Source organism: Shewanella sp. GD04112 (genome assembly GCF_029835735.1).
GTDB lineage: Bacteria > Pseudomonadota > Gammaproteobacteria > Enterobacterales > Shewanellaceae > Shewanella.
This window is the reverse complement of sequence record NZ_JAOEAL010000001.1, coordinates 173,015-230,685: the sequence shown is the minus strand read 5'-3', so window position 1 is coordinate 230,685 and position 57,671 is coordinate 173,015. Positions and strand designations below refer to the sequence as shown.

The window sequence follows — 57,671 nt, the reverse complement described above, 5'->3', positions numbered from 1 at the left end:
ACGCCATCACGGTTAATCACTGTCTCAGTTGACAGGTTTTCCATCATCGCTTTAGAAACTTTTTCGTTCGCACTTGCCCAGATGTCGATGACTTTGTTGTAACGCTCACCCGCGGTTACCAGACCTGATTGGAACTGCTCTTGAATTTCAAGCACTTCTGCTTCAGCGTCAGCAACTAAGGTGTACTTCTCAGCTGGGATCACCATGTCGTCGATACCGACAGATGCACCAGAGATAGTGGCGTAACGGAAACCTGTGTACATCAGTTGGTCAGCGAAGATAACAGTATCTTTCAGACCTAATTGACGGTAACAAGTGTTCAATAGTTTAGAAATCTGCTTTTTGCCCATGTTCTGGTTAACCAGATCAAATGACAAACCTGCTGGCAGAATTTGTGACAGCAGAGCACGACCCACAGTTGTATCAACGATACGACGTTGCTCAGTACGCTCACCATTGTCACCGATAACGGTTTCAGTGATACGCACTTTCACGCGGGCATGCAGTTCAGCAGCGCCAGTTGCGTAAGCTTTTTCAACTTCAGCAACAGACATAAAGTACATACCTTCACCACGGCCGTTGATACGCTCACGGCTGGTGTAGTACAGACCTAATACCACGTCTTGAGACGGCGTGATAACAGGCTCGCCGTTCGCAGGTGACAGGATGTTGTTGGTAGACATCATCAGGGCACGAGCTTCAAGCTGCGCTTCCAGTGTTAACGGTACGTGTACCGCCATTTGGTCACCGTCGAAGTCGGCGTTGTATGCCGCACAAACGAGTGGGTGTAACTGGATCGCTTTACCTTCAATCAGAACAGGTTCGAACGCTTGGATACCCAGTCTGTGCAGTGTTGGAGCACGGTTAAGCATCACTGGATGTTCGCGGATCACTTCATCCAGAACGTCCCAAACTTCCGCCACTTCACGCTCTACCATCTTCTTAGCCGCTTTGATGGTTGTCGCTAAGCCACGACCTTCCAGCTTGCCATAGATGAATGGCTTGAACAGTTCCAGTGCCATCTTCTTAGGAAGACCACATTGGTGCAGACGTAAAGTAGGACCTACGGTAATTACCGAACGACCTGAGTAGTCAACACGCTTACCTAACAAGTTCTGACGGAAACGACCTTGTTTACCTTTGATCATATCGGCCAAAGATTTCAGAGGACGTTTGTTAGAACCGGTAATTGCACGACCACGACGACCGTTATCTAATAGCGCATCAACAGACTCTTGTAACATACGCTTTTCGTTGCGTACGATGATGTCCGGCGCAGCTAAATCTAACAGACGCTTCAAACGGTTGTTACGGTTGATCACGCGGCGATACAGATCGTTCAGATCTGAAGTCGCGAAGCGGCCGCCATCGAGCGGTACCAGCGGACGTAAGTCAGGTGGTAACACAGGCAGTACTTTTAAGATCATCCACTCTGGCTTGTTGCCAGAAGTGTGGAACGCTTCCATCAACTTAAGACGCTTGGTCACTTTCTTGCGACGAGTCTCAGAGTTAATTGATGGCAGCTCTTCACGCATTTGTTCGATTTCTTTTTCGAGATCGATTGCGCGCAGCAGTTCTAATACCGCTTCAGCACCCATCTTAGCTTCGAATTCATCACCGTATTCTTCTAATGCGTCTAGATAGTTTTCTTCTGTCAGCATTTGGCCACGTTCAAGGCTGGTCATGCCAGGCTCGATCACGACGAAAGATTCAAAATACAGTACGCGCTCGATATCACGCAGCGTCATGTCCAGCATTAAACCGATACGGGACGGCAGTGATTTCAAGAACCAAATGTGGGCAACTGGGCTAGCCAGTTCAATGTGACCCATACGCTCACGACGTACTTTAGTCTGGGTAACTTCTACACCACACTTTTCACAGATCACACCACGGTGCTTCAAACGCTTGTACTTACCACACAAACATTCGTAATCTTTGACCGGGCCAAAGATACGCGCACAGAACAGACCTTCACGCTCAGGCTTGAAGGTACGGTAGTTAATGGTTTCTGGCTTCTTAACTTCACCAAAAGACCAAGAACGGATCAGATCAGGCGATGCCAGACCAATTTTGATGCCGTTAAATTCTTCAGTCTTGCTTTGCTGTTTCAGAAACTTTAATAAGTCTTTCACGTTTCTCTCCTGAAGGAGTTAAACCGGGTGCTCCGCTCGCACGGAGCACCATTCTGTTGCCAAACGCGGCTAAATGCCTACGCTTATTCTTGATCCAACTCGATATTAATACCGAGTGAACGGATCTCCTTCAGCAATACGTTGAAGGACTCTGGCATGCCAGGCTGCATCTGATGGTTACCGTCGACGATGTTCTTATACATCTGAGTACGACCGTTAACGTCATCCGATTTCACGGTGAGCATTTCTTGAAGCGTATAAGCGGCACCGTATGCTTCGAGTGCCCACACTTCCATCTCCCCGAAACGCTGACCACCGAACTGAGCTTTACCGCCCAGTGGTTGTTGAGTCACTAAGCTGTACGAACCGGTAGAACGGGCGTGCATCTTATCGTCAACTAAGTGGTTCAGTTTGAGCATGTACATGTAACCTACAGTTACTGGACGCTCAAATTCGTTACCGGTACGACCATCAAATAATTTCAGCTGACCAGAGGTTGGCAAGCCTGCAAGCTCAAGCATCTGCTTGATCTCTTTCTCTTTAGCACCGTCGAAGGCTGGCGTAGCAACTGGAATACCACCTTTCAGGTTGTTCGCTAAGCGCAGTAACTCATCGTCAGTGAATGAATCGATGTCAACGCGCTGCTGCACTTCGTCACCTAACTCGTACACTTGCTTGATGTAGTTACGAACTTCTGCAAGTCCCTTCTCGCGCTGATCTTCCAGCATGGCAGCAATCTTGTTACCAATACCTTTAGCAGCAGCACCTAAGTGAACTTCAAGAACCTGACCGATGTTCATACGTGATGGAACGCCTAGCGGGTTCAATACGATGTCCACAGGGTTGCCTTGCTCGTCGTACGGCATGTCTTCAATTGGGTTAATCTTAGAGATAACACCCTTGTTACCGTGACGACCCGCCATCTTGTCACCTGGTTGGATAGTACGTTTAACCGCTAAGTAAACCTTAACGATCTTCAGTACGCCTGGTGCCAAGTCATCACCTTGGGTGATCTTGCGACGTTTGATTTCAAACTTCTTATCGAAGTCTGCTTTCAGCTCTTCATGCTGTTCAGCTAATTGCTCAAGCTCAGTTTGTTTGGTTTCATCGTCAATAACTTGGACCAATACATCTTTACGTGGCAATGCTGCGATTTGTGCTTCAGTGAAACCGGCACTTAATAATAAGTTGCGCGCACGGCTCAATACGCCTTCTTCAAGGATCTTGAACTCTTCGCCTAAGTCTTTACGAGCTTGGGCAATGTGCATTTCTTCGATTTCAATGGCGCGTTTGTCTTTCTCAACGCCGTCACGGGTAAATACCTGAACGTCGATGATGGTACCTTTAACAGAGTTAGGTACACGCAGTGAGCTGTCTTTCACGTCAGACGCTTTCTCACCGAAGATGGCGCGCAGTAACTTCTCTTCTGGCGTCAGTTGAGTCTCGCCTTTTGGCGTCACTTTACCTACCAGAATGTCGCCGCCCTTCACTTCTGCACCAATGTAAACGATACCTGACTCGTCGAGTTTCGACAGAGCAGATTCACCTACGTTTGGAATGTCAGCGGTGATTTCTTCGCTACCCAGCTTGGTATCACGAGCGATACAAGAGAGCTCTTGAATGTGGATAGTGGTGAAACGGTCTTCCTGTGCAACACGCTCAGAAATTAAGATCGAGTCTTCGAAGTTGTAACCGTTCCAAGGCATGAACGCGATACGCATGTTCTGGCCAAGGGCTAAGTCACCTAAGTCAGTAGACGGACCGTCTGCTAACACGTCACCACGAACCACTGGCTCACCAACAGAACAGCAAGGACGTTGGTTGATACAAGTGTTTTGGTTAGAACGGGTGTATTTAGTCAGGTTGTAAATGTCGATACCCGCTTCGCCTGGGCGCAGCTCGTCTTCATTTACTTTAACTACGATACGGCTCGCATCAACGTAATCGATCACACCGCCACGTTTAGCGGCGACTACTACGCCTGAGTCCACAGCTAACGTGCGCTCAATACCTGTACCGACCAGAGGCTTCTCTGATTTCAGCGTTGGTACCGCTTGACGTTGCATGTTCGCACCCATCAATGCACGGTTCGCGTCGTCGTGTTCTAAGAACGGGATCAGTGACGCAGCAACAGAGATGATCTGTTGTGGCGATACGTCCATGTATTGAATGTCAGACGCGCGCATAAAGGTAGATTCACCTTTGTGACGACATGCGATCTGCTCTTCAACCATGCGGCCTTCAGAGTCAACTTCGATGTTCGCCTGTGCAATCACATAACGACCTTCTTCAATCGCTGACAAGTATTCCACATCGTCAGTGATCACACCGTCTACCACTTTGCGGTATGGTGTTTCTAAGAAGCCGTAAGAGTTAGTACGGGCAAAACTTGCTAATGAGTTGATCAGACCAATGTTTGGACCTTCAGGGGTCTCAATTGGACATAAACGACCATAGTGCGTTGGGTGTACGTCGCGGACTTCGAAGCCTGCACGTTCACGGGTCAAACCACCTGGGCCTAGAGCAGAAATACGACGCTTATGCGTTACTTCTGACAGCGGGTTGTTTTGGTCCATGAATTGTGACAGCTGAGAAGAACCGAAGAACTCTTTCACTGCAGCAGAGATTGGCTTAGCGTTGATTAAGTCTTGTGGCATCAGCTCGTTCAGATCGCCTAATGACAGACGTTCACGCACGGCGCGCTCAACACGGACCAGACCAACACGGAATTGGTTTTCAGCCATTTCACCCACAGAACGAATACGACGGTTACCTAAGTGGTCGATATCGTCCACTTCGTCGAAGCCGTTACGGATGTGAATGATGTTCTTCATTACTGCAACGATGTCTTCTTTAGACAGTACGCCGCTACCTTCGTCATCAGGAATGCTGAGACGACGGTTGAACTTCATACGACCTACTTTAGACAGGTCATAACGTTCTTCGCTGAAGAATAAGTTTTGGAACAGGGCTTCTGCAGCATCTTTGGTTGGTGGCTCACCAGGACGCATCATGCGGTAGATCTCAACTAACGCTTCTAAGCGGTTAGTGGTTGGATCAATACGCAGAGTGTCAGAGATGTAAGCACCGTGGTCTAGCTCGTTGATGTACAACGTGCTTAGCTCTTTGATGCCAGCCAGTGATAACTTCGCTAAGTCTTCTAAGCTGATTTCACTGTTAGCAGAAACTAATACTTCGCCCGTGTCCGGATCGATGTAATCTTGAGCAGCATATTTGCCCACGATGTACTCAACTGGTACTTCGAGTTCAGTGGTGTTGGTTTTTTCGAGTTGGCGAATATGACGTGCAGTCACGCGACGGCCCGCTTCTACCAATACAGTACCTTCAGCATCCTTGATGTCATAGCTGGCGGTTTCGCCGCGCAGACGCTCAGGTACTAAGGTCATAACCAGAGTATCTTTCTTGATCTTGAATTCAACGCGTTCGAAGAACAGGTCGAGGATCTCTTGAGTAGAGTACTCTAATGCACGCAGAATGATGGTCGCAGGTAATTTACGGCGACGGTCAATACGTACGAACAGCGCATCTTTAGGATCGAATTCAAAGTCTAACCATGAACCACGGTAAGGAATGATACGTGCGTTATACAGCACCTTACCTGATGAGTGGGTTTTACCACGGTCGTGATCGAAGAATACACCAGGGCTACGGTGTAATTGAGATACGATTACACGCTCAGTACCGTTGATCACAAAGGTACCGTTGTCAGTCATCAATGGGATATCGCCCATGTAGACTTCTTGTTCTTTAATATCTTTTACAGTGCCGGCCGCTGCTTCACGATCATACAACACCATGCGTAACTTAACGCGCAGTGGAGCTGAATATGTAACACCACGGATCTGACACTCTTTCACATCAAAAACAGGCTCGCCAAGCTTATAGCTGACGTATTGCAGTTCTGAATTACCAGAAAAGCTCTTGATGGGAAAAACGCTACGGAAGGCGGCTTCTAGACCGCGCTCACCGGTAGGATCTTGATCGGTGAACTTCTTAAAAGAGTCTAACTGAATAGACAAAAGGTAAGGAATATCCAACACCTGTGGACGCTTACCAAAGTCTTTGCGAATACGCTTCTTTTCAGAATAGGAGTAAACCATGGGTTTCCTCTGCTTGCGAGATGTGACCAAGACTGAACTTATAACAATCGTCATTAAATTCAGCACGTTTGCCCATCACCGTTGATGGCAAGAACCTAACCAGTAATCTCTGCTAGGGACTGCAAAATTTGGCGATAAACGGTGAAAAAAAATCGCCGACGCATATAGCGCAAAAAAGGCCGACGGTTAAAAAACCGCCAGCCTCCACCCAATTGGCTTGGGTGAGTAAGCTACATAATAGCTTACTTGATCTCTACTGTAGCACCAGCTTCAACCAGTTCTTTCTTCAGAGCTTCAGCTTCTTCTTTAGAAACGCCTTCTTTAACTGCTACTGGAGCAGCTTCAGACATTGCTTTAGCTTCTTTCAGGCCTAAACCAGTTGCGCCACGGATTGCTTTAATAACAGCAACTTTGTTGTCGCCGTGAGCAGTTAACATAACAGTGAATTCTGTTTGTTCTTCAGCAGCAGCACCTGCATCAGCAGCACCGCCAGCAACTACTGCAGCAGCAGCAGAAACGCCGAACTTCTCTTCCATAGCTTCGATCAGTTCAACAACTTCCATTACAGACATAGCTGCAAAGGCTTCTAAGATTTGGTCTTTAGTGATAGACATAACAAATGTTTCCTATTGTTCTGAATTCAATTTTATTAAGCAGCCAGCTTAAAATTAAGCGGCTTCTTGTTTTTGATCGCGCAGGGCGGCCAGAGTACGAACGAACTTGCCAGCAGATGCTTCTTTCATAGTCATCATTAACTGTGCTAGTGCTTCTTCGTATGTTGGCAGTTTCGCCAAACGATCAATGTCAGCTGCAGGGATGAAATTCCCTTCAAAGGCTGCGCCTTTAACTTCGAAGTTAGCTTGCTCTTTAGCAAAGTCTTTTAACAGACGAGCTGCAGCACCTGGGTGCTCGTTAGAGAAAGCAATCAAAGTTGGGCCAGTGAACGTTTCTGCTAGGCACTCAAATGCAGTACCTTCAACAGCACGACGAGCCAGAGTGTTACGTACTACACGTACATAAACACCAGCTTCACGAGCTTTTTTACGCAGACCGGTCATAGCACCTACAGTTACACCGCGTGAATCAGCGGCTACTGCAGATAGCGCACCTTTGGCAGCTTCGTTGACTTCAGCAACAATCGCTTTTTTGTCTTCGAGTCTTAATGCCATTGGCTTTACTCCTGGATTCCACCTAGGGTATTCCCCTAGTATTTACCATACTAAATACTTATGTATTTAGTGACTTACGGTGCAGATTATCCAGTAAAAAAATTTAGCTGGGGCCTGACACCGTCTACGCAGGAAATTAAGTAAACCGATAAGGAAAACACCTGCGGTCTTGGACGGAAGCCCGTTTCACGATGCGTTTCACATCAAAAACAGGCTTCAACCCACAAAGTGCGCGCATTATAGACTAATACGCGTACCTTGTAAAATTAGTTAGCTGTATCGAGAGTCGCTTGGTCGATAGCTACACCTGCACCCATAGTGGTAGAGATGCTAACTTTCTTCACGTATACGCCTTTAGCAACTGCAGGCTTAGCCTTTTTCAGTGCAGAGATTAACGCTTCCAAGTTTTCTTTCAATTGAACTGGTGTGAAATCCACTTTACCGATAGTAGTGTGGATAATACCGTTCTTGTCGTTACGGTAACGAACTTGACCAGCTTTAGCGTTCTTAACTGCTTCAGCAACGTTTGGCGTTACTGTGCCAGTTTTTGGGTTAGGCATTAAACCACGTGGGCCTAAGATTTGACCTAACATACCAACAACGCGCATTGCATCTGGAGATGCGATAACTACGTCGAAGTTCATTTCACCAGCTTTGATTTGCTCAGCCAGATCATCCATACCAACGAGTTCTGCACCAGCAGCTTTTGCAGCTTCAGCATTTGCACCTTGTGTAAATACTGCAACGCGAACTTCACGACCAGTACCGTGTGGTAATACAGTAGCACCACGAACGTTTTGGTCTGATTTACGTGGGTCGATACCCAGGTTAACAGCTACGTCAACACTTTCAACGAACTTAGCAGTTGCTAATTCTTTTAACAGAGCAACAGCGTCGTTGATTTCGTATAACTTAGTACCGTCAACTTTCTCGCGGATTACGCGCATGCGTTTAGTTAGTTTTGCCATTATATTAACCCTCTACAACCAAACCCATTGAACGCGCAGTACCTTCGATTGAGCGAGTCATCGCTTCAACATCAGCACCAGTCATATCGGCCGCTTTCAATTCAGCAATTTCTTGAATCTTAGCACGAGCGATAGTACCTACTTTCTGAGTGTTTGGACGTGGAGAACCTGATTTCAGGCCTGCTGCAGTCTTCAGTAAGTAAGAAGCTGGCGGAGTCTTAGTTTCGAAAGTGAATGAACGGTCACTGTATACAGTGATCACGACTGGAATAGGCATGCCTTTTTCCATTTTGTCTGTACGGGCGTTGAACGCTTTACAGAATTCCATGATGTTCACACCTTTCTGACCCAGAGCTGGACCAACTGGTGGTGAAGGGTTCGCAGAACCTGATTTCACTTGTAGCTTAATATAAGCATCAATCTTTTTTGCCATCTGACATTTCCTCAGTTTGGGTTCAAACGCGCATCAGCGACATGCCGACGTGCTCCCCCGAAAACAACGGGTGCGGATTATATAGAAATCCGCACCCGTTGCCAAACGGATTTTTGTATTTAATTTAATCAGCCTTTTTCGACCTGATTAAAATCGAGCTCAACAGGTGTAGAACGACCAAAGATCATTACTGACACTTTTACGCGGCTCTTGTCATAATCCACTTCTTCAACAGTACCGTTAAAGTCAGCAAATGGACCATCACAAACACGCACCACTTCGCCCGGCTCGAAAATAACACGGTGAGTCGGTGAAGCTGTGGTTTCTTGTAAGCGACGCAGAATTGCATCCGCTTCTCTATCTGAAATTGGGGCAGGACGATCAGAAGTTCCGCCAATAAAGCCTAAAACACGCGGGATGCTTTTGACTAAATGCCAGCTGTCATCGTTCATTTCCATCTGGACTAAAACATAGCCCGGGAAAAACTTACGCTCGCTCTTACGACGCTGGCCTGCACGCATTTCAATGACTTCTTCAGTCGGAACCAATACTTCGCCGAAGTACTCTTCCATGCCGTGCATTTTAATGTATTCAATCAGTGACTTACAAACTCGGCTTTCATAGCCTGAGAATGCCTGCACTACATACCATCTTTTTTTAGCTTCTTTAGCTTCAGTCATTCGAGGTGCCTATACGCCAGTGATGAAATTGACAATGTGCATTAACACTGCATCTAAACCCCATAAAACAAGGGCTAAAATACCTGTTGCAGCAAGGACAATAAAAGTGGTGTTAAGCGCTTCTTGACGTGTTGGCCATACGACCTTGCGCACTTCAATTTGCGACTCACGAGCGAACGCTAAGGCTTTCTTACCCTTTTCTGTTTGCAGGGCAATAAAACCAGCAATAGCGAATGCAACGATAACAGCCAGTGCACGGATCACGGCACTTGTCTCGCTATACATTTGATTGCCAATAACAGCAGCGGCCAGCAATAGGATCGCTAAACCCCACTTCACGATATCCAGAGAGTTAGTCTGGTTTTCAGTATTTGTTGTCATCGGTTATTCCGTTACTCAATACGGCCTGAGCTTGAGCACAATAATTAGGGACATACGACCCAGTTACAATACGCTTTAGATACTCTGCATTCCGAATACCCTTAGAAACGCATGTTGCATAAGCCCAGGGTCAAAAATCGGCCATAGATTGTATTCTTATTCGACTTTGTTAGCAAGGATGCACAGCCGTTGCAACCCACAAAACCTGGTAAATAATCGACTTAAACAAAAAAGGAAGCCGAAGCTTCCTTTTTCAGTACTATAGCAAGTTCGCGATTAAGCGAAAATCTTAGCTACAACACCAGCACCTACTGTACGGCCACCTTCACGGATTGCGAAGCGTAAACCTTCGTCCATCGCGATTGGGCAGATCAGAGTCACTTTCATCTTGATGTTGTCGCCTGGCATTACCATCTCTACGCCTTCTGGCAGTTCGATAGTGCCTGTCACGTCAGTTGTACGGAAGTAGAACTGTGGACGGTAGCCTTTGAAGAATGGAGTGTGACGACCACCTTCTTCTTTTGACAGAACGTAAACTTCTGATTCAAAAGTAGTGTGTGGGTTGATTGAACCTGGCTTAGATAATACTTGACCACGTTCTACGTCATCACGCTTAGTACCACGTAACAGGATACCACAGTTCTCACCTGCACGACCTTCGTCAAGCAGCTTACGGAACATTTCAACACCAGTACAGGTTGTCTTAGTAGTTGCACGGATACCAACGATTTCTACTTCGTCACCAACACGTACGATACCACGCTCAACACGACCAGTTACTACTGTACCACGGCCAGAGATTGAGAATACGTCTTCGATTGGCATCAGGAATGGCTTATCGATATCACGCTCTGGTTCTGGAATGTAAGAGTCTAAAGCTGCTGCCAGCTCAAGGATCTTCGCTTCCCACTCTGGCTCGCCTTCAAGCGCTTTCAGAGCTGAACCTTGGATTACTGGTAAATCATCACCTGGGAAGTCGTATTCTGATAACAGTTCACGTACTTCCATTTCAACGAGTTCTAACAGCTCAGCATCGTCAACCATGTCACATTTGTTCATGAATACGATGATGAATGGTACGCCTACTTGGCGAGACAGCAGGATGTGCTCACGAGTTTGTGGCATTGGACCGTCTGTAGAAGCTACTACCAGGATCGCGCCGTCCATCTGTGCAGCACCAGTGATCATGTTTTTAACATAGTCAGCGTGGCCTGGGCAGTCTACGTGTGCGTAGTGGCGAGTTGGTGTGTCATACTCGATGTGAGAGGTATTGATGGTAATACCGCGCTCACGCTCTTCTGGAGCGTTATCGATTTGAGAGAAGTCTTTAGCTTCACCACCGTAGGTCTTAGCCAGTACGTGAGAGATAGCTGCAGTCAGAGTGGTTTTACCATGGTCAACGTGACCGATGGTGCCCACGTTAACATGGGGCTTAGAACGTTCAAATTTAGCTTTAGCCATGGTATTGCCTCAATCCAAGAGTCTTGGTGATGAAAACATACATATAGAAAAAATCCGATGCATATAAATGACATCGAACCGATTATTTAGGTATAGGAGCTTAATTTAGAAAGGCTGGTGCTGATAGGCAGATTCGAACTGCCGACCTCACCCTTACCAAGGGTGTGCTCTACCAACTGAGCCATATCAGCAACTAAATTTGGAGCGGGCAGCGGGAATCGAACCCGCGTTATCAGCTTGGAAGGCTGGAGTAATACCATTATACGATGCCCGCGCAACCTAACTAAGGCTACCTAACTACCTAGAAAATGGTGGAGGGAGAAGGATTCGAACCTTCGAAGGCGGAGCCGTCAGATTTACAGTCTGATCCCTTTGGCCACTCGGGAACCCCTCCAGTAAAATGGTGCCGGCACCAAGAGTCGAACTCGGGACCTACTGATTACAAGTCAGTTGCTCTACCAACTGAGCTATGCCGGCAAATCATTTCGGAACGGGATATTAGGTAAATGTGTGCCCAAGTGCAAGCAAAAATCGACGATTTGTTTAAAAAAAGCAATCAAATGATGCTTTTTTACACTTAAACCTAGGCTGTCGTGCAATTATTCTGCGAATACTCAAGCCTAACCAATAAACGGGGCATCGAGAATAGATTTTATATTGTCGATACTTAAGTCATGGTGTACTGTGCGATCCCTAAGCCGAGGAAAGCCAATGACGTCAAAAAATCCAATTCAAAAAGCACTCTATCTTGCCTTTGAGCGCGCGCAATGGTCTGTTTTACGGGACGCAGTGCCGATGACACTGAGTGAACAAGACTTGGAAAATTTGCGTGGTATTAATGAGAAGGTCTCCCTCTCAGAAGTTACCGACATTTACTTGCCACTCAGCAGGTTACTCAATCTCATCGTAAAATCTAAGCAACAACGTGGCTTAGTTTTGGATGAGTTTCTCGGCCAAAAACCCTCGAGCAGTCCTTATATCATTAGCATTGCTGGCAGCGTTGCCGTAGGCAAAAGTACCACAGCGCGTATTTTGCAAGCCTTGCTACGCCACTGGCCAGAGCATCCTAAGGTCGATTTAGTCACTACCGATGGTTTTCTATATCCTTTGGCTGACTTAAAGCGCAAGGGCCTGTTGCAGCGTAAAGGCTTTCCCGAAAGCTACGACATGAAGATGTTAGTCGAATTTATTTCGGCGGTAAAATCGGGGCAAGCCCATGTGAATGCGCCCATCTATTCCCACGTGACTTACGATCGTATTCGCGGCCAGCATCAAACGGTTTCTCAGCCCGATATTTTGATCTTAGAAGGACTCAATGTACTGCAAACCGGCTTAGATTCACCGGTAGATATACGTCGTCCCTTCGTCTCTGACTTTGTCGACTTCTCCATTTACGTCGATGCCGAAGAACATTTATTAAAGCAGTGGTATCAGGAGCGCTTTTTGCAGTTCCGCAAAGGCGCCTTCAGTGATGAAAAGTCGTATTTTCATCACTATGCCAGCCTAACGGATGATGAGGCGAATGCCATTGCAGCGAAGATTTGGGACACGATTAACGGCCCCAATTTACAACTCAATATCCAGCCGACAAGAGAGCGAGCACATCTGATCCTGCAAAAAGGCCAGGATCACTTGATGTCCCACGTATTGTTACGCAAATAATCTATCTTGGCCTTAAACTGATTTCACCGCCGATGTATGCCTGTGTGCCATCGGCGGTTTCGAGTAGCACAGCGCCCTGTTCGTCGACGCCCCGGCAAATACCATCGACATGATTTTCCCCCATGAGCAAACGGATCTCTTTCCCATAGAATAAATCAGCCGCTTGCCAACGCAGTTTGAATGCCGCAAGTCCTTCTCGCTCAAAGAGTTGAATGTCTTTCTTCAGCTGCTTTTGCAGCGCAATCACGAGATCCGTTTTATTCGGCATAGTAGCTAAGGCGGATAAATCGCTCCAAGGCTGGTTGATACCTTTTCCTTGGTCTTCCGACATGGCCATATTAACGCCAATACCAATGATCAATTGGCATTCGCTGTCGGCCTGACCTGACATCTCAATTAAAATCCCAGCAAGCTTTTTATAATTCAGGTAAATATCGTTTGGCCACTTCACGCCGATATTATCAACACCAAAGGATTTCAATACCTCGACTAAGCTACAAGCCACCACTAGGCTTAAGCCCATCGCCTGCGCCATCCCCTGTGGGAATGACCAAAACTGCGAGAAATATAAATGATGCCCATAGGGAGAAACCCAAGTACGGCCGCGACGACCTCGCCCTGCCGACTGATATTCCGCGACACACAGGTCGCCACTCTTAAGCTCACCCGTATGACTTAACATAAATCCGTTAGTACTAGGGATCTCATCAAAATAAAAGCAACGATTATCAATTGACTGAATTAACCGAGCCGAGTCGATGAGGGAGATGGGGTTCGCTAGCTTGTAACCGCGGCCTTTGACACTGTAAATTGCCACGCCATAGCCTTCCAAAGCATCCACATGCTTACTGACCGCCGCACGAGAAATACCCAGTTGTGTCGCCAATTCTTCACCTGAGACAAAATGTTCGCTCGACAGCAATCCCAGTATTTCGCGTTTTCTCACCCAGTTATCAGACATCGAGACTCGTCTCCCCTGTTAATCCCATAATTCTTGGCTCGGCTTCGAGCTTAACACCAAAAACCTCATTTACTCGCGCAATCACATGCAATGCTAATCGACAAATATCTTGGCCAGTCGCATGACCTAAATTGACTAATACTAAAGCTTGCTTCGCATGCACGCCTGCATTCCCAAGAACAAACCCCTTAAGACCTGCATGCTCAATTAGCCAACCCGCAGCCAGTTTAACCTCTCCATTGGGTTGCGCATAACCGACGATACTCGGGAAACGCGCAGCAAGCTGCATATAAGTCGCTGCGCTTACAATAGGATTCTTAAAGAAACTGCCTGCATTTCCTAGCTCTTCTGGGTTAGGTAGCTTTTCACTCCTCACTTCACAGACCCGGTCAAAAATCTCCCTTGGGGTCACTGTCTCAGCGGTAAATGATTGCAACGGACCATAGGCCAATTTCGGTTGCCAAGCTTTAGGAAGGCGCAAACCAACGGCGGTAATCACAGCTTTGTCGCGTAAGCTGCCTTTAAATATCGACTCCCGATAGGCAAACTCACACTCATCGACTGTAAGCCTTAGCAAGTTACCAGAGTCGAGGTCCAGATATTCGACCCAATCACAAATATCGCACAGCTCAACGCCATAGGCGCCGATATTTTGGATCGGAGCCGCACCAACGGTGCCAGGGATCAGCGCTAAATTCTCAAGTCCCGGCATGTTCTGATTTAAGCTGAATTGAACCAACTCATGCCAGTTCTCACCCGCCTCAACAGCAAGGTAAAAGTGAGTGTCATCTTCAGAGCAGGAAACTCCTTTAGAGAGAACACGCACTACAGTGCCATTAAAATCATCGGTGAATACGATATTGCTGCCGCCACCGAGAACAAGTATAGGTCGCTTAGACTGATATAAGGATAAGCAGGTCGACTGTAGCTCTGCCTTGGAATGGACTTCAATCAAGGATAAGCAGGATTGCTCCACGCCAAAAGTATTAAACGGCTTTAGCGAATATGGAAAAGACATGGTGATGTTCTGCCGCGACAAAAGCGACATTGTAAACGCTTCACCCTAGAATTGCAGCAAACTGAGGTAGATCGGTAAAAGCAGGCAGATTAATACAGTAAGATCTTGAACAAGAGTAAAAACAACAGTGGAAGTGACAGTTAAGAACGCCAAATGCCAAACACAAAAAAGCCAGCTTATTCAGCTGGCTTCATGCTCTCTTGACGAGAAAGTTAGGCGCTTGGCGATGACCTACTCTCACATGGGGAGACCCCACACTACCATCGGCGCGATTGCGTTTCACTTCTGAGTTCGGGATGGGATCAGGTGGGACCACAATGCTATTGTCACCAAGCAAATTTGCTATTTACTGACCCGTCTTATCTCACGCAGGCAGTAAATTAAATTCGGAAAGCTGGATTGAGTGCACTTCTTAAGTGTTTGTATTCGTCTAAGTACTACTAAGTAAAACCCATCTGGGTTGTATGGTTAAGCCTCTCGAGTCATTAGTATCAGTTAGCTCAACGCCTCACAACGCTTACACACCTGACCTATCAACGTCCTAGTCTCGAACGGCTCTTTAGTGGACTTAAAGTCCAAGGGATGACTCATCTTGGGGCTCGCTTCCCGCTTAGATGCTTTCAGCGGTTATCGATTCCGAACATAGCTACCGGGCAATGCCATTGGCATGACAACCCGAACACCAGCGGTTCGTTCACTCCGGTCCTCTCGTACTAGGAGCAACTCCCCTCAATCATCCAACGCCCACGGCAGATAGGGACCGAACTGTCTCACGACGTTCTGAACCCAGCTCGCGTACCACTTTAAATGGCGAACAGCCATACCCTTGGGACCGACTTCAGCCCCAGGATGTGATGAGCCGACATCGAGGTGCCAAACACCGCCGTCGATATGAACTCTTGGGCGGTATCAGCCTGTTATCCCCGGAGTACCTTTTATCCGTTGAGCGATGGCCCTTCCATTCAGAACCACCGGATCACTATGACCTACTTTCGTACCTGCTCGACGTGTCTGTCTCGCAGTTAAGCTGGCTTATGCCATTGCACTAACCGTACGATGTCCGACCGTACTTAGCCAACCTTCGTGCTCCTCCGTTACTCTTTGGGAGGAGACCGCCCCAGTCAAACTACCCACCAGGCACTGTCCTTAACCCCGATTAGGGGCCCAAGTTAGAACATCAACACTACAAGGGTGGTATTTCAAGGACGACTCCACGAGAACTAGCGTTCCCGCTTCAAAGTCTCCCACCTATCCTACACATGTAGGGTCAATGTTCAGTGCCAAGCTATAGTAAAGGTTCACGGGGTCTTTCCGTCTAGCCGCGGGTATACGGCATCTTCACCGCAATTTCAACTTCACTGAGTCTCGGCTGGAGACAGCGTGGCCATCATTACGCCATTCGTGCAGGTCGGAACTTACCCGACAAGGAATTTCGCTACCTTAGGACCGTTATAGTTACGGCCGCCGTTTACCGGGGCTTCGATCATGAGCTTCTCTTGCGATAACCCAATCAATTAACCTTCCGGCACCGGGCAGGCGTCACACCGTATACGTCATCTTGCGATTTTGCACAGTGCTGTGTTTTTGATAAACAGTTGCAGCCACCTGGTATCTGCGACTGCCGTCAGCTTAGGGAGCAAGTCCCATCACCAACAGCAGCGTACCTTCTCCCGAAGTTACGGTACCATTTTGCCTAGTTCCTTCAGCCGAGTTCTCTCAAGCGCCTTGGTATTCTCTACCCGACCACCTGTGTCGGTTTGGGGTACGATTCCCGCTAACCTGAAGCTTAGAAGATTTTCCTGGAAGCATGGCATCAACTACTTCATCCCCTTGGGGACTCGTCATCAGCTCTCAGTGTATAGTGACCCGGATTTGCCTAAGTCACCCACCTACCACCTTAAACGCGGACTACCAACGCCGCGCTAGCCTAGCCTTCTCCGTCTCTCCATCGCAGTTAGCGGAAGTACAGAAATATTAATCTGTTTCCCATCGACTACGCCTTTCGGCCTCGCCTTAGGGGTCGACTCACCCTGCCCCGATTAACGTTGGACAGGAACCCTTGGTCTTTCGGCGAGGGGGTTTTTCACCCCCTTTATCGTTACTCATGTCAGCATTCGCACTTCTGATACCTCCAGCGTGGGTTACCCCTTCACCTTCAACGGCTTACAGAACGCTCCTCTACCGCGCAACCCTAATGGATTGCACCCGTAGCTTCGGTGGTATGTTTAGCCCCGTTACATCTTCCGCGCAGGCCGACTCGACTAGTGAGCTATTACGCTTTCTTTAAATGATGGCTGCTTCTAAGCCAACATCCTAGCTGTCTAAGCCTTCCCACATCGTTTCCCACTTAACATACACTTTGGGACCTTAGCTGACGGTCTGGGTTGTTTCCCTTTTGACGACGGACGTTAGCACCCGCCGTCTGTCTCCCGGATAGCACTCTTTGGTATTCGGAGTTTGCAAAGGGTTGGTAAGTCGGGATGACCCCCTAGCCTTAACAGTGCTCTACCCCCAAAGGTGTTCGTCCGAGGCGCTACCTAAATAGCTTTCGAGGAGAACCAGATATCTCCCGGTTTGATTGGCCTTTCACCCCCAGCCACAAGTCATCCGCTAATTTTTCAACATTAGTCGGTTCGGTCCTCCAGTTGATGTTACTCAACCTTCAACCTGCCCATGGCTAGATCACCGGGTTTCGGGTCTACGCCTTGCAACTAAACGCGCAGTTAACACTCGGTTTCCCTACGGCTCCGCTATTCGCTTAACCTCGCTACAAAACGTAAGTCGCTGACCCATTATACAAAAGGTACGCAGTCACGGTCTCAAGAACCGCTCCCACTGCTTGTACGTATACGGTTTCAGGTTCTATTTCACTCCCCTCACAGGGGTTCTTTTCGCCTTTCCCTCACGGTACTGGTTCACTATCGGTCAGTCAGGAGTATTTAGCCTTGGAGGATGGTCCCCCCATATTCAAACAGGATATCACGTGTCCCGCCTTACTCGTTTTCATCAAAGGTTAGTTTTCGTGTACGGGGCTATCACCCTGTGCCGCTGGACTTTCCAGACCATTCCACTAACACCCCTCTGACTTAAGGGCTAATCCCCGTTCGCTCGCCGCTACTAGGGGAATCTCGGTTGATTTCTTTTCCTAAGGGTACTTAGATGTTTCAGTTCCCCTCGTTTGCCTCACTACACTATGTATTCATGCAGTGATAACAGCTTATGCTGCTGGGTTCCCCCATTCGGACATCGTTAGCTCAAATGCTTGTTACTAGCTCGCCAACGCTTTTCGCAAGTTACTACGTCCTTCATCGCCTCTGACTGCCAAGGCATCCACCGTATACGCTTAGTCGCTTAACCATACAACCCAAATGAGTTTCACTTGAATTGTTGCGACCAGCTGGTTTTACTTGTCTCATCTTCGACCAAGAAGATGGACTCGCCTTAGACTTGAATATTCAAGACACTTAAAAAGTGTTTTAAGAACTCAATTTTTTTCGTATTAACACAACGACAGACATCATTGTATTAATTACTATCAGCTTTCCAAATTGTTAAAGAGCGGGCTTAAAAAAGCCAAAGATAATTTTTCAGTTTATCTTTGGCATCTCTAACCAGATTGCAGTAAGTGGTGGAGCTATGCGGGATCGAACCGCAGACCTCCTGCGTGCAAGGCAGGCGCTCTCCCAGCTGAGCTATAGCCCCATTTACATGCAGTGCGAGTATCAGATGTCCCAACCCTCAAAGGATTGGTGGGTCAGAGTGGACTTGAACCACCGACCTCACCCTTATCAGGGGTGCGCTCTAACCAGCTGAGCTACAGACCCATCTTTTACTCTATCTTCTATCAAGCAAATCTGTGTGAACACTCAGGCACATGGATGTGCCGTGTGTAAGAAACGCATGGAGCAGTTTCTTACCAACCAAACATCGAGTTAGTCGTATAGGTAAGGAGGTGATCCAGCCCCAGGTTCCCCTAGGGCTACCTTGTTACGACTTCACCCCAGTCATGAACCACAAAGTGGTGAGCGCCCTCCCGAAGGTTAAGCTACCCACTTCTTTTGCAGCCCACTCCCATGGTGTGACGGGCGGTGTGTACAAGGCCCGGGAACGTATTCACCGTGGCATTCTGATCCACGATTACTAGCGATTCCGACTTCATGGAGTCGAGTTGCAGACTCCAATCCGGACTACGACGAGCTTTGTGAGATTAGCTCCACCTCGCGGCTTTGCAACCCTCTGTACTCGCCATTGTAGCACGTGTGTAGCCCTACTCGTAAGGGCCATGATGACTTGACGTCGTCCCCACCTTCCTCCGGTTTATCACCGGCAGTCTCCCTAGAGTTCCCGCCATTACGCGCTGGCAAATAAGGATAGGGGTTGCGCTCGTTGCGGGACTTAACCCAACATTTCACAACACGAGCTGACGACAGCCATGCAGCACCTGTCTCAGAGTTCCCGAAGGCACTAAGCTATCTCTAGCGAATTCTCTGGATGTCAAGAGTAGGTAAGGTTCTTCGCGTTGCATCGAATTAAACCACATGCTCCACCGCTTGTGCGGGCCCCCGTCAATTCATTTGAGTTTTAACCTTGCGGCCGTACTCCCCAGGCGGTCTACTTAATGCGTTAGCTTGAGAGCCCAGTGTTCAAGACACCAAACTCCGAGTAGACATCGTTTACGGCGTGGACTACCAGGGTATCTAATCCTGTTTGCTCCCCACGCTTTCGTGCCTGAGCGTCAGTCTTTGTCCAGGGGGCCGCCTTCGCCACCGGTATTCCTCCAGATCTCTACGCATTTCACCGCTACACCTGGAATTCTACCCCCCTCTACAAGACTCTAGTTTGCCAGTTCGAAATGCAATTCCCAGGTTGAGCCCGGGGCTTTCACATCTCGCTTAACAAACCGCCTGCGCACGCTTTACGCCCAGTAATTCCGATTAACGCTTGGACCCTCCGTATTACCGCGGCTGCTGGCACGGAGTTAGCCGGTCCTTCTTCTGTAGGTAACGTCACAGCTGCAAGGTATTAACTTACAACCTTTCCTCCCTACTGAAAGTGCTTTACAACCCGAAGGCCTTCTTCACACACGCGGCATGGCTGCATCAGGGTTTCCCCCATTGTGCAATATTCCCCACTGCTGCCTCCCGTAGGAGTCTGGGCCGTGTCTCAGTCCCAGTGTGGCTGATCATCCTCTCAGAACAGCTAGGGATCGTCGCCTTGGTGAGCCATTACCTCACCAACTAGCTAATCCCACCTAGGTTCATCCAATCGCGAGAGGCCCGAAAGTCCCCCTCTTTCCCCCGTAGGGCGTATGCGGTATTAGCAGTCGTTTCCAACTGTTATCCCCCTCGACTGGGCAGATCCCTAGGCATTACTCACCCGTCCGCCGCTCGCCACCTCAGGAGTAAACTCCCTTGTGCTGCCGCTCGACTTGCATGTGTTAGGCCTGCCGCCAGCGTTCAATCTGAGCCATGATCAAACTCTTCAATTAAAAGTTTTGTGAATCCGAAGATTCGACTCAATGAATTCTGAATCGACTTAACTTAATAAGTCGTTGTACATATTGCTATGAACACTCATTCATTGATTTAAATTTTGATTACTCGCCAAACGGCAGAGTAATTTCGATTAACTCAACACCTGTGAGTGTCCACACAGATTTGCTTGATAAATTGTTAAAGAGCGTTGACCATCGCTTTATCGTAAGTGATTTCAGCTGGTCAGGGCTGCGTATTCTACGCATTCCCGTTTTTGCGTCAAGTAGTTTTTGCAACTTTCTTTTCGCTCATCGAAGAGTGAATCACTCGATGAACTGACACTTGAAACTGCGTATCGCTGTCTGCCGTGTCAGTGGATGCGCATTATAGGCAGCAGAACTTTTTACGCAAGGGCTTTTTTCGCTACTTCAAATCGTACGCCGATATTTTAAACATCATGTCTATTTTTTATCTATTTCTGCTTTGTTATTCGATTTAAAAGCGAATTTTTATCTGAGAAATGATAAATCACGCTCAATTTTTCGGCAGCGGTCTAGTGTAAAAGTAAATAATTCATTACCATATGACTTGCTGTTAACAGTTATTTATCATTTTCTATTTCATTCAGAGAGCATTTATATGCAAAAGTCATTTCTTATTGTTTTGGTTATTGCCATTCTCGGCGCAATCGCGCTATCTCAATTTGCAACTACATTACCTGCGTACATCGCTTTTGTTGCTGGCGTTATCATTACTACTCTCGTTTTTAAATTTGTCCCTGAGACAAACCAAGCTCAAGGTGCAGATGAGCAATATGTTGGCCCGACCATGACACTCTATGTAGGCAACTTGCCTTATCGTGTCCATGAGGGTGAAGTAAAGGTTCTGTTTGGTGAGTTCGGCCCCGTCAACTCAGTACGTTTAGTGCGTGATCGTAAAACGGGACGTCGTAAAGGGTTCGGCTTTGTGGAAATGTCCGAGGCGGGTGCTCAAAAGGCGATGGTCAAGTTGAACGATTTTAACTTCCAAGAAAGAACCTTGAAGGTTAGAGAAGCGAAGACTCAAGATTCGGAAGCCGCCGACCGTACAGGTACCGATGAATAATCCGCGTTAATTTATCCGTTTGAGTTGATTGTGGTGATTCGCTCTAGGGTTGAAAAGCCACAATCGACTAACGTAGTCGCTAATCCCTCACTGATTTCTGCTTTAGTATAAAACGCCTGCATAAGTAAATTACTATGCGCGTCTTCCTGAACTTGCTCCTCACTCTTAGTCTCAGCCAACAAGGTTTTGACTCGCTTGGCGATGGCCTCTCCAGAATCGAGCAAGGTGACACCTTTACCTAATACCTGTTGCAGTTCATCACGCAGCATGGGGAAGTGAGTACATCCAAGCACCAGTACATCTAAGTCCGCTTCGACGATGGGCGATAGCACTTGTGTTAACCGCGCCATATCTAATTGGCCAGTGGCAATCTTCTGTTCGGCCATTAGCACTAATTCAGAAGATCCGAACAGCTCAACGTGGCAATCATCGGCAAATTGGCTGATGAGTTCGTAGGTGTAGTGGCGCTTGACCGTACCAGGAGTGGCCAGCAAACCGATACGCTTACTTTTAGATAACTGCGCCGCGGGTTTAATGGCGGGGACAACGCCCACCACAGGAATAGATAGAGTGGCACGCAGCGCGGGCAGCACAACAGTACTCGCGGTATTGCAAGCTACGACAACAATGGCGGCGTGGGTACGCTCGACGACTTGGTCGATGAGCGCAACACAACCCGAGATAAGTTCCTGCTCTTCTAATTCGCCATAGGGCAATCTGGCATTATCGAATAAATAGCAGTAATCGTGATGTGGGAGCAGTTTGCGAATTTCGGCCAATACAGATAGACCGCCGATGCCAGAATCGAATACTAATATTGGTTGCGACAAGCCCGTCTCCAGTTAATTCGTTGCCCCATGCGCGGGCGGATTTTCCCACAGCTTTGCTCAAACCGCAAAACCAAGATGCTGGACATTCGTGTCACCTAGTATAAAATTTGCGCCCCAATTTACAGCCACGGTGAATCGACAATGAACTTAGCAGCAATGGATCCCACGACCTATGATGCGCAATTAACTGCAAAGCGTATCAAGCTAGAGCAGGCCTTTGCCCAATTTGAGACACCGAGTGTTGAAGTGTTTGCCTCAGAACCTGCCCACTATCGGATGCGCGCCGAGTTTCGTGTATGGCACGAGGGCGACGATTTATACTATTACATGTTCGATAAAGTATTGAACGACAAAGTTCGTTGCGATCAATACTTACCCGCGAGTGCCTTAATCAATCAGATGATGGCGGCGCTGATCGCCGAGTTAAAACCGAACCACAGCCTACGCCATAAACTCTTTCAGGTTGATTTTTTATCAACGCTCAGTGGTGAGATTTTAGTGTCACTGCTGTATCACAGACAGCTTGATGATCAATGGCGCACCGAAGCCGCTGCACTTAAAGCCAGATTGAGCAGCCAATTTAAGGTCAATATCATTGGCCGTGCGCGCAAACAGAAAATCGATTTAGATAAAGACTTTGTGGTTGAGTCACTGCAAGTGAATGACAAAGTTTTCCATTACAAACAAATCGAAAACAGCTTTACCCAGCCAAATGCCAAAGTGGCTATCAAGATGCTGGAGTGGGCTATCGACGTGACTCAAAATAGCCAAGGGGATTTACTGGAGCTTTACTGTGGTAATGGCAACTTCTCCATCGCGCTGGCACAAAACTTTAATCGCGTGCTCGCAACCGAGTTGGCTAAACCTTCAGTCGATGCTGCCCAGTACAATATCGAAGTCAACAATATCGATAATCTGCAGATTATCCGTATGTCGGCGGAAGAATTTAGCGATGCGATGGCTAAAAAACGCAGTTTTAGACGCTTAGAAGGCATAGATCTGGATAGCTATGTCTGCAACACCATTTTTGTCGACCCTCCACGAGCAGGTATCGACCCTGCCACGTTAGAGTTAATGCAAGGTTATGAGCGGATCCTGTATATCTCTTGTAATCCCGACACCCTGAAAGACAATTTGCAGCAATTAAATCAGACCCATAAAGTCACCCGTTTTGCTCTGTTTGATCAGTTCCCTTATACCGATCATATGGAAACAGGTGTACTGCTTGAGCGTCGTTAAGCGACTCTATGTACCTAAAAATAAAGGAGCCATTGGCTCCTTTATTTTTGGACTAAATCACAATTTCACTTAACGATGCTCAACCTTATGTTGTAAGGCTTCGGCGCCCTTCGCCACCATACGTAATTGCATCACCAGTTGATCGGCAAGCACTTTACGATCGGCACGCTTCATATCCAGTGCCGACGCTCCGGCGTTAAACACTAAGGTCACGAGCGCTTCTGCCTGTGCTCTGGCCAGCATAGGCGTACGGCCCGCCGTCGCTTCAGTGTAATGGGCCAGTTCAGAAATAAAATGTTCAATCTCGCGGGCTACCGCGGCGCGGAAGGCCGCCGAAGTCCCTGAGCGCTCATGCAGTAATATTCTGAAAACGTTTGGATTAGAATCAAGCACTTCCATAAAGGTATCCACAGAAATGCGGATCACACTGCCCCCGGCTTCGGCACGCTGCCGTCCCTTTCGCATCATCTGTCTTAGGGTCAGCCCGCCCTCGTCGACCATGGTCAACCCAAGCTCATTCATATCCTTAAAATGACGATAAAAGGATGTGGGCGCAATGTTGGCTTCCCTCGCCACCTCACGCAAGCTTAAGCTAGAGAAACTTCGTTCAGCACTGAGCTGGTTAAACGCCGCATCGACCAATGCCCGCCGAGTTTTCTCTTTTTGCTGTGCACGAATACCCATTCTTCAATCCGCTAACTGAATGTAATGACGCGATAATACCGCTTTTGCGTCTGAAACACAGCCCCATCCACCTTGACCAAACAAGATTGCTAGGCTAAATTAGCTTACAGTTGTACGCTCAAATGCGGATATTGGAAACTATAATGAATAAACCCCCTATCATCTGGCTAAATGTCATCCTCTTTAGCCTCACCTTCCTCAGTGCAGTTATCCTCGTTCCTTGGTATGGCCTAACCCACGGTTATGGCGCCAGCGAATGGATTGCTTTTGTGGTGTTAGCCTTTGCCAGCGGCCTGTCGATCACCGCGGGCTACCATAGACTCTGGTCACACAAGGCCTATAAAGCTCACCCTGCGGTACGTTTCCTCTACGCGCTTGGCGGTGCATTAGCATTACAAAACAGTGCATTACATTGGGCATCCGACCATCGTGTGCACCATAAGCATGTCGATGACAATGATAAAGACCCCTACTCGGCCAACATGGGTTTCTGGTACAGCCATATCGGTTGGATGCTGCGCGAATACCAAGCCCAGCGTTACCATGACTACCAAAACGTGCGTGATTTGCAGAACGACAGTATCGTGATGTGGCAACACAAGCACTATCTCGCCCTCGTGATTCTGATGAATATTGGTCTGCCCGCACTACTCGGCTGGTTCACTGGCAATATCGCTGGCATGTTGCTGATGGCGGGATTACTGCGCTTAGTCGTTGTGCATCACTGCACGTTCTTTATCAATTCCCTCGCCCACGTGTGGGGTAGCCAACCCTATACCGATAAAAACACCGCCCGTGACAACGGTTTTCTGGCGATGTTGACCTACGGTGAGGGTTACCATAATTTCCACCATATCTTCGAGAACGATTACCGTAACGGCATTAAGTGGTGGCATTACGATCCGACTAAGTGGTTGATTAAGGCGTTATCTTGGGTTGGCTTAGCCAAAGACCTGCGCACCAGTCCACAGGAGCGGATTGAGAGCGCACGCCTGCAGATGCAACTGTTAAACGCCAAAAATAAAGTGATCCATCTGCCCAATGCCGATGAAGTGATTGAGAAAATCCAACAGGAATACGAGTTAATGAAGGAACATTTACTCGAATACTATCAAGCGAAAAAGGCGCTGTTAGACGCCAAACGTAAACAACTGGTCGATCAACAGTTGCTACTGCAAGTCGAAGAATTGAAGACTCGATTCCTGACTCAGCAAAAAAGCTGGAAGAGCCTCACGGCAAGTTATAACTAGACCACAATTCTCGGTAAAAATCATACGGCCGCCTTGCAAGGTGGCCGTATCCTATTATGATGATGCCTCAATCACTTTTTACAGGATGTAGGGCTCATGTCGAATTCCGCTGTATCTTCCGCCGATAGCATTAAACTCACAGAATATAGTCATGGTGCCGGCTGCGGCTGTAAAATTTCCCCTAAAGTACTGACCACCATTCTTGCCTCTCAGCTGCCTGTATTTACCGATCCTAACCTGTTGGTCGGCAATCAAAGTCGTGATGATGCAGCCGTTTATAAGCTCAACGATGAAATCGGCATTATCAGCACTACCGACTTTTTTATGCCCATCGTAGATGACCCCTTTACCTTTGGCCGTATCGCCGCCACCAATGCCATTAGCGATATCTATGCCATGGGCGGCACGCCCATGATGGCGATTGCGATTTTAGGCTGGCCAGTGAACAAACTTCCCGCCGAGATCGCGCAACAAGTGGTCGATGGTGGCCGTCAAGCCTGTATGGAAGCCGGGATAATGCTGGCCGGAGGTCACAGTATCGATGCGCCTGAGCCAATCTTTGGCCTTGCGGTCACTGGGCAAATCGCGCTGACGGATTTAAAACAAAACGATACCGCAAAAGCGGGCGATCGCTTGTATCTCACAAAACCTATCGGTATTGGTATTCTCACCACGGCACAAAAGCAGAAGAAGCTCAAAGACGAAGATAGCCAAATTGCAGTAAATGCCATGTGTCAGCTCAATAGCATAGGTGCCAAAATCGCTAAGATTAAAGGCGTGAACGCCCTCACCGATGTCACTGGTTTTGGGCTTGCAGGCCATCTATTAGAAGTGTGTCAAGGAGCCAAACTCACCGCCAAACTTAACCTCGATGCCGTGCCACTCTTACCGCGCGCCCTTGACTATCTAGCACAAGGCTGTATTCCCGGTGGCACCCATCGTAACTACGACAGTTATGGCGAACACTTACCCACACTTACCGATCATCAAAAAGCTATTTTGTGTGACCCACAAACCAGTGGCGGTTTGTTAGTGGCAGTGTCGAGTGAGGCCGAAGCTGAACTTGTGGCACTACTTCATGCCCATCAGATAGAGCCTATCTGTATTGGCTCGCTAGAAACGCCCACCTCCACCGCCAATGTGGTGCTGTGTTAATGACAGCTAAGCTCATCCCCGCCCAGCAATATCGGGATATCTTTGTTGCTGGGCAGCCATTAATCGACTTAAGGGCGCCAATCGAGTTTGACCGCGGCGCTTTTCCCTCCTCGGTAAATCTGCCGTTAATGGTTGATAAGGAGAGGGAAAAGGTCGGCACTTGCTATAAAGCGCAAGGGCAGCAAGCGGCGATAGCCTTGGGCCATTCCCTCGTACATGGCGTGGTAAAACAGCAGCGTATTGATGCTTGGTTAAACTTTTTATCGGCCCACCCCGAAGCTTATCTTTACTGCTTTCGTGGCGGACTACGCTCACAGTTAACTCAGCAATGGCTGCAAGAGGCAGGCGTTACCGTGCCTTATGTACAGGGCGGCTACAAAGGCATGCGCCAATATTTAATTGGTGTGATTGAGGCTGTGCCAAGTCAGCAACCTTTGCTAAGCCTGAGCGGTATGACGGGAAGCGGTAAAACCGATTTTTTAAGACTGCGTAAAGAAGCAATCGATCTCGAAGGCATTGCCAATCACAGAGGCTCGAGCTTTGGTAAAAACATCGACCCACAACCGACACAAATTAACTTTGAAAATCAGCTCGCCATCGCCCTGCTTCGGCATCAATTAGGCAACCACGCCTGTTTGTTGCTCGAGGATGAAAGCTTTTTAATTGGCCGCTCGGCGCTGCCGCAAAGCTTTTATAGCGCTATGCAGACGGCCGATATTCTGGTACTCGAAGAAGACGATGACATCAGGCTAACTCGTTTACTCGATGAATACGTTCATAAAATGCATCGAGGATTTAGCGAGCGTCTCGGCTTAGAGGCAGGTTTCGAAGCCTTTAGCCACTACCTATTACAAAGTCTTAGCTGTATTCGTAAACGTCTTGGCGGTAAGCAATATCAAGAGTTGCAAGACATCATGCAACAAGCACTGTCGCAGCAACTTAATCAAAACCAAACCTCACAACATTTGGCCTGGATAAACCTGCTGCTGCACAAATATTACGACCCCATGTACGAATACCAGTTGCAGAAAAAAGCCGGCAATATTCTGTTTAGGGGAAGCCACCAAGCCATGCATGAGTGGCTGGATAACTATTAATAAAAATAGAAAATACACCGCCGCACAATGGCGTACAGCGGTGCTTTTCCTGCAAAACTAATACGTTGAAATAGTGATATCTTCGTAGTCGTAATTGTCAAATTTAGTCGAACGTATAGAATTAGTGCTGCGGCTAGACTTACTCAGCTCAGAGCGTAAATCATATAAATCAGCCATACCACTATAACCCCATACATAGAAACTCATCGATGTCATCGACGAATCATCAAAGGCCGCTTGTAGGTGCGCAGGCAAATCTAAATCAGGAATAGAACCCTTCAGCGGGCCTGAAATAGACCAGTAATCATTGCTTTGCGATAAGGTTACCTGCACCCCTTGCATACGATTAGCGTTGAAACTGAAGTCATAATTTGTACTTCCTGCATTACCAATTGTACTCATTAAGCGTGTAACTTCACTTAGCATTAGATTTTCATTTAATGGTAAATTTAAGCTTAAGTTATTTGAAGCATCTGCAACGGCTCTCCGAGTTAATCCGACATAACTCATAGTTCCAATATCATTTCCACCTAGATCGATTTGTTGTGATGCAGACACGAGATTGCGATTAAAAAGCTCGGGGAACAGCTGAACTTCTCTTGTAGGCCATGAAATCCAATTCTGGCGACCGTATTCTGTTTCAGAATAACTACGTAAAAAATAGTTACTGCTATTCACATCTACATTGAGCAAAGTCCCCTCATGACTCGCCCCTTCAAACATACTGCTTGAAAGTGAAATAACTTGCGATAAATCAAGATTATTGGGATCTATACTAGCTGCATAAGCAGCAATACCACCCTGCTTAGGAATTAATATAAAGTTCACCGGCGCGAATTTATTGTCACGCTTACACACATGCAATGGATTATTGGTGAGCGCTGGATTGATATAAGCATTATTACCATAAAGATAGTAGTTACTATAAACAGTAGCTATCTCACTTGTATCTAAATTGATATCACTACAGTCACAACCACTATTTAAATTTTCATCGGTAAATCGATATATACCATAATCACTGGCTTTAGCATTTAAATCTGTCTGGATCCGCCAAGAAGAGCTACCATTCACAAACTCTTGTGCCGCGACCGTTAAATGTGATGCTTCACTAGGCCAAGGGACATCGACATGTCCCTGCGCATCACTCTTATAAGAGTTCAGAATACTACCGTCACGTCGATGAACAATCACATCAACACCTACTTTCTTTTCTCTTATATTACACATTGACGCTGTGCTCTCGACATCCATTGTTAATCGAGGTGATGCAGGATTTCCTCCATCGGAGTCATCTGAGTTTGAATCACCAGACCCTCCACACCCACTTAGCACAAGTACCAAAGCGCCTATATAGCATCCCTTTTTCATGACCAAACTCCAACACTTAAATTGTTATTTATATGTAACTTTTTAACTGAGGGATTACACCATATCTCAATTTCGTAAAGCAAGTAGGTTTGCAACTTGCTGCCGTAGATTTGCGCGGCTAGTGGACGCTCCCCGAATAGGGCCATCAATATCCACCGAAACCTTGGACCAAAAGCGTTTCGGCATAGTAGTCAATGCATGGCCGTCCTTATGACTAAAGTAAGAACCCCACAGACCATTGAGCGCCATAGGGATCACGGGCACAGGATCGCGGGCCAAGATTTTATCGATACCGGGACGAAACTCGCCGAGTTCACCATCGGGGGTTAAACGACCTTCGGGGAAAATACACACCAACTCGCCATTCACTAACGCCTCATGAATTGATTCAAAGGCTTGATTGTAAGTCGCCTCACTCTGGCGCGGCGAACAAATCGGGATCACCCCAGCATGGCGGAACAGGTATTTCAGCACAGGGATTTCACTGATCGATTTATCCATCACGAAACGAATCGGCCGGGTCGACGCCCCCATAATGATCAACGCATCCACATAGCTCACATGGTTACAGACTATGATACCTGCGCCTTCTTTGGGGATCTTTTCTCGCCCAGTCACAGTCACCCGATACATCACATGACTGAGTAAATAACTGATAAATCGTTGAGTAAACTCAGGCACTTGCGAATACACATAAAGCGCAACCACAAAGTTCATCACCGCCAGCAGCAGGAACAACTGTGGAATACTCCAGCCAGCCACCCCGAGTAGCAGCATAGACAACAACGCCGACGCCACCATAAAGAGCGAGTTCATAATGTTATTCGCAGCAATCGCTTGCGCACATTCTCCCTTAGCGGAGCGCGCTTGAATAAAGGCATACAGAGGCACGATAAACAGACCTCCGCTGACCCCAATCATAAAGAAGTCCAACATCACTCGATAATGCTTCTGCTCGGCAATAAAGGAGTGTAAGCCATACACAAACTGCGCATCAGCAGGTGCGGGGGGAATCGCCCAAAGCAAGTCCACACCAAACACAGTTAACCCCAGCACCCCAAAGGGCAGCAAGCCTAACTCCACATGACCAAAGGAAAAACGCTCACAGACAAAGGAGCCAACCGCAATCCCGATAGAGAACATCCCCAGCAGCAGCGACACCACAGTCGCGCCAGAGTGCAGGTGCAACTTGGCAAAGTTAGGGAATTGGGTCAGATATGTGGCACCCAAAAACCAGAACCAGCTAATGGCGAGGATGGCCATCCAAATCGAAGGCGTTTGACGTGCCTTCTTTATGGTGCGCCAAGTGCCTGATAATGGGCGAAATTGGATTTTCTGAACTGTACCCTGTGGTGGTAAAGCTGGGATCGCGCGGCTAGATAAATACCCCGCCAAGGCAAGGGCAGCGACTGTGATGGCCGACCATAGGGTGGCATTGTTTTCAGACACTAAAATCCCAGCACTCAAGGTACCAATTAAGATTGACAGAAACGTCCCCATCTCAACCCAGGCATTGCCCGTGACTAACTCATCTTCTTTTAAGGCTTGAGGTAAGAGAGAATACTTGACCGGGCCAAAATAGGCTGACTGACTACCGGTTAAAAACAGCAGTAATAACATCATCATGTAATTTTCGCTCACGATGGCCGCGGCGGCGCTGAACATAATGATGACTTCGAGCAGTTTTAAGCGACGAATAAGTTTGGCCTTATCCATATTGTCGGCCACCACGCCTGCATGGGCCGAAAACAGGAAAAACGGCAGGATAAAGACCCCTGCAGCCAAATTGACAAACATGTCGACACTAATAGGTAAGTCGTTGACTTGGCTGAAGGTAACCAGCAGTAACAACACATTTTTATAAATATTGTCGTTAAGTGCCCCAAGGCATTGGGTAGCAAAATATGGTAAAAAACGTTTTGTTAGCAGCATGGCTCTTCCCCCTGATAACCCATTCCCTGTAAATACCCTGTCACATGACTCTCTAACAAAGCGGGTAAAGATGCCGTATCGGCAAACAATTTATTATCCAGTGATAATGCCGTGAGACCGTGGATGCCGCCCCAGAGCACTCGGCTCATTTGAAGTTGCTGCGCAGCAGTTTTATGGGGGAACAATAGGGCTAACTCACGCTCAATTAACCTGAATAAACCCGCGATAAGCTGGCCTTGGGATTCGGGCAAAGGTTCGGAGTCGAGTAGCTGCAGTTCAAATACCAACTTAAAACACTGACGCTGTGCGTGGGCAAACTCAGCGTATTTTTGCGCCATGCTGATGATTTGATTGCGACTATTCTCTGCACTTACCTCGGAGAGCTCATGCATCAGCGCCTGCAACGTTGCCTCAGAAACGGCTAATAGAAGGTAGTTATAGCTACCAAAGATATTGATTAAGGTACTCGGCACATAGCCAATCTGGCTAGCAATCTTACGTAAACTCAGTTCTTGTGTCCCTTGCTGTTGCAGCAATGCCATTGCCGCTTCTATTGCCATAGCACGAATCTCATCATGACTATGTTCTTTGCGTCTCGCCATAGGTCTCACTCCCTGTTGAATGCAGTGAGATTAACAGCCTCAAAAATAAAAAACAACGTTCAAAATAAGTTTATTTTGCGTACAGTATGAAAGAAAAGGCATAAAAATGAGGGAAGTTGGGCTAATTCTCAGGTAATCGCTCGATGGGAACCTTGGAAGGAATTTAACTTTCAACGCATAAAAAAATGGCGCCCTCAATCGAGGGCGCCATTTCGAGGTTGAACTTTTACCTAGCAGCAGTGATAACTCATCACCACCCTGTCGGCCCCGGCGCCAAAATAGTCCGTTTCGAAGGCGGTATCGACAAATCCTAAACGCTGATATAAACCATGGGCAGGATTATGGGGATCGACGGTTAAATCCACCCGCTTAACCTGAGACGGTAGTTGGGTTAAACATTGCTGGATTAATTGTTTACCAATACCTTGGCCGCGGGCTTGCTCACTCACTGCTACGGATAGAATCCACATACAGGCGGGGTCGCTACTTTGGGCGCAGAGCAAATAGCCTAAAAGCTCACCGCCATCATCTACGGCAACCAGAAACTGCTCAGGCCAACAATCAAACCCTTGGCGGAAGAAAAAATCGGGATAACAATGGTCGCCAAAGATAGCCTGCTCGAGTTGAAAAACGTCGGCTAACTCTGACTTTAATACTGGACGGATCGACTGCATGTAAAAACTATTCACCAATTAAAATTTTATCCCACTCTAAATTGGGCGCACCAACAACAATAAAGTTAGGATTTTCAAGCGTCTCACGCTCGTTATAGGTTAAAGGTTGCAGCTCGGTATCCATGAGCTGGCCACCCGCTTCCTCAATAATGATCTGCGCGGCACCGGTGTCCCACTCACCCGTCGGCCCGACTCGCACATAGCAATCGGCGCGTCCTTCGGCAACCAGACAACTCTTCAATGCTGCGCCGCCCATGACCACCAGCTCACAATGCTTAGGCTGATTAAACAGGGTCAACACAGATTGGGGATCCTGACGACGACTCACCGCTAACCTAAGAGAAACTTGCTCACGGTGCTGAATTTGCCGACTACTGATGCGCACTTCCTGCTTATCGGTGCGTTTATAGGCGCCTAAGCCCGCAATGGCGTAATAACACACCTGCGTCATCGGCACATAGACCACGCCCATTACCGGACGATTGTGCTCCACCAGCGCGATGATTACCGAAAAGTCACCACTGCCCGCAATAAACTCCCCCGTACCATCGAGAGGATCGACTAACCAATAACGTTTCCAGCCTTCGCGCACGCTTAGGGGAATATCGGCAGCCTCTTCGGACAGGATAGGAATATCGGGCGTCAATGCGGCTAAGCGTTCACAGATCAGCTTATTTGCCGCTAAGTCCGCCGAGGTGACAGGGGTATTATCGGACTTGGTTTCTCGTTCAAAATTACCCTTTAGGTAAATCTCACGAATAGTGCGACCCGCATCCGTTGCTATCGCAATCACCTCGTCGATTAACTCTTCTGGCTTCATAACCACTCCAATCGCAAACTTCGCGAATGATTTACAAGCACTCAGTTGCTGAACGCTTTAACGAAAAAGATTATTTAAGTTGTAGGTGTTTCTGCGCTAAAAACAATGCGCTCACACTACGAGATTCGGAAAAATCGCTATTATCGAGTAACGCTTCCCACTCGGCCAACGCCCAAGGCACCACATCTATGGGTTCAGGCTCATCGCCTTCTAGGCGGCTTTCATATAAATCTTCTGCGATGAAAATTTGCATCTTGCTAGAGAAATAACCCGGCGCGAGGCTAAGTTCTTTCAACAATGTTAGCTTACGCGCCCCAAAACCGATTTCTTCCTGCAATTCTCGATTGGCCGCCTCGATAGCTTGCTCACCAGGGTCGATTAACCCCTTAGGAAAACCTAGCTCGTAATTATCTGTTCCAGCGGCATATTCACGGGCTAACAGCATGTTGCCTTGATGAATCGGCACCACCATCACAGCGCCTCGGCTACCACCCTTCATCCGCTCATACTGGCGCTCGACACCATTGGAGAATTTAAGATGAACCTGTTCAATTTGAAACAAGCGGCTCTTAGCGACAACTTCGGTATGTAAGATTTCCGGCTTATGGTGCCGCTGCGACATAACTGCCCCTGGATAAAAATAGCAACAAACTAACTAGGATAAGTGACAATCTTACTATCCTGTCTTTAATCTACAACCTGAATTTAGTGCGGCTATTCCAAAGACCACCATCCAAGCCATGGGATTTAAATCACATACTCAGCCAAGACAAAGGAGAAACAGTTAAAACTTTTCGCTTTTTACCGCGAAAAATCACCAACAAAAAAGGGGCTAAGCCCCTTTTTATGTCGACATCATTTAAAACTGATAGCGCAAATTGAGCTGATAACTCAATAGATCATTCGGCTCGATATCTATGTATTGATAACCTAACCCCACGGACCAAGCATCACTGAATTGGTAACTAAAACGCACTCCCGCATACCAATCAGCACCATCTAAATCGGTCTTGATCGTGGTATTGCCCATGGTACTGCTGATATCGGCTTGCCAATGGAACAAGCCAACGGGTACTTCAAAGCGCCAACCTTGATGCTGCAGCAGGGTAAATCTCAGGCCCAACATGACCCCATCGGCAAGCACAGGGGTGACGGTTTTCACCAACTCATGGTATTGCTCCGGCGTTAAGGTTGAGCCCTTAATTCTCGCGCTTCCTTCACCAAAGTCGGCATAGCCCAGTTCTAACGCTACGGTCGGCGTCCACTGATAACCCAGACTCACCCCAAATGCGGTATCCGAGTCATCGACGTTGAGGAGTTGTCCCTCTCCAACTTGGACGTTCAACTCAGGCAGGGTTTTATCGGCCTGCGCTTGGCCGATAAAACCCTCAACATACCAGTCTGTTGCCTGTGCCTGTTGCGTCACACTGAGCAATAACAGGCTGCCTAAAGCAAATCGCTGCAACTCTCGGCGGCGCAACATGGCGCACGCTAAGATGAATGCCAACGCCCATAAGGTCATACTGCCACCTCCTGACTTATTATCGATAATGACCTCTTGATAGGCTTTCACTGTGATAAGCACTTGCCCCGTCGCTTCACCACCTTGGCCGTCGCTAATCCTATAGGTCACAGTATCCACGCCATCGAATCCTGTTTTAGGGATATAGCGCAGTTTATTCGCTTCGATAGTCACAGTGCCTTGTTGAGCCGTCGCACTTAACAGGGTCAACGTATTACCATCCACATCGGTGTCATTACTCAGCACGTCGATAAGCAAGCTGGTGCGATCATCGGTGGCGGCGCTGTCATCGACAGTCACAGGTGCCGTGTTGCCATTCACCACTATCGTCAGCTCACTACTTGCCGTACCGCCCTTGCCATCGGTAATGCTATATACCAACACATCGGTGCCGATAAAGTCTGCCGCCGGCATGTAACTGATCCGTTGATCCGCTAACACTGTGACGGTGCCAAACTCACTAATCACTTGTGTGACGCTCAAACTATCCCCATCGCTATCCGTATCGTTGGCAAGCACGTTCACATCAATACTCTGGTTCCAAGCAATTGCTGCCGAGTCGGGATTGGCGACAGGTAAGTGGTTACCATTGAGCATCACAGCAACACCACTTGGGTCAACAATAGTACGGTTAGCCACACCATCATCATCGTTAGGGCCGCCATCTTCGATGGTCAACTGCACACACCAATGGCCTTCAGTTAATCCCGGCGTCCAACGGCTATCCCCAGGTGGCGGGCAGAAACCACGTTCACCCTCGGTACTGGCAACAGTGTTGTTTGCATCAATCACAAAGTCTCGCCAGCCCGCTTGAGCATTGAACTTGCGGTAGACGGCATTCGCAGGAACAGGTGAGCGTTGTGGCAATACTAAGCTATAGCTTTGGCCCTGTTGTGGTAGGCCCGTGGCGATAAAGTCGAAAATACCGCCCACATTTGCGGCTAAAGCATCTTCTGCCACGGCTTCTGGCTGTAGCTGCACGCCGCTCTGTCCACGGCTTAGGGCAATATTCCCCAAACGTAAACAGACGCCCGCCTGCCCTTCGGCCAAGAAGTAGACTGGCTGCAATTCACCTTCAGGCATCACATGACAGTCGTTATTTGCATCCAAATAATCTGGGATGCCATCACGATCGCTGTCGCTATAGCCTTCTTGATCATCGGGAATTAAATCGCCATCCGTATCGGCACTCGTCAATGCGGCTAAACTTGGACGCACTACGATGTACACTGTTTCGGTACTCGACAGCACAGGCGAACCATCATCGGTCACCGTTAGGCTCACAGGATAAATCCCCGGTGACACCGCGGCTGGAGAGAATGTCATACCTGTCGCATCCGCTTGCAAGCTTAACGTGCCGCTTGCCCACGTCAGCGTCAATGTATCTTGCTCATTGGCATCGGAGGCAGTGGCACGAATATGCACATCACCGCCATTTTGCGCGACAATGACTTGCTGCTGGCCAGCTTGAGTCACCGCTAAACTGACCTGTGGTGCAATATTGGCTTCGGTAATCACCACTTGAGTCTGCTGCTTACTACCAAGATTCAGGCTTGAATCTAGGCTGATAAGCACCTCTTCATTCCCTTCGGTCACACCATCGTTCAGAGTAGTAAAGTGGATTTCTGCCATTTGACCCGAGGTTATCTCGACAACACCATCAACCAAATCATGGTCGCTGCTATCGGCTGAACCGGATACTGTGTATGGAATACTCAATGGATAGTTTGGCGCCTCACCATTGAGGTGAACACTCACAGCCACTTGATTACCTTCAGCAACAACTTGATCTTTGCTCAGTGAAATCAATGGATTGACTTTGACCTTCTGCGCTTTAATCGCCTTATTACCCTCGCCATCCACTGCCTGCCAATAGGCTAAGTAGTTGCCAGGGGCGAAGAACAAGCTCTTATTCACCAGCGACACAGGTAATGGATGCCCATTACGGTCAACCGCCTTGGCAAAACCGAGTTTCACCCGCGTAAACAGACCTGTCGCATTCACCTCCACATCATCAGGTAGGGTGATCACAGGTTGATTCGCTGAGTCAGCGCCTTCAATCAGCACATTCACTTTGGCGGTTGCTCGGCCTTTGTTTCCATCGCTAATGGTATAACGCAGTGCAACAGGCCCCACATAAGCCTCGGGCGCGGTAAAGCTGAGTCCATCCGAGGTGATTTGTACACTGCCAATATCCGCAGCAGCACCATCAATGGTTAAGTTGTCACCATCGACATCCACATCGTTTGCCAACACCGCCAGCGAATAGGTGTCATTGGGGGTACTGGTTAAGATATAGCTGTCATCGACAGCTTGAGGATCATCGTTCACTGGCGTAACCGTAACTGTGACAGTCGCTGGCTCTGAGCTTAACTCTGCATCTTTAGCGATAAAGCCAATAGAATCAGTACCATTAAAATCCTTCTCAGGTGTATAGAGCCAGACACTACCATGTTGCTCTAAGGTACCAGAGGTAGGTTGCGCGGTGATCTCATAGGTCAGAGGATCATTATCGACATCCTCAGCGGCAAGCGTGATCATCAGCGAACTATCTTCCTCAAGAGTCACCGTCTGATTGGTCGCAATTGGCGCATCGTTGATGTTTGCCACCACAATCGTAAAGCTCTGGTCTGCGGTTAAGCCATCCACATCCGTGGCGCGTAGCAATACCGCATGACTCCCCACGTTCGCGTTAGTCGGAGTACCACTCAGCACGCCTGTCGCCGCATTGAAGCTGAGCCAGCTTGGGAGAGTGACCGCACTGAGAGTTAGACTGTCACCTACATCGCTGTCCGTCGCGACCAAGGTGTAGCTGTAGGCCGCATCTTGGGTTGCACTGGTTAACGCCGTTGAACTGATGGTCGGTGCATCATTGATGTTTGCCACCACAATCGTAAAGCTTTGGTCTGCGGTTAAGCCATCCACATCCGTGGCGCGTAGCAATACCGCATGGCTGCCCACGTTCACGTTAGTTGGCGTACCACTCATGACGCCCGTCGCCGCATTAAAGTTCAGCCAACTTGGGAGTATGACTGCGCTTAAGGTCAGACTGTCACCTACATCGCTGTCCGTCGCCACCAAGGTGTAGCTATAGGCCGCATCTTGAGTGGCACTGGTGAGTGCGGTTGAACTGATGGTCGGTGCATCGTTGACGTTTGCCACCACAATCGTAAAGCTTTGGTCTGCGGTTAAGCCATCCACATCCGTTGCTCGTAACGCTACCGAATGACTGCCCACGTTAGCATTAGTTGGGGTACCACTCAGCACGCCTGTCGCCGCATTAAAGTTCAGCCAGCTTGGTAAGGTCACGGCACTTAAGGTGAGACTGTCACCTACATCGCTGTCTGTTGCCACCAAGGTGTAGCTATAGGCTGCATCTTGAGTGGCACTCGTTAACGCCGTTGAACTGATAGTCGGCGCATCGTTGACGTTCGCCACCACTATCGTAAAGCTTTGGTCTGCGGTTAAGCCATCCACATCCGTTGCGCGTAACGCTACCGAATGACTGCCCACGTTAGCATTAGTTGGGGTACCACTCAGCACGCCCGTCGCCGCATTAAAACTCAGCCAGCTTGGTAGTGTGACGGCGCTTAAGGTGAGACTGTCTCCCACGTCGCTGTCTGTTGCCACCAAGGTGTAGCTATAGGCTGCATCTTGAGTGGCACTCGTTAACGCCGTTGAACTGATAGTCGGCGCATCGTTGACGTTCGCCACCACTATCGTAAAGCTCTGGTCAATCGTCAGACCATCTCCGTCCGTTGCGCGTAACACTACTGCATGACTGCCCACGTTAGCATTAGTTGGGGTACCACTCAGCACGCCTGTCGCCGCATTAAAACTCAGCCAGCTTGGCAGTGTGACAGCACTTAAGGTGAGACTGTCTCCCACATCGCTGTCCGTCGCCACCAAGGTGTAGCTATAGGCCGTATCTTGAGTGGCACTGGTTAACGCCGTTGAGCTGATAGTCGGTGCATCGTTAACGTTTGCCACCACAATCGTAAAGCTTTGGTCTGCGGTTAAGCCATCCACATCCGTTGCTCGTAACGCTACCGAATGACTGCCCACGTTAGCATTAGTTGGGGTACCACTCAGCACGCCTGTCGCCGCATTAAAACTCAGCCAGCTTGGCAGTGTGACAGCACTTAAGGTGAGACTGTCTCCCACATCGCTGTCCGTCGCCACCAAGGTGTAGCTATAGGCCGTATCTTGAGTGGCACTGGTTAACGCCGTTGAGCTGATAGTCGGTGCATCGTTAACGTTTGCCACCACAATCGTAAAGCTTTGGTCTGCGGTTAAGCCATCCACATCCGTTGCTCGTAACGCTACCGAATGACTGCCCACGTTAGCATTAGTTGGGGTACCACTCAGCACGCCTGTCGCCGCATTAAAACTCAGCCAGCTTGGCAGTGTGACAGCACTTAAGGTGAGACTGTCTCCCACATCGCTGTCCGTCGCCACCAAGGTGTAGCTATAGGCCGCATCTTGGGTCGCACTCGTTAACGCCGTTGAACTGATGGTCGGTGCATCGTTGACGTTCGCCACCACAATCGTAAAGCTCTGGTCAATCGTCAGACCATCCACATCCGTGGCACGTAACACCACCGCATGGCTGCCCACATTAGCGTTAGTCGGCGTACCACTCAGAACTCCTGTCGCGGCATTGAAGTTGAGCCAGCTTGGGAGTGTGACGGCGCTTAAGGTGACACTGTCGCCCACATCACTGTCCGTCGCGACCAAGGTGTAGCTATAGGCCGCATCCTGGGTGGTGTTGGTCACCGCGGTTGAGCTGATGGTTGGTACATCGTTAACGTTTGCCACCACAATCGTAAAGCTCTGGTCTGCGGTTAAGCCATCAACATCCGTTACTCGTAGCACTACCGCATGGCTGCCGACGTTAGCGTTAGTTGGGGTACCACTGAGCACGCCCGTTGCCGCATTAAAGCTGAGCCAACTTGGGAGTGTGACCGCACTAAGGGTCAGACTGTCGCCCACATCGCTGTCCGTCGCTACCAAGGTGTAGCTATAGGCCACATCTTGGGTGGCACTCGTTAACGCCGTTGAACTGATGGTCGGTGCATCGTTAACGTTTGCCACCACTATCGTAAAGCTTTGGTCTGCGGTTAAGCCATCAACATCCGTGGCGCGTAACACTATCGCATGGTTACCCACGTTAGCGTTAGTCGGGGTACCACTGAGCACGCCTGTCGCCGCATTGAAGCTCAGCCAGCTTGGTAAGGTCACTGCGCTTAAGGTGAGACTGTCCCCCACATCGCTGTCCGTCGCTACCAAGGTGTAGCTATAGGCCACATCTTGGGTGGCACTGGTGACTGCGGTTGAACTGATGGTCGGCGCATCGTTGACGTTCGCCACCACTATCGTAAAGCTTTGGTCTGCAGTTAAGCCATCCACATCCGTGGCGCGTAACACCACCGCATGGCTGCCGACGTTAGCGTTACTTGGCGTACCACTCAGCACGCCTGTCGCCGCATTAAAGTTTAGCCAGCTTGGGAGTGTGACGGCGCTTAAGGTGACACTGTCGCCCACATCGCTGTCCGTCGCGACCAAGGTGTAGCTATAGGCCGCATCCTGGGTGGCACTGGTTAACGCCGTTGAACTGATAGTCGGTGCATCGTTGACGTTCGCCACCACTATCGTAAAGCTCTGGTCAATCGTCAGACCATCCCCGTCCGTGGCGCGTAGCAATACCGCATGACTCCCCACGTTCGCGTTAGTCGGAGTACCACTCAGCACGCCTGTCGCCGCATTGAAGCTGAGCCAGCTTGGGAGAGTGACCGCACTGAGAGTTAGACTGTCGCCTACATCGCTGTCCGTCGCCACTAAGGTGTAGCTGTAGGCCGCATCCTGGGTGGTGTTGGTCACCGCGGTTGAGCTGATGGTTGGTACATCGTTAACGTTTGCCACCACAATCGTAAAGCTCTGGTCTGCGGTTAAGCCATCAACATCCGTTACTCGTAGCACTACCGCATGGTTACCCACGTTAGCATTGCTTGGGGTTCCACTGAGCACGCCCGTCGCCGCATTAAAGTTCAGCCAGTTTGGTAAGGTCACCGCGCTTAAGGTGAGACTGTCACCTACATCGCTGTCCGTCGCTACCAAGGTGTAGCTATAGGCCGCATCTTGGGTCGCACTCGTTAACGCCGTTGAACTGATGGTCGGTGCATCGTTGACGTTCGCCACCACAATCGTAAAGCTCTGGTCAATCGTCAGACCATCCACATCCGTGGCACGTAACACCACCGCATGGCTGCCCACATTAGCGTTAGTCGGCGTACCACTCAGAACTCCTGTCGCGGCATTGAAGTTGAGCCAGCTTGGGAGTGTGACGGCGCTTAAGGTGACACTGTCGCCCACATCACTGTCCGTCGCGACCAAGGTGTAGCTATAGGCCGCATCCTGGGTGGTGTTGGTCACCGCGGTTGAGCTGATGGTTGGTACATCGTTAACGTTTGCCACCACAATCGTAAAGCTCTGGTCTGCGGTTAAGCCATCAACATCCGTTACTCGTAGCACTACCGCATGGCTGCCGACGTTAGCGTTAGTTGGGGTACCACTGAGCACGCCCGTTGCCGCATTAAAGCTGAGCCAACTTGGGAGTGTGACCGCACTAAGGGTCAGACTGTCGCCCACATCGCTGTCCGTCGCTACCAAGGTGTAGCTATAGGCCACATCTTGGGTGGCACTCGTTAACGCCGTTGAACTGATGGTCGGTGCATCGTTAACGTTTGCCACCACTATCGTAAAGCTTTGGTCTGCGGTTAAGCCATCAACATCCGTGGCGCGTAACACTATCGCATGGTTACCCACGTTAGCGTTAGTCGGGGTACCACTGAGCACGCCTGTCGCCGCATTGAAGCTCAGCCAGCTTGGTAAGGTCACTGCGCTTAAGGTGAGACTGTCCCCCACATCGCTGTCCGTCGCTACCAAGGTGTAGCTATAGGCCACATCTTGGGTGGCACTGGTGACTGCGGTTGAACTGATGGTCGGCGCATCGTTGACGTTCGCCACCACTATCGTAAAGCTTTGGTCTGCAGTTAAGCCATCCACATCCGTGGCGCGTAACACCACCGCATGGCTGCCGACGTTAGCGTTACTTGGCGTACCACTCAGCACGCCTGTCGCCGCATTAAAGCTCAGCCAACTTGGGAGTGTGACCGGACTAAGGGTCAGACTGTCGCCCACATCGCTGTCCGTCGCCACTAAGGTGTAGCTGTAGGCCGCATCCTGGGTCGCACTCGTGACTGCCGTTGAACTGATGGTCGGTGCATCGTTAACGTTTGCCACCACTATCGTAAAGCTTTGGTCTGCGGTTAAGCCATCAACATCCGTGGCGCGTAACACTACCGCATGGTTACCCACGTTAGCGTTAGTTGGGGTACCACTGAGCACGCCCGTTGCCGCATTAAAGCTGAGCCAACTTGGGAGTGTGACCGCACTAAGGGTCAGACTGTCGCCCACATCGCTGTCCGTCGCGACTAAGGTGTAGCTGTATGACACACCCTGGTTAACGGTTAACGTTGGGGTTCCACTAATTACTGGAGCACCATTAGGCTTCACCGTATTACTCGCAGTGGAAGCGCTACTCGTACCAGCCGAGTTTGTCGCTACGACAGTAAAGGAATAGGAGATCCCATTGGTTAATCCCGTAATAGTAATGGGTGAAGATGCGCCCGGTGCGGTAATGCCACTAGGAGTAGAGACTAAGGTATATCCTGTAATTGCCGCGCCACCACTAAATACTGGTGCAGTAAAACTCACCGAAGCTTGAGCATCACCCGCTGTCGCGGTACCAATGGTTGGCGCACCAGGGGCTACTGCACTCACAATAAAGGAACGACTGACCTGAGCCCCAGGCAAATAACTGGCATCACCAGACTGGTCTGCATTGATGGTACAGGTACCAACTGTCAAAAAGGTCACAGCCCCACCACTGGTGATGGCACAAACACCCATTGTGGATGAGGTAAAGGTTGGCGTTAAACCTGAATCTGAAGTAGCGGTAAATGTTGGTGTCGCACCAAAGTTCTGCGCACCGGGGTTATTGAAAGTAATGGTCTGGCTTGCTTTGGGAGTAATAGAGTTTGATACAACTGACGCTGGGCCAGTACCCGCCGCATTATCAGCCCTCACAGTAAAAGTATAAGCCTGACCATTGGTTAAACCATTCACCACAATAGGGGAACCTACCCCATTCACTGGCAATACATCAGGCGGACTGACACTAACAGTATATCCGGTAATGGAAGTTCCACCTGTATTAACAGGTTCCGTAAAGGACACACTAGCCTGGGTATCCCCAGCTATAGCAGCAACACTGGTAGGCGCTCCAGGCAAGGCAGGATTAACCGTAAAGGTCCTGGATACTTGAGGAGCAGGTAGATAGGCAGAATTGCCAGGCTGGTCCGCATTAATAGTGCAGGAGCCTGCAGTCACAAATGTCAATGTTGTGCTATTGACCTTACAAACACTGGTAGTGGATGAAGTAAAGGCGACAGTCAAACCGGAATCAGCTGTTGCTGTCAACATCGGCGAAGTACCAAAACTTTGCGCGCCAGGGTTAGCAAAGGTAATAGTTTGCGGTGACGCTGGCGTAATAGAATTGGATGCAGCCGAGGCAGAACCTGTTCCCGCCGAGTTGGTCGCAGTGACCGTAAAGGTATAAGACACGCCATTTGTCAGGCCAGTAACCGTAATGGGTGAGCCAGCACCAGTCCCAGTAGCACCGCCAGGGTTGGCAGTGGCTGTATAGCCAGTAATTGCAGCACCGCCAATACTTGCAGGTGCAATAAAGCTAATCGATGCCTGAGTATCCCCAGCGGTGGCAGTGCCAATCATTGGGGCTCCAGGCACCACAGCATTTACTGTAAAGGTTCTGCTGACAGTGGTTGCCGCATGGGTAGAGCCATCACCGACTTGATCCGCATCGATGGTACAAGACCCTGCTGTAACAAAGGTCAGTACTCCACCACTTGTAATAGTACAAACCCCGGTAGTCGATGAACTAAAACTGACGGTTAACCCCGCCGTGGAAGTTGCGCTCAGGGTTGGACTGCTACCAAAGTTCTGTGCACCGGGATTTGCAAAGGTAATAGTCTGATCAGCCATCGGAGTCGCGGAACCAGAGGTAGCGGAGGCTGCACTGGTGCCTATGGCATTGGTCGCAGTTACCGTAAAGGTATAGGCGGTGCCGTTTGTCAGGCCAGTTACTGTTATCGGAGAAGACGTAAATCCATTACCACCAACAGTAATACCATCAGGGCTGGATGTCACGGTGTAACCAGTAATCGCCGAGCCGCCGTTATTGGACGGTGCAGTAAAGGCGACGGAAACCTGTCCATCACCCGCAGTTGCAACCCCTATGATGGGTGCATCCGGTGCAGTTGGAATGGCTACCGTATGGGGCGTGCCACTGGTATAAGCTGCTGGGCCAGCATTGCCAGCCGGATCAGAAATATTGGTGGAACCATTCAGGTTGAGCTTTATCGTACCATTGCCAGTAATACCACTCACCGTCACTGTCACACTGGAGCCCGAACCAGCAGATACACTAGCAATCGTGCCTGTTGCACTACCCGTGGTTCCCAAAGCGAAATCGTCAGTGGAAATATTGCTGACAGACTCACTGAAGTTCACGGTGAAATCAACACTGGTATCAGTGGATACTGCTCCACCACTTGGAGCAGTACTGGTCACAGAGGGCGCGACACCATCTACCACCAAGGCTTTGTTAGCGCCTAATGAATTAGCCGCTCCGGGTGAAGCCAGCGTCAGGGTTGCGTTGTTGGTGGCAGCATCGCGAATGGTGCCGCCATTTAACGACAATGAGGTAGTTGCGACATAATCCAGATCGGAAGAGTTATCACCAAACTGGATGGTGTAGCTAAACGTAAGTGTGCTTGAACCGCTACCGCTCGCATAATTAATCGTTCGATCTATTGTGCCTGTTTCAAGGGTTAATTGCGGCGTACCAGTGACATTCACCACTTCACTAAAGTTAACTTTAATACTGATGTTATCGCCCACTTTATAGGTGCCATTGGCAGTACTAGAATTAACCGATGTTACAGTGGGCACAACACCATCAATGACTAAAGCTTTATTCGCCCCCAACGAGCCAGCAGCACCGGGTGAGGCAAGAGTCAGGGTTGCATTATTACTTGCGGCATCCATGATGGTGCCGCCATTGAGCGTAAGGGAGGTGGTAGCTACGTAGTCGAGATCAGCACTGGTATCACCCGCTTGCACAGTATAGTTAAAGTTTAATGTGCTTGTACCTGTGCCACTGGTGTAATTGATTGTGCGATCTGTCGAGCCTGTCTCCAATGTCAACTGTGGAGTGCCAGTCACATTCACATTTTCACTGAAGTTGACTTGAACACTTATAACATCACCCACTTTATAAGTGCCATTGGCCGTGCTGGAGTTAACAGAATCGACAGTAGGCGGAGTGGAGTCTGGTGAAACTGCATTTGCAAAACCCACATTGTCGATACCGATATACAGAAGTTGACTAATTGGATCCGTGATACGGATTTCGTCTGCGTACTGGAATATCGATGCCGTCAGCCCATTGACCTGGGTGAAATCCGAGATGTAGTCGCCGTCGGTCGCGAGCGTGACGCTGCCTCTGGATACACCGTTCTGGAAGGCTTCGAATTTGATCAGAGAGTGCGCGCCAAGGTAATCGACGATCTTGATTCCGGTGAACGAGAACTCGCTCCCGTCCTGGCTGCGAATCACGACGATGAGCGAGCCATTCCCGGAATCGTCGGCGATACCTTCGTCCTGGCTGCCGGTCCCATCCGTGAACAGATCGCTGTAGTACTTCCACGCCGCGCCGTTATTGGAGTTGCCGGAGTTAGCGGAAAAGATCTCTATCGTCACGCCAGGAATGTCGCTCGACTGGGCTTGGCCGTCGGTCACCGGAGTACCTAGGGTCGTGTCGGTACCAGAAAAATTCAGCGTTCCGGAAAATGCCATTGCATTTTGGGTCGTTGTAGCCAGCATCAGCGAGACAAGTAGTAGCCTCCATACGGCGATCTTGCTCCTATTTATCTTGCTAGCAAAAATGTGCTGAACAACATTAGCCCAAAACATAATGATGCCTCTTTTTAATATGGTTATTTCTGGAATACCCAAGATACTGACGTTAGGCTTGTACCTGACTTTCGCTCTAAACAACAAGTACGCTCCCTGTACTTGCCTTAACGTCACCAAACTGAATTACACAATTTAGTTACGCGACGGATATATACCTTCAAGCGCAATAATAAAATTCATCCCCAGATAGGGATTGCGAATTCCGACAGGCTGCCCTCCACCAACAGGATTGACGGTGACCGAGCCTGTTGGTGTTACGCTACCCTGCACTCCACCGAGGCTAGCCTTTGTAGAGTCTGGCGCCGTACCAGTAAACAACCCATTAAACGCAACATTTGCAGGCCCCGCCTTAGCTGTCGTAGCAGAGAGGTAGGTAGTTGCGCCCGTTGCCGGAGGAACCATTGCAGTGGCCGTAGTGGTAGCAACATCAACCGTTGCTGCCACACTACTAGCATTGCCAGTGAAAGTAGCTGTTGGTGTATGAATAGGTAGCTGATTGGTTGTAAGATTGATGTTCTCAGCACCCGAGCTCTGCCCTAGAACAACTGTTGTCAAACCTCCCCCAGTTCCAGTACCCACAGGAGTACGACTTTGCAAGTTAGGCAACCCAAAAGTCGTTGTGCCATTGCCACCATAGTTTGTACCCAGAAGAGAGAAGAGCGCGCTGTTGGTGGAAATGGGCAATAACTGCCCATTACAAAACGCCCAACCACGCGGAGCGAAAGTACCAGCGAACATGCGGATTTCTCCAATAAATGGATCTGCCATTGTATTTCTCCTTAAATAACGATTTTGTCTACGTAACGCCTTTTAATGGTTTAATTACTCACGACAATTAATCGACAGCGAGTTCCTTCTGCTGATTACAACATCATCCGCATCACACATTGGGGAGGTTATTATGCAACACAATTAAAACAGCTTAGTTACAACTAAACATATCTGAAAAATCGGCAAACACAATTAAGCAGAAATAAATTTGTGTAAATTATCAGCCGACGTTTAAGGCCATCGCATTGACTCATAGGTTTCGGAACGGCTTTGAAACTGAAATCCATGCCGTAAATAGAGTGATTTAGCTTGAGTATTTTCACTCTCTACTGATAAATGAACAGGCAACTGACGTTGCGTCGCTTCAAGCTTGACCGCCTCTAATACCGCAGAGCCTAAACCGCGGCCTCGCATGCTTGGCGTAATAATAAAATCAACAAGATGAACCCTATGCTCATTAGTATCTAGCATCAGTTTGCCGACCGCTTGTTGCTGATAAAACAAAATGTAGCTGATGGCATGTGGATATTGCTCCCGATAGGAGACTTGTTGCAGCCGATATTGTTGCTCCAACATGTTCTGTGCGATATCAAGGGGTAAACCAAGCTCATAGAAGAAGGCTCTAGTTGAATAAAAAAGCTCTGCCATAAATAGGTTATCGTTTGCTTTGGCAGGCTTAATACTCAAACCAGTGAATGGATTTAATTCAGCTAGCATCATGGTTTTTTTCTCGAGCTAAAGGTTGCAACAGTTGCTCATAAGCATTCAATAACAGCTGCCATGAGATAGTTTGTGATTCATTTAATAGGGTAGATTGCGCGGGTACCATGGGCACAAACAATTGCCCTTGTCGCTTAACATCAAAGCGCCAGTGGCCTTGCCAGTGCTCAATATCTTCTGCGGCTAACGGCCAGTCTAAAATGGCCGAAAGTGCGCTGGGTTTAAGCGCATTTAATTGTTGATAATCCATTAAGATGCAACGACATGATTGATAAAGTGCAGCAGTTTGCTGGGCAAAACCATGCAACACACACATTCGAAATGTATCTACACTAGGTTCACCATGCGTGTTTTCAGTAAGCGGTAACGGATAGGGGAATACAGCCTTCACCCGCCCCGCCATATGCATCCCAGCCTCTCGTTGATGCGAAGCCAAAATATCTCTGGGATGGCGCATCAGACATAGCACTCGACTATTAGGATAGAGTTCTAGCAACATGGGCCAACAAGCCAAATCCCACGCATTCCACTTGATCACTAGCTCACGCTCATCAGGCCTCAACCGCCCTTGTAGCCTTAAACATAAATCCACCAGCTGCGGTATTAAGCTCGAAGGCCAAGCATCATGGTGCATCACATCGCTGCAGAGCATAGATTCGGATAACACTCGGCACGTTTTGAGTAGGGAAAAACTGCTAGCAACCAGTGTTGACCCACAACGGGACCAATGGAAAATCATCAAATTCGGATTGATCGAAGGCAAACTTTCTCGTTGGGATAGTAAGGGTTCGAGCAAGGTTTGAGGTTGGATAAAACTGGCCAGTAAACCATGGCGAGCATCGCAGATATCGTCCTCCAAGAAAGGTTTTGATAACCGCTGAAAGACAGGAACCCAACTTATTGTTTTGGTTTGAGCATGATAACGAGAAGGAAACCAAACTTGGCTGAAGCGTGCTAAATCCGGAATGAAGCTTGATTGCTGCAAGGCAATAAATGCCAGCATCTGCTCTAAATTTAGCTCAGGCCAATTGAGGAAGTCTGCCATCAAGGCAACAAAATGTTCAACATCCTGCGCTTGATACAGTAAATACAATGATTCAGGCTGATGCAGTAACTGCCAATAACGTTGCTGTTGTTCATCAAAATCAGTCATTAGCTGGCCATTGGGTAGAAGTTAATGTACTGCACTATGCGGGGTAACAGGCCTCGATTTGGCGTCGGTCCATGGGGCAAGGCATGGTGCCAAATAATTAAATCCCCTGCGTTTGCAGCAATGGGGTTAATGGACCACTCCTCCCAACGCTGTTGCTGCAACTCAATATCAGTCTTGTTTTGTTCCTGTAGCCAGGTTTCTATTTTAAGGTGAAAGCCGGGAACACAACAAAATGCCCCCTGCTCGGCAGGGGTATCCGAAAGATAAATCAATCCTTGTGTTCCAAATGGCACAGGTAGTTGCAGTGGCATGTCCCAATGCATATTGGGTCCAGGAAACTGCCAAGTGGACGTTTCAGGAGGATTAAAACTCACTCTGTCAGTCGTCATCACCAAATCGGTACGCTGCCATAATTGTTCAAAGGCTTGGCGGATAAGAGGTATTTGCCGATTGGCATCGAGGATGGGATGACGAAATAACTGCAGCATGATTTTCTGCATCAACTCATGGGACTGGTACCAAGTTGATGGATCATTTTCATTCGCGCCAAGCTGCTGCCAAATCACGGCTCGACTCGCCGCACATTGCGCTTTTGACAACACTTGCGGGATGACTATATAACCTTCCCGTTGCCAAAAGGCGAGCTGGGCGTCGGTAAGCACTTGAGGTAAAGCGTTACCATAAGCTAGCTCGATATTGCTGCTTTCTGGCTCAGCTTGGGATAAGGCACGTAATCGCTGATTGATGCCAACGATATCCGCCGTAGTCAGCTTAGTTTGCCTTTGAACGAAAGCGATAAAATCAGCCTGTTTATCATATTGATAGAGCGCCTTCATCCCTGGCTCTAATCCTATACCGCACAGATCCAGCAGCGCTTTATCTAGGTTCCATTCTCCCTCTGCCACCTCATTGGTTTGTCCACGCTTTTGCAACTGAATTTTTTGCCATAGTCGCTGCAAATGATAAATCCCCAAACAACTCAAATCCTCACTGCCAACAAGCGGCAATTTCTGCTGCTGATATTGGAAGATAAAATCGGGATAGGTTCCCAGCTCGTAGCTAAAGTCCACTCGACTCAGTGGTTTAAGCCACAGGGATTTTTTATATTGAGATAGGGTTAATTGTGATTGATTTTCAAGTAATTGATGTTCGCCATAGACCCTGATTTTTGTCGTCAATTTTAGGTTTATGGGTTGAGGATCATAATCAGGTAACAATAAGCTCCCCGCTAACCCACTTCTGTCGCCTTGAGCGAGCAAGCGGGCATGAGCTAAATCGAGACAGAATAAAGGGCCCAAATATATTGGCGGCTGCTCTTTTAGCTCGAGCCACACATCCAACTCAATCGACTCGGGGATCAAACATCCATCCTCAGCTAAAAAATGCTGTAGATGGCTAAAAATCTGTACCTGCGGTTCCTGTTGCAGCAGGTGTTTCATGGTTTCAGAAATAATCAGATCAAAGGCTTGTGTTGATACAGGCCGCCAAAGCGTAGCGTCAGCGCAAATAAGCGCATCGACACGATCCGCTACATCGAAATATGCCAGCAGCTTTTCCACACTCTCCAATGACGCTCGATGAATGTCGAGTAAAGTTACTCGCACTTGCTTAGCCGTAAATAGCGGTAATAAGGCTAAGGTTAGCCAAGCAAAAGGCCCGGTTCCGGCATAGAGTATGTGCACTGGTTGGTTCGAGTTAACTTTAAGTTTGTCCTGTATCGCTTGATAAATTCCCTGAATAAACACTCTGCTACGTTCGGGATCTTCTGCACATTGCGCCGCAGTTGTTGGTGATACCGCCTTGCCAAAAGGGGTCACACTGGCCTCAGTATCGAGAAACAACGCCGGGTGCAGTTCTAACCCTGTCAATTGGCATAACTGCGCCAGCATAGGATCGATAAGCCGCTTTGCCTCCCCCGCTGAGTGAGATTGCAGTAGCGCCAGTGCAAACTGCTTTAATATCAAAAGCGCCTCGCGCTGTCCTGCATCAGGCTTTGATCTTGGCATCATGGATAAGCTCCTTTAACCACGAGTTGATTTCACAGTCGATCACCAAATTGATTCTGGCCTCCACACCTTTGTTCGCGACCCAATGGGTTTGGTCAGCATTGATATACCAAAGCTCTCCGGCCCGCATAGGTACACGTTTCTCATCCACATAAAAATAAAGCTGATCATGGGTTTGTAGGGGCAAATGTAATCTAGCCTCACCCTGTTCAAGTGATAATCCTTGATCCCTATGGGGCTTGATTTCAGCACCAGCGTGTAAACGCATTAAGCGTACCGATTTAACTGGGCAAGCAAGGGATTGAATAAACTGCAGCAGCGCGGGGCTCGATTCCAGTGAAGGCAAATTATCCCAATCTGTCGCGGCACTAATGGAAAAGGCTTGTAAAATGGGGTGCGCGACTCGATATTCCTCGGCGCAGCGAAGAGCCAACACATCCCAACCGCCCTGAGAGCCCGCGTGATAATCACGCTGGTTAATGTGTGGCAACCACTCATGCTGCAACAAAGTCGTGAGTTCTTGCTGTAAACTAGTGATATTTGGAGCTTGGGTAAGCAAGGCGAATGAACAGATATCCATATCCAAGTGTCTCATTTTTAGACAAAAACGAATTAATCAAGCCTAGCACAAAGTGTCATGCTGACAAGATAAGCTGATCTACAAGCCGACCTAACCACACAGGATATCCCATGTTTGACTGGAAGAAGATTGATACTGTACTGCTCGATATGGATGGCACCCTGCTCGATTTGCACTTTGATAACCATTTTTGGCTGAGTCTGGTGCCACAGGAGCTGAGCAAGCAGCGGGGATTAAGCCAGAGCCAGGCACAACAACTGGTGGAAAAAGCCTACGGCAGAGTCGCAGGCACGTTAGATTGGTATTGCCTCGATTATTGGCAGTCCGAGCTGCAGCTCGACATTATGGGGCTTCACCGCGACTTAGTTGACCGTATTCAACTGCGCCAAGACAGTATGCCTTTTCTCGATGCTCTCGCCGCCGCGGGCAAAAAACGCATCTTAGTCACCAATGCCCACCCTAAGAGTCTTGCTCTTAAGCTAGAGCATACTGAACTTGGAAGTGGTTTAGATGCGATGATCTCAAGCCATGAAACGGGTTATCCCAAGGAACACCCACAATTTTGGCAAACGCTATTTGAAAAATTTGCCCTAGTGCCTGAGCGCTGCCTGTTTATCGATGATAGCGAACCCATTTTAAATGCAGCGCGCTTAGCGGGCGTGGGCCATCAGCTCGGGATCAGCAATCCCGATAGCCAGAAACCTGCCAAAACCTTCAATGATTTTCCGGCCATTAGCGACTATCGTTTATTGCTTAACGATCTCGCGAGTTAACCCCTCGAAATAGAAAAGGCACCCAAGGTGCCTTTATCAAATCATGCATTAGGTTACATTACTGGCTAGATTAAAGCCCAGGAATACGCCCCTGATAAACAATAGGGAAGTAACCGTCATCTCCACGCTTGCCGAGGATATTAAGAGATTTACGCATATCTTCCGGCTGTTCGTTGGTCTCTTTGATCTTAGCGGCAACCTTGACCATATTCCCCTCGTCTAACTGTAAGGTACCGATAATCCCCAACTGGTTTTTACTCTCATCGGTTGCAAGCTGCGCTTTACCCTCAACACAACTCAGCCCCAGTTCGATATTACCTAATGGATATTCGCCGAATTGATTCTTCACATTGGTTTGGTTTAAAAATAATTTACCCGATAATTGTTCACACCAAGGTTTGCCTTGCTCGAGGGTTTCAACCAATAGGCTGAGTTCGCCTCGAACTTCGGTTCTAAAGGGCAGCTTAGTATTACCAATTAAGAAGCTATCGGGCGCTTCAAAGCGTAATCCCTGCGCACTAATGCCAGCCATTGACCAAGTGATTAACCCTTTAGCACTTACGGGTGTTGCTCGGCTACCTACCTGAAAATCCAGCTTCACTTTGCCTAAAAACAAAGACCAAGGGCTGAGTTCCCAACGCACTTGCTCCAATTGGCGCTGCTGAATATTCAAAGTTTCAATGCTACCCTCCCAAATACTGCCACTCACTCCAGAAATTCCCACATTCGCTGGGAGTGGTGCGAGGCGCACGGCCACACTGGCAGGAAACAACGCCACTAAAAACACGATATAAATTAGTACACCAATAATAATCTTTTTTATCAGACTCACAGCTACACCTTAACCTATTGCGCTAGTTGGATCCGTCTTACTTTGACATAGCCAGGCGCGTCAGCCTCCGCCAAATCAACACTCTCAAGGGATAAGCCCTTTTGCTGCACTAAATCATTCAAATAACTGAGTAAGGCATCGAATGGCACATCATCCATCCACACTTGGATTTTATCGCCCTGAGGCTGCATGCGAGTGATCACTAAGCCATAACTGCCAGCTGTTTGGTTGACGACCGAGCTTAAACTGCCGCTCATCGTCGGCTTAGCGCCGCTTTGTTTTAAGCCAGCGATTTTATTCGCCGTCTGCTTTACATAGGTCAAGGTTTGCTGCTGAGCCGTTAAGTTGCGCAGTGCATTGGCCTCAGCATTGGCGATTGGCGTCCAAATCCCCCAGTAAAATAGACCGATCACTAAAAATACGGCGCCAAAACCTACGATCTGCTGCTCGCGCGACGCAAGCCCTTGCCACCAAGTCCGCAAATTATCCATCTTATTTGCTCCTCAAGGTTAAGGTGCTGGTGACCTGATCTTCACCGCTATTCATCGTGCCACCATCCATTTGGAAACGACGGCCGACAATCTCTTTAAACCTCTCAATTTGCGCGTAATTTTTAGCAGTGACCTGCATGCGGATTTCATTACGGGCACTTTCAAATCTCAAGCTATTGGGTTTTAGCTCAGGTACTTGTTTAAAGGCGTCTTGTAACCCCGCCAGCATGGCAAAAAACTCTGCACCACTGCCTTGGCCTTGGAGTGCGCGCAGTTGGCTCTCCATCTGCGAGCGTAAATTCACAATACGTGAATTGCCTGGTATCACTTGTTGATAAATGGCTTCACTTTGCGCCTTCAAATCGGCGATTTGGCCATTTACCTGATGAATGGTTAAGCCTTTATTTACCAGAGACAACACAATAGCAATGGCTAGTACAATTGCCGCATTTTTCCATTGCAACAGATGCTTACTGTATTCGCGCTTAGGCGTATAGACACCCGTCAGTAAGTTAATCGGCGCATGTAAAATGCCACGCGCCAGCACCAACATAGGTAAGTCGAGAGGCTGTGGCTTAAGCTCGACACCGTCCAACTCCATCTCGGTGTAACTGGCGACCGACACCTCGTCTGTCTGAGCCGTCAGTTGCTTCATTGCCACTGGCAACCAAGATAAAGGCAGACTATGGCCCGTTCCTAATCCTGTACGCAACAATAACTCGTTACCGAAACGCATAGCCGCCCATTGGCATTCCTGCAATGGCAAGGCCAAGCAATCAGGCACGATACGCTTTACTTTTAAGCCCGCTTCGGCCAAACAGCTGAGCCAAGTTTGCATTTGCTCATGGGCAACGGCCACCACGCTGAGGGCATCGCCATTGCGTGGACCAACGGTAAAGTGCATCGCATCCACATCCTCGGCGATGGTTTCTTCCAACATAAAAGGCAGGGCCTTTAAGGCTTGGCGTTGGCCTTTTTCGGGCAGATTCACGCTGGTGAGCGTCATGGCGGAAGCTGGCACCAACACATCAATAGGGCGATTGCCCGCGCGCTCAGTTAAGGTTGATAAACCTTGGGCGTTGGCCAGTTCGCCTGAGGCGATAATTTCTTGTTCTTGTTCGGACCAAACCAGCCAAGAGCATGCCTGCTCTGCGGTTCTGCCTAAGCGAATAAATAGCCGTTCACTCACAGTTTTTCTCCACCAGCTTCAACCTTAAGGGATTGAGCTTGTTTGCTATTATTTTTGTCCACCAAACTGACGGGTGAGCACATCCATTTTGTTACCGCTGCCCTTTTTGAGCACACTCTCCATCCTAAAAATGGCGTTGTCGACCTTTGCGCCCGAGGCAAGGAGGAAATATTGACTGTCGATCACAAAAGTCGACTTCATCGCATCTTCCCATTTAATCGACCCCATTGAGGAGGATTCGTAAAAATCATCAATCTTGGCAAAACCATCGCCAGGGCGCTGGTTAATAATGCTTTCCGCCTCGCCAACCGAAATCTGATTATCCAGCATGGCCGCCAGCAGCGCCGCTTGCTCAACCTCTATGGTGTTTACGTTTAACAGTTGTCTGTCATTCCCTGGAATGACGCAAATATAAGGCAATAATTTCAGATAAATATCTTGGGTGTAACCAATCACCGCCCGCAACTCACTCCTGTGATTCATCAGGGTATTTGCGGCGCGATAAGGCACATTTCGCGCCTCGTACTCGGCATCTTCGGCGCCATATGGGCTAGCGACCGTGTCCTCGTCGATATAATCCTTGAGGGTTTGGGTCAGATGATCCGCGGTAAAATCATCCATCCCTAAACTCACTAATAACGCTTTGTATTGCTTTGCCGCTAACGGCAATTTAGGTTGACCGTTTTCCACATCTTTTGTGGTGACGGACAAAGCATTTAAGTTAAAACACGAACGCATATCGGTGATCTTGCCTGCAATCTCACCATATTCCGCCGGAAATACCACGTCGCTCATGGCCCAATATTGTTGCTTGTGTACCCGGCCTTCCGAATCGTCTAAGTCCTGCTTAAGGATTTTCTTCGCCAGTTCTTCAGCGGAAATCGCGTACCAATAGGCCTGATCGTACTGGGCTAAGTTTAAGGTGCGGCGCATCGACAACTGATTTCGACTGGTAATATTGGTGGCGATAATCACCACCATGGCCACGATCAACAACACCACAATCAGCGCGACACCACGTTGTTTAGTCGGACTTCGCTTTATCATGCGCGATCCTCATTACCTGGGTCACCTTTGCTGGGATCTTCTTCGCCGTTACCCGAGCCATCGCCGTTATTGTCTTGGTCGCCGTTGTCATCTTTATTGTCATCGGCGTTGTCGTTCTTATTGTCCTCATCATTGGACTTTTCTGGCGCCGCCGCGCCCAAGGGCAACATAAACTTACGTTGAATTTTGCCTAAGCCTTCAATCTCAATTTCCATTGCGATGGCTTTGGGTAACTTGGTCGCCTCGACCTTACGCTCCCATTTGTCCTCCATAAAGAAGGAATACTCGACCGAGAGCACCTTATCGATAATCACAGTCTTCATTGGCTCGGCGCCAAATTCGGGTTCGGGATACGGAAAGTACCAACGCTCTAATTTTCCTTCGCGCACCACGTAGGCAACTGACTGTATGCTGCCACGGGGCAATAAGCCGTCGGGGTTGAGCCAGCCTAAGCGGTAGAACACTAAGGCCTCTGATTCCGAATCTAAAATATCGTTACCCGTTTGGAAGACTGTGGTACCACGGCCGCCTTCGAGTAATCTGGGTGTCCGCGCCACCATCTGCCCAAGGTCGCGCTCAATCGCGCCAAAGCCCTGCTGCAATGCCTTTAAACGCACCGAGAAGTTACGGGTCACTTCATCGTTGGTCAGCACAGTGCTTAACACCGCATTGGCGGCTAAACCTAACATGGCAAAAATCGCAATCGCGATCAGCATTTCCAGCAGGGTAAATCCCTTATGAGCCTTAGTTTGTTTTAAGGACATAACTGCTCACTTGTGCTGCAATACGCTGATAACGCTCATCTTCACTGACACTAATGCGGATCATGCGAAAGTTATCATCCGTGGTTTTCACCACTTCTTTGCGCCAGTACCAATCCTTACCCGCGAGTTCAACCTGCCCTTCTTTTTTGCCTAATTCGGGAAATTGCGGATCGAGTCTGGCGTCGACCATTTGATTGTCCGCCACCCATTGTGCAAGGGTGCGTGACTCCAGAATCGGCATATTCGCCATCTGCTCACCTAAGCTTTTGGTGATAGAGACGGCGGCGATGGCAAATACCGCCAAGGCCACAATGACTTCGAGTAGTGTCATACCCTTAGCGTATTTCATCGGGTCGCCCTAAGGTTAAACGGCCAAGGGCATCGCCCACCACTAATACATCGAGTGGCCCCTTGTCGGTCTTGGTCATAAAGCTCAGCTCGAAGGCGCTCATTTCACCACTCGGGAACAGTAAAATCTGCGGCTCTGGGTGCTTTTTCTTATCTTCCGCAGAAGGCTCAATTAAGGGCTCGTCGAACCACGACTCGTCCTTTTCATCCTCCTGCACTAAGGGTAAACCGTCGAGCACCAGATTCAGCGCGACGCCGGGTTCCATTTGTTTTTCAGACAGAATTCTGTCCTTCTCCAATGGATTCCATTTACCATCTTTATAATAAACAAACTGATAACTGTTTTTTTCCACCACGATACCGATAAATTGACCGCTCAATACGGTTTCATCAAGCACTAGCTCTGTGGCGGCGATAAATTGCTGCGCGTTTTTTTCCAGCGCCTGTTGTGGGCCTGAATTGCCAATAGACATAGTCACCGCCGCCGCGGTGAGTCCCATTAACAAAATAACCAGCATCACCTCCATCAAGGTGAAGCCGGCGTGGCGCAGCGTTAACATCTTATTGGAAGTTCTGTAAGTTCCAGTTACCGATATCGTCTTCGGTACCTGGCTGACCATCTGGGCCTGCACTAAAGATATCTAACTTGCTGTTTTCGCCTGGGCTTAACAGTAAGTAGTTATTGCGCCATGGATCCTGTGGTAAACGCTTTACATAACCTTCTTCACGGTAGTTACGTGGCTCGGGCGAAATCGTTGGTTTTTGCACTAAGGCTTCTAAACCTTGTTCAGTCGTTGGATAAACACCGTTATCTAACTTGTACATATCTAAGGCGTTTTCGAGCGCTACTATGTCAGATACCGCTTTCTGTTGGTCGGCTTTATCTTTGTTGCCCATCAGGTTTGGCACTACCATAGACGCCAAAATACCGAGGATAACGATAACCACCATCACTTCGAGTAAGGTAAAACCCTTGTGCTTTTTGTTCATTTGCATCGACTACATCTCCTAAAAAACCTGCGCCATCTCTGAGTCCAAAGAGGCAATAATCCATAAATTTAATAACTAGCCACTAATCAAATTGTTCAGTGCCAAAATAGGTTGCAGAATGGCCATCACGATAAAGAGTACAACCC

At 48.6% G+C, this 57,671-nt stretch carries 41 protein-coding genes, 6 tRNA genes and 3 rRNA genes (2 of these 50 running past the window's edge); 7 read left to right on the top strand and 43 right to left on the bottom strand.

What is annotated here, in order from left to right; translation table 11 throughout:
* The 13 genes from rpoC to N7386_RS00965 form a co-directional block, all read right to left on the bottom strand.
* Window positions 1–2,135: the 5' portion of a DNA-directed RNA polymerase subunit beta' gene (gene rpoC / locus N7386_RS01025; RefSeq protein ID WP_279766793.1), read on the bottom strand. Its footprint begins 2,083 nt before the window's first position; only the first 2,135 of its 4,218 coding nucleotides appear in the window; it begins with the start codon at window positions 2,133–2,135; its stop codon lies beyond the left edge, outside the window.
* Window positions 2,136–2,218: 83 nt separating this feature from the next.
* Window positions 2,219–6,256, bottom strand: coding sequence for a DNA-directed RNA polymerase subunit beta (gene rpoB, locus N7386_RS01020; protein ID WP_011715457.1), 4,038 nt, complete (start codon window positions 6,254–6,256; stop codon window positions 2,219–2,221).
* Between the two features lie 242 nt (window positions 6,257–6,498).
* Complete coding sequence (gene rplL, locus N7386_RS01015) at window positions 6,499–6,870, bottom strand: 50S ribosomal protein L7/L12 (protein WP_011624800.1); 372 nt, start codon at window positions 6,868–6,870, stop codon at window positions 6,499–6,501.
* A 54-nt stretch (window positions 6,871–6,924) separates the two neighbouring features.
* Window positions 6,925–7,425 (bottom strand): 50S ribosomal protein L10, encoded by a 501-nt coding sequence (gene rplJ / locus N7386_RS01010; protein WP_011070609.1) that lies wholly within the window; start codon window positions 7,423–7,425, stop codon window positions 6,925–6,927.
* 266 nt (window positions 7,426–7,691) lie between these two features.
* The gene (gene rplA / locus N7386_RS01005) at window positions 7,692–8,393 is read right to left on the bottom strand and encodes a 50S ribosomal protein L1 (protein ID WP_011715456.1); all 702 of its coding nucleotides are present in this window, start codon (window positions 8,391–8,393) and stop codon (window positions 7,692–7,694) included.
* 4 nt (window positions 8,394–8,397) lie between these two features.
* The gene (gene rplK / locus N7386_RS01000) at window positions 8,398–8,826 is read right to left on the bottom strand and encodes a 50S ribosomal protein L11 (protein ID WP_279766791.1); all 429 of its coding nucleotides are present in this window, start codon (window positions 8,824–8,826) and stop codon (window positions 8,398–8,400) included.
* 128 nt (window positions 8,827–8,954) lie between these two features.
* Window positions 8,955–9,506 (bottom strand): transcription termination/antitermination protein NusG, encoded by a 552-nt coding sequence (gene nusG, locus N7386_RS00995; protein ID WP_088213140.1) that lies wholly within the window; start codon window positions 9,504–9,506, stop codon window positions 8,955–8,957.
* 9 nt (window positions 9,507–9,515) lie between these two features.
* Window positions 9,516–9,887 (bottom strand): preprotein translocase subunit SecE, encoded by a 372-nt coding sequence (gene secE / locus N7386_RS00990; protein WP_011621018.1) that lies wholly within the window; start codon window positions 9,885–9,887, stop codon window positions 9,516–9,518.
* Window positions 9,888–10,163: 276 nt separating this feature from the next.
* Window positions 10,164–11,348: an elongation factor Tu gene (gene tuf, locus N7386_RS00985; protein ID WP_279766788.1), complete on the bottom strand. Its 1,185-nt coding sequence runs from the start codon at window positions 11,346–11,348 to the stop codon at window positions 10,164–10,166.
* A 115-nt stretch (window positions 11,349–11,463) separates the two neighbouring features.
* Window positions 11,464–11,539 (bottom strand) — tRNA-Thr (locus N7386_RS00980).
* Window positions 11,540–11,548: 9 nt separating this feature from the next.
* Window positions 11,549–11,622: transfer RNA gene (locus N7386_RS00975), tRNA-Gly, on the bottom strand.
* A 35-nt stretch (window positions 11,623–11,657) separates the two neighbouring features.
* Window positions 11,658–11,742: transfer RNA gene (locus tag N7386_RS00970), tRNA-Tyr, on the bottom strand.
* Between the two features lie 7 nt (window positions 11,743–11,749).
* A tRNA-Thr gene (locus N7386_RS00965) sits at window positions 11,750–11,825 on the bottom strand.
* Between the two features lie 234 nt (window positions 11,826–12,059).
* Between N7386_RS00965 and coaA the strand changes: the two genes are divergently transcribed.
* Entirely contained in the window at window positions 12,060–13,010 is a 951-nt protein-coding gene (gene coaA / locus N7386_RS00960; protein WP_011715453.1) for a type I pantothenate kinase, read from the top strand.
* A gap of 1 nt (window position 13,011) precedes the next feature.
* On the opposite strand, the gene birA is transcribed toward coaA, so the two are convergent.
* The 7 genes from birA to N7386_RS00925 all read right to left on the bottom strand — a co-directional run bounded on the left by birA (window position 13,012) and on the right by N7386_RS00925 (window position 20,477).
* Window positions 13,012–13,971, bottom strand: a complete 960-nt coding sequence (gene birA / locus N7386_RS00955) for a bifunctional biotin--[acetyl-CoA-carboxylase] ligase/biotin operon repressor BirA (RefSeq protein WP_279766787.1) — start codon at window positions 13,969–13,971, stop codon at window positions 13,012–13,014.
* Complete coding sequence (gene murB / locus N7386_RS00950; RefSeq protein ID WP_279766786.1) at window positions 13,964–14,989, bottom strand: UDP-N-acetylmuramate dehydrogenase; 1,026 nt, start codon at window positions 14,987–14,989, stop codon at window positions 13,964–13,966. Before murB ends, birA begins: the two co-directional genes overlap by 8 nt.
* A gap of 218 nt (window positions 14,990–15,207) precedes the next feature.
* A 5S ribosomal RNA gene (gene rrf, locus N7386_RS00945) occupies window positions 15,208–15,323 on the bottom strand.
* 130 nt (window positions 15,324–15,453) lie between these two features.
* Window positions 15,454–18,346: ribosomal RNA gene (locus N7386_RS00940) — 23S ribosomal RNA — on the bottom strand.
* Window positions 18,347–18,615: 269 nt separating this feature from the next.
* A tRNA-Ala gene (locus N7386_RS00935) sits at window positions 18,616–18,691 on the bottom strand.
* A 45-nt stretch (window positions 18,692–18,736) separates the two neighbouring features.
* Window positions 18,737–18,813, bottom strand: a tRNA-Ile gene (locus tag N7386_RS00930).
* Window positions 18,814–18,934: 121 nt separating this feature from the next.
* Window positions 18,935–20,477: ribosomal RNA gene (locus N7386_RS00925) — 16S ribosomal RNA — on the bottom strand.
* The 16S, 23S and 5S rRNA genes sit together here with 2 tRNA genes alongside, the layout of an rRNA operon.
* 625 nt (window positions 20,478–21,102) lie before the next feature.
* Here N7386_RS00925 and N7386_RS00920 point away from each other — a divergent pair.
* Complete coding sequence (locus tag N7386_RS00920; RefSeq protein ID WP_011715450.1) at window positions 21,103–21,567, top strand: RNA-binding protein; 465 nt, start codon at window positions 21,103–21,105, stop codon at window positions 21,565–21,567.
* Window positions 21,568–21,578: 11 nt separating this feature from the next.
* Here N7386_RS00920 and murI read toward each other — a convergent pair whose 3' ends face one another.
* Entirely contained in the window at window positions 21,579–22,397 is an 819-nt protein-coding gene (gene murI, locus N7386_RS00915) for a glutamate racemase (RefSeq protein ID WP_279766785.1), read from the bottom strand.
* A 141-nt stretch (window positions 22,398–22,538) separates the two neighbouring features.
* On the opposite strand from murI, the gene trmA reads away from it, so the two are divergent.
* Complete coding sequence (trmA, locus tag N7386_RS00910; protein ID WP_279766784.1) at window positions 22,539–23,636, top strand: tRNA (uridine(54)-C5)-methyltransferase TrmA; 1,098 nt, start codon at window positions 22,539–22,541, stop codon at window positions 23,634–23,636.
* 69 nt (window positions 23,637–23,705) lie between these two features.
* Here the strand turns inward: trmA and fabR are convergent, their stop codons facing one another.
* Window positions 23,706–24,320 carry an HTH-type transcriptional repressor FabR gene (gene fabR / locus N7386_RS00905; RefSeq protein WP_011070594.1) on the bottom strand — a complete coding sequence of 205 codons (615 nt, stop codon included), beginning with the start codon at window positions 24,318–24,320 and terminating at the stop codon, window positions 23,706–23,708.
* Window positions 24,321–24,463: 143 nt separating this feature from the next.
* Here fabR and N7386_RS00900 point away from each other — a divergent pair, with 143 nt between their 5' ends.
* The 3 genes from N7386_RS00900 to mnmH all read left to right on the top strand — a co-directional run bounded on the left by N7386_RS00900 (window position 24,464) and on the right by mnmH (window position 27,822).
* Entirely contained in the window at window positions 24,464–25,570 is a 1,107-nt protein-coding gene (locus tag N7386_RS00900; protein WP_279766783.1) for a fatty acid desaturase, read from the top strand.
* 96 nt (window positions 25,571–25,666) lie between these two features.
* Complete coding sequence (gene selD / locus N7386_RS00895; RefSeq protein ID WP_279766782.1) at window positions 25,667–26,725, top strand: selenide, water dikinase SelD; 1,059 nt, start codon at window positions 25,667–25,669, stop codon at window positions 26,723–26,725.
* Window positions 26,725–27,822 (top strand): tRNA 2-selenouridine(34) synthase MnmH, encoded by a 1,098-nt coding sequence (mnmH, locus tag N7386_RS00890; RefSeq protein ID WP_279766781.1) that lies wholly within the window; start codon window positions 26,725–26,727, stop codon window positions 27,820–27,822. The genes selD and mnmH overlap by 1 nt, the downstream gene beginning before the upstream one ends.
* A gap of 57 nt (window positions 27,823–27,879) precedes the next feature.
* On the opposite strand, the gene N7386_RS00885 is transcribed toward mnmH, so the two are convergent.
* From N7386_RS00885 to N7386_RS00830, 12 genes are all read right to left on the bottom strand, one after another.
* On the bottom strand, window positions 27,880–29,193 hold the full coding sequence (locus N7386_RS00885; protein ID WP_279766780.1) for a hypothetical protein: 1,314 nt from the start codon (window positions 29,191–29,193) through the stop codon (window positions 27,880–27,882).
* A gap of 66 nt (window positions 29,194–29,259) precedes the next feature.
* Window positions 29,260–31,125, bottom strand: a complete 1,866-nt coding sequence (locus tag N7386_RS00880; protein WP_279766779.1) for an MFS transporter — start codon at window positions 31,123–31,125, stop codon at window positions 29,260–29,262.
* Window positions 31,116–31,727, bottom strand: coding sequence for a TetR/AcrR family transcriptional regulator (locus N7386_RS00875; protein ID WP_279766778.1), 612 nt, complete (start codon window positions 31,725–31,727; stop codon window positions 31,116–31,118). Before N7386_RS00875 ends, N7386_RS00880 begins: the two co-directional genes overlap by 10 nt.
* Window positions 31,728–31,957: 230 nt before the next feature.
* Window positions 31,958–32,401 (bottom strand): N-acetyltransferase, encoded by a 444-nt coding sequence (locus N7386_RS00870; RefSeq protein WP_279766777.1) that lies wholly within the window; start codon window positions 32,399–32,401, stop codon window positions 31,958–31,960.
* A gap of 7 nt (window positions 32,402–32,408) precedes the next feature.
* Complete coding sequence (gene cysQ, locus N7386_RS00865) at window positions 32,409–33,221, bottom strand: 3'(2'),5'-bisphosphate nucleotidase CysQ (RefSeq protein ID WP_011621003.1); 813 nt, start codon at window positions 33,219–33,221, stop codon at window positions 32,409–32,411.
* 70 nt (window positions 33,222–33,291) lie between these two features.
* Window positions 33,292–33,843, bottom strand: coding sequence for an ADP compounds hydrolase NudE (gene nudE / locus N7386_RS00860; RefSeq protein WP_011621002.1), 552 nt, complete (start codon window positions 33,841–33,843; stop codon window positions 33,292–33,294).
* Window positions 33,844–34,080: 237 nt separating this feature from the next.
* Window positions 34,081–45,741, bottom strand: coding sequence for a putative Ig domain-containing protein (locus N7386_RS00855; protein WP_279766774.1), 11,661 nt, complete (start codon window positions 45,739–45,741; stop codon window positions 34,081–34,083).
* Window positions 45,742–45,993: 252 nt separating this feature from the next.
* Window positions 45,994–46,629: a tail fiber protein gene (locus N7386_RS00850; protein WP_279766773.1), complete on the bottom strand. Its 636-nt coding sequence runs from the start codon at window positions 46,627–46,629 to the stop codon at window positions 45,994–45,996.
* Window positions 46,630–46,863: 234 nt separating this feature from the next.
* A complete protein-coding gene (locus N7386_RS00845) occupies window positions 46,864–47,352 on the bottom strand; it encodes a GNAT family N-acetyltransferase (RefSeq protein WP_279766772.1) in 489 nt (162 codons plus the stop codon).
* Window positions 47,339–48,505, bottom strand: a complete 1,167-nt coding sequence (locus tag N7386_RS00840; protein WP_279766771.1) for a hypothetical protein — start codon at window positions 48,503–48,505, stop codon at window positions 47,339–47,341. Before N7386_RS00840 ends, N7386_RS00845 begins: the two co-directional genes overlap by 14 nt.
* Entirely contained in the window at window positions 48,505–50,514 is a 2,010-nt protein-coding gene (locus N7386_RS00835) for a phytanoyl-CoA dioxygenase family protein (protein ID WP_279766769.1), read from the bottom strand. Before N7386_RS00835 ends, N7386_RS00840 begins: the two co-directional genes overlap by 1 nt.
* Window positions 50,492–51,091, bottom strand: coding sequence for an aspartyl/asparaginyl beta-hydroxylase domain-containing protein (locus tag N7386_RS00830; protein ID WP_279766768.1), 600 nt, complete (start codon window positions 51,089–51,091; stop codon window positions 50,492–50,494). The genes N7386_RS00835 and N7386_RS00830 overlap by 23 nt, the downstream gene beginning before the upstream one ends.
* 110 nt (window positions 51,092–51,201) lie before the next feature.
* Here N7386_RS00830 and yrfG point away from each other — a divergent pair, with 110 nt between their 5' ends.
* A complete protein-coding gene (yrfG, locus tag N7386_RS00825) occupies window positions 51,202–51,864 on the top strand; it encodes a GMP/IMP nucleotidase (RefSeq protein WP_047535788.1) in 663 nt (220 codons plus the stop codon).
* A gap of 70 nt (window positions 51,865–51,934) precedes the next feature.
* Here yrfG and N7386_RS00820 read toward each other — a convergent pair whose 3' ends face one another.
* From N7386_RS00820 to gspF, 9 genes are all read right to left on the bottom strand, one after another.
* A complete protein-coding gene (locus N7386_RS00820) occupies window positions 51,935–52,696 on the bottom strand; it encodes a type II secretion system protein N (RefSeq protein WP_086902853.1) in 762 nt (253 codons plus the stop codon).
* A 14-nt stretch (window positions 52,697–52,710) separates the two neighbouring features.
* Window positions 52,711–53,187, bottom strand: a complete 477-nt coding sequence (locus N7386_RS00815) for a type II secretion system protein M (RefSeq protein WP_037416438.1) — start codon at window positions 53,185–53,187, stop codon at window positions 52,711–52,713.
* Between the two features lies 1 nt (window position 53,188).
* Window positions 53,189–54,376, bottom strand: coding sequence for a type II secretion system protein GspL (gspL, locus tag N7386_RS00810; RefSeq protein WP_086902854.1), 1,188 nt, complete (start codon window positions 54,374–54,376; stop codon window positions 53,189–53,191).
* A gap of 48 nt (window positions 54,377–54,424) precedes the next feature.
* Window positions 54,425–55,423 carry a type II secretion system minor pseudopilin GspK gene (gene gspK / locus N7386_RS00805; RefSeq protein WP_086902855.1) on the bottom strand — a complete coding sequence of 333 codons (999 nt, stop codon included), beginning with the start codon at window positions 55,421–55,423 and terminating at the stop codon, window positions 54,425–54,427.
* Window positions 55,420–56,187 (bottom strand): type II secretion system minor pseudopilin GspJ, encoded by a 768-nt coding sequence (gene gspJ / locus N7386_RS00800; protein WP_086902856.1) that lies wholly within the window; start codon window positions 56,185–56,187, stop codon window positions 55,420–55,422. Before gspJ ends, gspK begins: the two co-directional genes overlap by 4 nt.
* Window positions 56,168–56,536 (bottom strand): type II secretion system minor pseudopilin GspI, encoded by a 369-nt coding sequence (gspI, locus tag N7386_RS00795; protein ID WP_011715428.1) that lies wholly within the window; start codon window positions 56,534–56,536, stop codon window positions 56,168–56,170. Before gspI ends, gspJ begins: the two co-directional genes overlap by 20 nt.
* Window positions 56,523–57,095 (bottom strand): type II secretion system minor pseudopilin GspH, encoded by a 573-nt coding sequence (gene gspH / locus N7386_RS00790; RefSeq protein WP_279766767.1) that lies wholly within the window; start codon window positions 57,093–57,095, stop codon window positions 56,523–56,525. Before gspH ends, gspI begins: the two co-directional genes overlap by 14 nt.
* Window position 57,096: 1 nt before the next feature.
* Window positions 57,097–57,531, bottom strand: coding sequence for a type II secretion system major pseudopilin GspG (gspG, locus tag N7386_RS00785; protein WP_011715426.1), 435 nt, complete (start codon window positions 57,529–57,531; stop codon window positions 57,097–57,099).
* A gap of 69 nt (window positions 57,532–57,600) precedes the next feature.
* A protein-coding gene (gspF, locus tag N7386_RS00780; protein ID WP_279766765.1) for a type II secretion system inner membrane protein GspF crosses the window boundary here: on the bottom strand, window positions 57,601–57,671 show its 3' portion. It continues 1,153 nt past the right edge of the window; 71 of the gene's 1,224 nt are visible here — the last part of the coding sequence; the start codon falls outside the window, past its right edge; the stop codon is at window positions 57,601–57,603.

Coding starts and splice junctions, on each gene's coding strand:
- murB (WP_279766786.1), bottom strand. CDS start 14,989: ATGTCTTTTCCATATTCGCTAAAGCCGTTTAATACTTTTGGCGTGGAG.
- nudE (WP_011621002.1), bottom strand. CDS start 33,843: ATGTCGCAGCGGCACCATAAGCCGGAAATCTTACATACCGAAGTTGTC.
- gspH (WP_279766767.1), bottom strand. CDS start 57,095: ATGTTAACGCTGCGCCACGCCGGCTTCACCTTGATGGAGGTGATGCTG.
- N7386_RS00855 (WP_279766774.1), bottom strand. CDS start 45,741: ATGGCATTTTCCGGAACGCTGAATTTTTCTGGTACCGACACGACCCTA.
- N7386_RS00875 (WP_279766778.1), bottom strand. CDS start 31,727: ATGGCGAGACGCAAAGAACATAGTCATGATGAGATTCGTGCTATGGCA.
- N7386_RS00920 (WP_011715450.1), top strand. CDS start 21,103: ATGCAAAAGTCATTTCTTATTGTTTTGGTTATTGCCATTCTCGGCGCA.
- mnmH (WP_279766781.1), top strand. CDS start 26,725: ATGACAGCTAAGCTCATCCCCGCCCAGCAATATCGGGATATCTTTGTT.
- N7386_RS00835 (WP_279766769.1), bottom strand. CDS start 50,514: ATGATGCCAAGATCAAAGCCTGATGCAGGACAGCGCGAGGCGCTTTTG.
- N7386_RS00870 (WP_279766777.1), bottom strand. CDS start 32,401: ATGCAGTCGATCCGTCCAGTATTAAAGTCAGAGTTAGCCGACGTTTTT.
- coaA (WP_011715453.1), top strand. CDS start 12,060: ATGACGTCAAAAAATCCAATTCAAAAAGCACTCTATCTTGCCTTTGAG.
- N7386_RS00830 (WP_279766768.1), bottom strand. CDS start 51,091: ATGGATATCTGTTCATTCGCCTTGCTTACCCAAGCTCCAAATATCACT.
- N7386_RS00815 (WP_037416438.1), bottom strand. CDS start 53,187: ATGGATAATTTGCGGACTTGGTGGCAAGGGCTTGCGTCGCGCGAGCAG.
- gspG (WP_011715426.1), bottom strand. CDS start 57,531: ATGCAAATGAACAAAAAGCACAAGGGTTTTACCTTACTCGAAGTGATG.
- rplL (WP_011624800.1), bottom strand. CDS start 6,870: ATGTCTATCACTAAAGACCAAATCTTAGAAGCCTTTGCAGCTATGTCT.
- gspJ (WP_086902856.1), bottom strand. CDS start 56,187: ATGTCCTTAAAACAAACTAAGGCTCATAAGGGATTTACCCTGCTGGAA.
- tuf (WP_279766788.1), bottom strand. CDS start 11,348: ATGGCTAAAGCTAAATTTGAACGTTCTAAGCCCCATGTTAACGTGGGC.
- gspI (WP_011715428.1), bottom strand. CDS start 56,536: ATGAAATACGCTAAGGGTATGACACTACTCGAAGTCATTGTGGCCTTG.
- trmA (WP_279766784.1), top strand. CDS start 22,539: ATGAACTTAGCAGCAATGGATCCCACGACCTATGATGCGCAATTAACT.
- nusG (WP_088213140.1), bottom strand. CDS start 9,506: ATGACTGAAGCTAAAGAAGCTAAAAAAAGATGGTATGTAGTGCAGGCA.
- N7386_RS00885 (WP_279766780.1), bottom strand. CDS start 29,193: ATGAAAAAGGGATGCTATATAGGCGCTTTGGTACTTGTGCTAAGTGGG.
- rplA (WP_011715456.1), bottom strand. CDS start 8,393: ATGGCAAAACTAACTAAACGCATGCGCGTAATCCGCGAGAAAGTTGAC.
- N7386_RS00840 (WP_279766771.1), bottom strand. CDS start 48,505: ATGACTGATTTTGATGAACAACAGCAACGTTATTGGCAGTTACTGCAT.
- birA (WP_279766787.1), bottom strand. CDS start 13,971: ATGTCTGATAACTGGGTGAGAAAACGCGAAATACTGGGATTGCTGTCG.
- gspK (WP_086902855.1), bottom strand. CDS start 55,423: ATGATAAAGCGAAGTCCGACTAAACAACGTGGTGTCGCGCTGATTGTG.
- N7386_RS00900 (WP_279766783.1), top strand. CDS start 24,464: ATGAATAAACCCCCTATCATCTGGCTAAATGTCATCCTCTTTAGCCTC.
- rpoB (WP_011715457.1), bottom strand. CDS start 6,256: ATGGTTTACTCCTATTCTGAAAAGAAGCGTATTCGCAAAGACTTTGGT.
- fabR (WP_011070594.1), bottom strand. CDS start 24,320: ATGGGTATTCGTGCACAGCAAAAAGAGAAAACTCGGCGGGCATTGGTC.
- cysQ (WP_011621003.1), bottom strand. CDS start 33,221: ATGAAGCCAGAAGAGTTAATCGACGAGGTGATTGCGATAGCAACGGAT.
- N7386_RS00880 (WP_279766779.1), bottom strand. CDS start 31,125: ATGCTGCTAACAAAACGTTTTTTACCATATTTTGCTACCCAATGCCTT.
- N7386_RS00850 (WP_279766773.1), bottom strand. CDS start 46,629: ATGGCAGATCCATTTATTGGAGAAATCCGCATGTTCGCTGGTACTTTC.
- secE (WP_011621018.1), bottom strand. CDS start 9,887: ATGACAACAAATACTGAAAACCAGACTAACTCTCTGGATATCGTGAAG.
- rplJ (WP_011070609.1), bottom strand. CDS start 7,425: ATGGCATTAAGACTCGAAGACAAAAAAGCGATTGTTGCTGAAGTCAAC.
- selD (WP_279766782.1), top strand. CDS start 25,667: ATGTCGAATTCCGCTGTATCTTCCGCCGATAGCATTAAACTCACAGAA.
- yrfG (WP_047535788.1), top strand. CDS start 51,202: ATGTTTGACTGGAAGAAGATTGATACTGTACTGCTCGATATGGATGGC.
- N7386_RS00845 (WP_279766772.1), bottom strand. CDS start 47,352: ATGATGCTAGCTGAATTAAATCCATTCACTGGTTTGAGTATTAAGCCT.
- rplK (WP_279766791.1), bottom strand. CDS start 8,826: ATGGCAAAAAAGATTGATGCTTATATTAAGCTACAAGTGAAATCAGGT.